This is a genomic window from Nostoc sp. JL23 (genome assembly GCF_017115065.1).
Classification (GTDB): Bacteria; Cyanobacteriota; Cyanobacteriia; order Cyanobacteriales; family Nostocaceae; genus Nostoc; species Nostoc punctiforme_A.
The window spans coordinates 115344-165180 of record NZ_JABXKN010000072.1 but is presented as its reverse complement, the minus strand read 5'-3'; the positions used below and the strand labels follow the sequence as shown (position 1 = coordinate 165180).

At 41.9% G+C, this 49837-nt stretch carries 43 protein-coding genes, 1 tRNA gene and 3 pseudogenes (1 of these 47 running past the window's edge); 34 read left to right on the top strand and 13 right to left on the bottom strand.

What is annotated here, in order from left to right; translation table 11 throughout:
* Window positions 1-41 precede the first annotated feature (41 nt).
* From HWQ42_RS15445 to HWQ42_RS15430, 4 genes and pseudogenes are all read left to right on the top strand, one after another.
* Window positions 42-164: pseudogene (locus HWQ42_RS15445) on the top strand (ferredoxin); the annotation flags it as partial.
* Window positions 165-437: 273 nt separating this feature from the next.
* Window positions 438-833, top strand: a complete 396-nt coding sequence (locus tag HWQ42_RS15440) for a phage holin family protein (protein ID WP_292813488.1) — start codon at window positions 438-440, stop codon at window positions 831-833.
* Window positions 834-962: 129 nt separating this feature from the next.
* Window positions 963-1154, top strand: coding sequence for a YqaE/Pmp3 family membrane protein (locus HWQ42_RS15435; RefSeq protein ID WP_292813485.1), 192 nt, complete (start codon window positions 963-965; stop codon window positions 1152-1154).
* Between the two features lie 217 nt (window positions 1155-1371).
* Window positions 1372-1509: pseudogene (locus tag HWQ42_RS15430) on the top strand (retroviral-like aspartic protease); the annotation flags it as partial.
* A gap of 63 nt (window positions 1510-1572) precedes the next feature.
* Here HWQ42_RS15430 and HWQ42_RS15425 read toward each other — a convergent pair.
* Entirely contained in the window at window positions 1573-2310 is a 738-nt protein-coding gene (locus tag HWQ42_RS15425; RefSeq protein ID WP_292730630.1) for a Ycf66 family protein, read from the bottom strand.
* Window positions 2311-2647: 337 nt separating this feature from the next.
* Between HWQ42_RS15425 and gndA the strand changes: the two genes are divergently transcribed.
* Window positions 2648-4078, top strand: a complete 1431-nt coding sequence (gndA, locus tag HWQ42_RS15420) for an NADP-dependent phosphogluconate dehydrogenase (RefSeq protein ID WP_292730632.1) — start codon at window positions 2648-2650, stop codon at window positions 4076-4078.
* A 160-nt stretch (window positions 4079-4238) separates the two neighbouring features.
* Here gndA and HWQ42_RS15415 read toward each other — a convergent pair whose 3' ends face one another.
* Window positions 4239-5378, bottom strand: a complete 1140-nt coding sequence (locus HWQ42_RS15415; protein WP_292813482.1) for a serine/threonine-protein kinase — start codon at window positions 5376-5378, stop codon at window positions 4239-4241.
* 238 nt (window positions 5379-5616) lie between these two features.
* A complete protein-coding gene (cax, locus tag HWQ42_RS15410) occupies window positions 5617-6708 on the bottom strand; it encodes a calcium/proton exchanger (RefSeq protein WP_292730638.1) in 1092 nt (363 codons plus the stop codon).
* Window positions 6709-7238: 530 nt separating this feature from the next.
* Here cax and HWQ42_RS15405 point away from each other — a divergent pair.
* Entirely contained in the window at window positions 7239-9956 is a 2718-nt protein-coding gene (locus HWQ42_RS15405) for a DUF3536 domain-containing protein (protein ID WP_292813480.1), read from the top strand.
* 272 nt (window positions 9957-10228) lie between these two features.
* On the opposite strand, the gene HWQ42_RS15400 is transcribed toward HWQ42_RS15405, so the two are convergent.
* The 5 genes from HWQ42_RS15400 to HWQ42_RS15380 all read right to left on the bottom strand — a co-directional run bounded on the left by HWQ42_RS15400 (window position 10229) and on the right by HWQ42_RS15380 (window position 12675).
* Window positions 10229-10474 (bottom strand): hypothetical protein, encoded by a 246-nt coding sequence (locus HWQ42_RS15400; protein WP_292813477.1) that lies wholly within the window; start codon window positions 10472-10474, stop codon window positions 10229-10231.
* Window positions 10475-10509: 35 nt separating this feature from the next.
* On the bottom strand, window positions 10510-10755 hold the full coding sequence (locus tag HWQ42_RS15395; RefSeq protein ID WP_292710012.1) for an HNH endonuclease: 246 nt from the start codon (window positions 10753-10755) through the stop codon (window positions 10510-10512).
* A 7-nt stretch (window positions 10756-10762) separates the two neighbouring features.
* Window positions 10763-11860 (bottom strand): Gfo/Idh/MocA family oxidoreductase, encoded by a 1098-nt coding sequence (locus HWQ42_RS15390; protein ID WP_292813474.1) that lies wholly within the window; start codon window positions 11858-11860, stop codon window positions 10763-10765.
* Between the two features lie 249 nt (window positions 11861-12109).
* Window positions 12110-12328, bottom strand: a complete 219-nt coding sequence (locus HWQ42_RS15385; RefSeq protein ID WP_292813471.1) for a hypothetical protein — start codon at window positions 12326-12328, stop codon at window positions 12110-12112.
* Between the two features lie 2 nt (window positions 12329-12330).
* Window positions 12331-12675 carry a hypothetical protein gene (locus HWQ42_RS15380; RefSeq protein ID WP_292813469.1) on the bottom strand — a complete coding sequence of 115 codons (345 nt, stop codon included), beginning with the start codon at window positions 12673-12675 and terminating at the stop codon, window positions 12331-12333.
* A 265-nt stretch (window positions 12676-12940) separates the two neighbouring features.
* Here HWQ42_RS15380 and HWQ42_RS15375 point away from each other — a divergent pair, with 265 nt between their 5' ends.
* The 3 genes from HWQ42_RS15375 to HWQ42_RS15365 all read left to right on the top strand — a co-directional run bounded on the left by HWQ42_RS15375 (window position 12941) and on the right by HWQ42_RS15365 (window position 15810).
* Window positions 12941-13225 (top strand): hypothetical protein, encoded by a 285-nt coding sequence (locus HWQ42_RS15375; protein WP_292813467.1) that lies wholly within the window; start codon window positions 12941-12943, stop codon window positions 13223-13225.
* Window positions 13226-14301: 1076 nt separating this feature from the next.
* The gene (locus HWQ42_RS15370) at window positions 14302-14697 is read left to right on the top strand and encodes a hypothetical protein (protein ID WP_292813464.1); all 396 of its coding nucleotides are present in this window, start codon (window positions 14302-14304) and stop codon (window positions 14695-14697) included.
* A gap of 363 nt (window positions 14698-15060) precedes the next feature.
* Window positions 15061-15810: a hypothetical protein gene (locus tag HWQ42_RS15365; protein WP_292813462.1), complete on the top strand. Its 750-nt coding sequence runs from the start codon at window positions 15061-15063 to the stop codon at window positions 15808-15810.
* 488 nt (window positions 15811-16298) lie between these two features.
* Here the strand turns inward: HWQ42_RS15365 and HWQ42_RS15360 are convergent, their stop codons facing one another.
* Entirely contained in the window at window positions 16299-17570 is a 1272-nt protein-coding gene (locus HWQ42_RS15360) for a ribulose bisphosphate carboxylase small subunit (RefSeq protein ID WP_292730659.1), read from the bottom strand.
* 479 nt (window positions 17571-18049) lie between these two features.
* Complete coding sequence (locus HWQ42_RS15355; RefSeq protein WP_292730661.1) at window positions 18050-18304, bottom strand: hypothetical protein; 255 nt, start codon at window positions 18302-18304, stop codon at window positions 18050-18052.
* A gap of 389 nt (window positions 18305-18693) precedes the next feature.
* Here HWQ42_RS15355 and trmFO point away from each other — a divergent pair, with 389 nt between their 5' ends.
* The 7 genes from trmFO (at window position 18694) to HWQ42_RS15320 (ending at window position 31180) form a co-directional block, all read left to right on the top strand.
* Window positions 18694-20010, top strand: a complete 1317-nt coding sequence (gene trmFO, locus HWQ42_RS15350; protein WP_292813506.1) for an FADH(2)-oxidizing methylenetetrahydrofolate--tRNA-(uracil(54)-C(5))-methyltransferase TrmFO — start codon at window positions 18694-18696, stop codon at window positions 20008-20010.
* A gap of 297 nt (window positions 20011-20307) precedes the next feature.
* Window positions 20308-21504: a murein hydrolase activator EnvC gene (locus HWQ42_RS15345; protein ID WP_292813459.1), complete on the top strand. Its 1197-nt coding sequence runs from the start codon at window positions 20308-20310 to the stop codon at window positions 21502-21504.
* A gap of 44 nt (window positions 21505-21548) precedes the next feature.
* Window positions 21549-21621 (top strand) — tRNA-Arg (locus HWQ42_RS15340).
* Between the two features lie 328 nt (window positions 21622-21949).
* Window positions 21950-22528, top strand: a complete 579-nt coding sequence (locus HWQ42_RS15335; RefSeq protein WP_292813457.1) for a Uma2 family endonuclease — start codon at window positions 21950-21952, stop codon at window positions 22526-22528.
* A 199-nt stretch (window positions 22529-22727) separates the two neighbouring features.
* Window positions 22728-23111: a VOC family protein gene (locus tag HWQ42_RS15330; RefSeq protein WP_292813454.1), complete on the top strand. Its 384-nt coding sequence runs from the start codon at window positions 22728-22730 to the stop codon at window positions 23109-23111.
* A gap of 31 nt (window positions 23112-23142) precedes the next feature.
* Window positions 23143-24024, top strand: a complete 882-nt coding sequence (gene ylqF, locus HWQ42_RS15325; RefSeq protein ID WP_292813452.1) for a ribosome biogenesis GTPase YlqF — start codon at window positions 23143-23145, stop codon at window positions 24022-24024.
* Between the two features lie 817 nt (window positions 24025-24841).
* Complete coding sequence (locus HWQ42_RS15320; RefSeq protein ID WP_292813449.1) at window positions 24842-31180, top strand: AAA family ATPase; 6339 nt, start codon at window positions 24842-24844, stop codon at window positions 31178-31180.
* Between the two features lie 56 nt (window positions 31181-31236).
* On the opposite strand, the gene ctpA is transcribed toward HWQ42_RS15320, so the two are convergent.
* Window positions 31237-32481, bottom strand: a complete 1245-nt coding sequence (gene ctpA / locus HWQ42_RS15315) for a carboxyl-terminal processing protease CtpA (protein ID WP_292813447.1) — start codon at window positions 32479-32481, stop codon at window positions 31237-31239.
* Window positions 32482-32888: 407 nt separating this feature from the next.
* Between ctpA and petB the strand changes: the two genes are divergently transcribed.
* The 6 genes from petB to HWQ42_RS15285 all read left to right on the top strand — a co-directional run bounded on the left by petB (window position 32889) and on the right by HWQ42_RS15285 (window position 38514).
* Window positions 32889-33536 (top strand): cytochrome b6, encoded by a 648-nt coding sequence (gene petB, locus HWQ42_RS15310; RefSeq protein WP_099102529.1) that lies wholly within the window; start codon window positions 32889-32891, stop codon window positions 33534-33536.
* A 258-nt stretch (window positions 33537-33794) separates the two neighbouring features.
* Window positions 33795-34277, top strand: a complete 483-nt coding sequence (gene petD, locus HWQ42_RS15305; RefSeq protein WP_094352635.1) for a cytochrome b6-f complex subunit IV — start codon at window positions 33795-33797, stop codon at window positions 34275-34277.
* Window positions 34278-34940: 663 nt separating this feature from the next.
* Window positions 34941-35384, top strand: coding sequence for an anti-sigma regulatory factor (locus tag HWQ42_RS15300; RefSeq protein ID WP_292739730.1), 444 nt, complete (start codon window positions 34941-34943; stop codon window positions 35382-35384).
* Window positions 35385-35870: 486 nt separating this feature from the next.
* Entirely contained in the window at window positions 35871-36860 is a 990-nt protein-coding gene (locus HWQ42_RS15295) for a GDP-mannose 4,6-dehydratase (RefSeq protein WP_292813444.1), read from the top strand.
* A 17-nt stretch (window positions 36861-36877) separates the two neighbouring features.
* Window positions 36878-38053: a glycosyltransferase gene (locus tag HWQ42_RS15290; RefSeq protein ID WP_292813503.1), complete on the top strand. Its 1176-nt coding sequence runs from the start codon at window positions 36878-36880 to the stop codon at window positions 38051-38053.
* A gap of 89 nt (window positions 38054-38142) precedes the next feature.
* Window positions 38143-38514: a hypothetical protein gene (locus tag HWQ42_RS15285; RefSeq protein WP_292739674.1), complete on the top strand. Its 372-nt coding sequence runs from the start codon at window positions 38143-38145 to the stop codon at window positions 38512-38514.
* A 42-nt stretch (window positions 38515-38556) separates the two neighbouring features.
* Here HWQ42_RS15285 and HWQ42_RS15280 read toward each other — a convergent pair whose 3' ends face one another.
* Window positions 38557-38988: a hypothetical protein gene (locus HWQ42_RS15280; protein ID WP_292739672.1), complete on the bottom strand. Its 432-nt coding sequence runs from the start codon at window positions 38986-38988 to the stop codon at window positions 38557-38559.
* Window positions 38989-39415: 427 nt separating this feature from the next.
* Between HWQ42_RS15280 and HWQ42_RS15275 the strand changes: the two genes are divergently transcribed.
* From HWQ42_RS15275 to HWQ42_RS15220, 12 genes and pseudogenes are all read left to right on the top strand, one after another.
* Window positions 39416-39754 carry a hypothetical protein gene (locus HWQ42_RS15275; RefSeq protein ID WP_292739670.1) on the top strand — a complete coding sequence of 113 codons (339 nt, stop codon included), beginning with the start codon at window positions 39416-39418 and terminating at the stop codon, window positions 39752-39754.
* A 301-nt stretch (window positions 39755-40055) separates the two neighbouring features.
* Window positions 40056-42200, top strand: a complete 2145-nt coding sequence (locus tag HWQ42_RS15270) for a pentapeptide repeat-containing protein (RefSeq protein WP_292813442.1) — start codon at window positions 40056-40058, stop codon at window positions 42198-42200.
* Window positions 42201-42383: 183 nt separating this feature from the next.
* Window positions 42384-42875, top strand: a complete 492-nt coding sequence (locus HWQ42_RS15265) for a hypothetical protein (protein WP_292739666.1) — start codon at window positions 42384-42386, stop codon at window positions 42873-42875.
* Window positions 42876-42999: 124 nt separating this feature from the next.
* Window positions 43000-43206 carry a hypothetical protein gene (locus tag HWQ42_RS15260; RefSeq protein WP_094352643.1) on the top strand — a complete coding sequence of 69 codons (207 nt, stop codon included), beginning with the start codon at window positions 43000-43002 and terminating at the stop codon, window positions 43204-43206.
* A gap of 209 nt (window positions 43207-43415) precedes the next feature.
* Entirely contained in the window at window positions 43416-44672 is a 1257-nt protein-coding gene (locus tag HWQ42_RS15255) for a GNAT family N-acetyltransferase (RefSeq protein ID WP_292813439.1), read from the top strand.
* A complete protein-coding gene (gene ruvX / locus HWQ42_RS15250) occupies window positions 44653-45150 on the top strand; it encodes a Holliday junction resolvase RuvX (protein ID WP_292813437.1) in 498 nt (165 codons plus the stop codon). Before HWQ42_RS15255 ends, ruvX begins: the two co-directional genes overlap by 20 nt.
* Window positions 45151-45297: 147 nt before the next feature.
* Complete coding sequence (locus HWQ42_RS15245; RefSeq protein ID WP_292739658.1) at window positions 45298-45870, top strand: DUF3727 domain-containing protein; 573 nt, start codon at window positions 45298-45300, stop codon at window positions 45868-45870.
* Window positions 45871-46239: 369 nt separating this feature from the next.
* Window positions 46240-46866: pseudogene (locus HWQ42_RS15240) on the top strand (hypothetical protein).
* Between the two features lie 54 nt (window positions 46867-46920).
* Window positions 46921-47460 (top strand): YqeG family HAD IIIA-type phosphatase, encoded by a 540-nt coding sequence (locus HWQ42_RS15235; RefSeq protein ID WP_292813434.1) that lies wholly within the window; start codon window positions 46921-46923, stop codon window positions 47458-47460.
* 273 nt (window positions 47461-47733) lie between these two features.
* Window positions 47734-48837 carry a glutamate 5-kinase gene (proB, locus tag HWQ42_RS15230; RefSeq protein ID WP_292739652.1) on the top strand — a complete coding sequence of 368 codons (1104 nt, stop codon included), beginning with the start codon at window positions 47734-47736 and terminating at the stop codon, window positions 48835-48837.
* 50 nt (window positions 48838-48887) lie between these two features.
* Window positions 48888-49235 carry a hypothetical protein gene (locus HWQ42_RS15225; protein WP_292813432.1) on the top strand — a complete coding sequence of 116 codons (348 nt, stop codon included), beginning with the start codon at window positions 48888-48890 and terminating at the stop codon, window positions 49233-49235.
* A gap of 4 nt (window positions 49236-49239) precedes the next feature.
* Window positions 49240-49476: a Uma2 family endonuclease gene (locus HWQ42_RS15220; RefSeq protein WP_292813430.1), complete on the top strand. Its 237-nt coding sequence runs from the start codon at window positions 49240-49242 to the stop codon at window positions 49474-49476.
* Between the two features lie 77 nt (window positions 49477-49553).
* Here HWQ42_RS15220 and HWQ42_RS15215 read toward each other — a convergent pair whose 3' ends face one another.
* Window positions 49554-49837 carry the end of an HAD family hydrolase gene (locus HWQ42_RS15215; protein WP_292813427.1) on the bottom strand. 382 nt of this gene lie beyond the right edge of the window, so only the last 284 of its 666 coding nucleotides appear in the window; the start codon falls outside the window, past its right edge — the gene reads right to left on this strand; its stop codon occupies window positions 49554-49556.

Below are 49837 nucleotides of genomic sequence, written 5' to 3'. Positions count from 1 at the left end.
TAGTTCATCGTTTTCATCCCTACTTTTATCATAAGTGATTATCCGAACATGATATTACTTGTGTAACTTATCCTTTGTCTGATTGCACTTTAGAAACCCATCAAGAACAAGTCTTATATAAATCAGCCCTTTACTATAAGCCTGAGTCTGGAAAATCTGAGTGATTGCATACTAATCAGTTAAGAAAATTTCTGGGTTGGGTTAAAGGTAGTAAAACCCGACAAAATCTTGAAAATGTTGGGTTTCGTTCCTCAACCCAATCTACTCGGAGTGCTTTTTTAGGTAAAACCTACGCAGTATTGGAACCGCTATATTTTTCTCAATGATCGGCCTAACGATAGAACCAAATTCTATCTTGCAAGAGAGGTTAAAACCTAGCACATAGCTGAAGATGAGATAAGAAGTTACAAAAAATCTTTAGTGATTAGGTAAGAAAAATGTTAACACCATTATTAACCGCCCTAGCTACAGCTTTGAGCCTGTTGATTGTTGATTTAGTTGTTCCAGGCGTTAATATTGCTAACTTTCCCGCAGCTATGATTGCTGCTTTAGTAATTGGTCTAATTAACGGTTCAGTTAAACCAGTTTTGTCTGCTCTTTCTCTACCACTTAACTTTTTATCATTTGGAGCATTTTCGCTCGTCGTTAACGGTTTGTGTTTCTGGTTAGCAGCAGTCCTAGTTCCTGGGTTCGCAGTTCGCGGAATTATTGGTTTCCTTCTTGGGCCAGTGATTCTAACTTTTGCTAACACCTTCATTAACAACTACTTTGTTGAAAGAAACCTGTTAGCGAGCGGTGGCGAAAAAACCCAAGGTGAATTACCTTATAGATAAGTATTATAAGGAGTAGAAAGACCAATTTTATTATGTCTCTACTCCAAATAAATATCCGAAGGTGGATTTCCTAATTCGGTATTTTCAGCAGAATGTAATTAAAGAAAATCACAAAACTACGGCAAAATCATGAAATTAGTTCGTTTTATTCTAGGTTTGTTAGTGCCTCCTTTAGGCGTTTTCCTGACTGTTGGAGTTGGCCCGACTCTGTTTATTAACATCTTGCTTACAGTTCTAGGTTGGCTACCAGGTAGTATTCATGCAATTTGGGTTATTGCCAAGCATGATGAACAACTCAATAGAGAAGGAAATATTTACTAATACGCAAGATGAATTTTAGGGAATCTTAATTATGGTGCGTTACAGCTAAAGCCGTAACGTACCATTTTAGTTTCTACCAGAATTAAAAGTTATAAGACTTAACCCTCTAACCCCCTTCCCGAAGCAGGCCTGTTTCATTCCCTAAAAGGCTCTGATTTACAAGCGTTTCAAGCAAAAAACTCAGGTAACTAAAAAATATGATTGGGCAAGAAAATCGCCATTGCACTGAGTTTTTGCTTGGACAAGAGATAGAAACGCCCCATTGATTTTAAGACACATGAATTTCTTTTTAGCGTTTGATGTGTGCTTCTATCGTTCTGAATTAGCGTTTGAAATTAGCCCTAAAATAGCCTGATGGAAATAGTGAAACCCAACATTATATTAGGTTAACGTTGGGTTTCACAGCATTCAACCGCATTCAACCAGGTTGATTAGGCGGTATTTGCTCAGGTGGGGTTTCTGCTGGGGGAGCGAGTACCGCATCTGGAGCAATTTCTTCTATGGGAATCGGTTGCTTATCCTCAATTTCAAAATCTGGTTGCGCGGCTTCCACCAAGTCAGGAGATGGGGGATGTGGTGGAATCGCTTCTGGTACAATCTCAGTTTTTGCTTCGGTTTCGGTAGTAACTGTCTCCTTTGCTGGTGGTTCTGGTATGACAATAGTTTTGTCAATAATCTCAATAGCAGGTTTCTCTGACAGTACAGAAGTAATATCTTCAGGTTTGGGGGTTGTGGGTGTCTTTTTACTCACAGTCTGCTGCACCTTGTCTTTCGCGCCACTGAAGGTAGTACCAAGACCTTTTTGCAACTGGCCCAGCCGTTCCTGAAGGGACAACTTATTCACCTGTTCTTGAATGCCAGTTTTTACCGTCTCAGCACTGGGTACTTGGGTTTGTTGTGCCTGTGGGGTTAATTGCCGACGTAATGATAGAGTTTGCCAGCCAAACCAGACCAAAAGAGCCACACTAGCCACATGACCCAGCAACAAACCCCCAGTAATGCGTGGCGCAAACACCCATAAGACTAAAGCGTAGAATAATCCTACGCCACTCCAGATAAAGTCATTCTTGCGGTGGATTTCTGGGAAAAAGAAAGCTGCTATGTAAATGGCTAAACTACCAAGACCGACCACCAAAGCTAGGACAAATGCCAGCATTATTTGGTTACTCCTTTGACTAGAGATTGGGGACTGGGGATCGGGTACTGGGGATCGGGTACTGGGTATTAGGTATTAGGAAGAAAAACTAATTTAGTGAATTAAATTCCTTCCTAGTCCCCAGTCCCCAGTCCCCAGTCCCCAGTCCCTCAACTAACAATTTTGCAAATTTTGCCAGTCAATTGTTGATTTAGATACAATTTAAAATTAATTATCCATGTTAGTTGTGGATTTTTGTCGTTTATATCAAGTCTTAAGGTCTTCTTTAGGAGAGAAGGGAAAATATCGGACTACCCTTAAAGTAAAAGGATCTGCAAGAGTTAGCCAGAAATTTTTTATGACACTACAAAGCTTTGGTGTGATTGGATTAGCCGTTATGGGTGAGAACATCGCTCTCAACGTGGAGCGCAATGGCTTCCCAATTGCAGTTTACAACCGCTCCCGAGAAAAAACGGATGCGTTTATGGCGCAGCGCGCGCCAGGACGGAACGTCAAAGCCGCCTTTACTCTAGAAGAATTCGTTGCCTTATTGGAACGTCCCCGCAAAATTCTAGTAATGGTGCAAGCTGGTAAGCCAGTGGATGCGGTAATTGCTCAACTCAAACCCTTGTTAGAGGAAGGCGATATCATTATCGACGGTGGCAACTCTTGGTTTGAAGATACGGAACGACGCACTCAGGAATTAGAACCCGCTGGGCTTCGGTATCTTGGTATGGGTGTCAGTGGCGGTGAAGAAGGAGCGCTAAATGGGCCTTCACTGATGCCTGGAGGTACAACAAGCTCTTACGAGTTTCTATCACCAATTTTCAACAAAATTGCTGCCCAAGTCGATGATGGCCCTTGTGTAACCTACATTGGACCTGGTGGTTCTGGCCACTATGTCAAAATGGTACACAACGGTATTGAGTACGGCGATATGCAGCTAATTGCTGAAGCCTACGACTTGCTGAAAAATGTCGCTGGATTAGACCATAATCAGCTACATGAGGTGTTTGCTGAATGGAACACCACCGATGAACTCGATTCATTTTTGATTGAGATTACGAAGAATATCTTCCCATATCTTGACCCAGAAACAAATAAACCCCTGGTGGATTTGATTGTTGATGCAGCAGGTCAAAAGGGAACTGGACGCTGGACTGTGCAAACTGCATTGGAATTGGGAGTTGCTATTCCTACAATTACAGCAGCAGTTAATGCCCGGATTATATCTTCCATTAAAGAGGAGCGGGTTGCAGCATCTAAAGTCCTTACAGGCCCCAGTGGCAAGTATAACGGGCAAACCAAGGACTTTATCAACAAAGTCCGTGATGCTCTCTATTGTTCAAAAATCTGTTCTTATGCTCAAGGGATGGCATTGCTATCCACAGCTTCAAAAACATATAACTGGAATTTGGATCTGGGCGAAATGGCGCGGATTTGGAAAGGTGGTTGTATTATTCGCGCTCGCTTTTTGAATAAGATTAAGAAGGCTTTTAGCGAAAATCCAGCTTTGCCTAACTTGCTGTTAGCTCCCGAATTTAAGCAGACAATTCTCGACAGACAGACTGCTTGGCGGGAAGTGATTGCGACAGCCGCAACAGTAGGAATTCCAGTACCCGCATTTAGCGCATCCTTGGATTATTTTGACAGCTATCGCCGCGATCGCTTGCCTCAAAATCTAACTCAAGCACAACGCGACTACTTCGGCGCACATACCTACCTGCGTCTTGATAAGCCCGGAAGTTTCCACACTGAATGGGTTCCTATTGCTGAAGCTAAGAAGTAAATTTTCACACATCTACACTAGGTTATTGTGAAAAGTTAAAAAGTTTCAGAATACAGCTTTAGAAGTGGCTCTGAGTTTCAGAGCCACTTTTTTTAAACGTAGATATAAAGCGACAAACCGCAGAGGTGCAGAGAAGGCAGTTTTCTATTTTTTATTGATTTTAAGGATTATTATTACCAAGATATTTGGCTTTTAATTCTTCTAATTCTTCATCTATTTTACTTTTACTAGAAGGCTGAGGTGTTGGGTTTGGTGGTTGTATTTTATTTGGTTGAGGTTTGCTGTTACCCATAAATTGGGTTTTCATTTCTTCTAGTTCCCGCTCCAGTTGACTAGGAGATTTCGATACAAAATTGGGTGGAGAATTTGGTGGTGATTGAGGGATAGGCTTTGGTGCTATTGCTGGTTTTGCTGCTGCTAGCGAGAATTTATTTAAGTCGTTGAGAACTTCATCTACTGTTTGATAACGTCGAATCGGGATACTTTCTAGCATCTTGTTGAGAATGCGACTCAACCCATTACTGACGGGAGTTTGCAAGTATTGCTGCCATACCCAAGTATCATTGTTGATATCATAAGAATCGAAAGGCGATCGCACTGTTAATAAATTAATACAAGTCGCACCCAAACTGTAAATATCACTGGCGAAAATAGCCCTACCTCTCATTTGTTCAGGGGCAACATATTCTGGACTACCAATACTAGTACCAGTTTTATTTAAGGCAGCGCCAGTGGTAGATTTAGCCGCCCCAAAATCTACTAAAACTAGTTTGCGATCGCTCTCGCGTAAAATAATATTTTCTGGCTTAATATCGCGGTGAATTACTTGTCTAGCATGACAAAATTGCAATACTGGTAATAAATCATTTAATAATTGCCAGATTTCTATTTCACTAAAAGCGCCTCTATGTGCTAATTCCTGGGCTAAGTTTTGCCCGTCGATAAATTCTTGTACAAGATACTGCCGAGCTTCTTGGGTAAAATATGCCAGTAGTTCGGGAATTTGGGGATGTTTACCCAATTCATCTAACTGCACCGCTTCTTGATTAAATAACTCTACAGCTTTGGCAAGAGTGTTAGTGCCTTGAGATTGAGGATAAAATTGCTTAATTACGCAGCGTGGTTTTGAGGGTTTATCCTCATCCACAGCTAAGAAAGTTTTGCCAAAACCACCTTGTCCGATTGGTTTGATAGCACGATAACGTTCTTTGAGGAGTAATTTTGCACCGCAAGTCACGCAAAAATTGACGTGATTGGGATTTTCCGGTTTGGGACAATGGGGATTAAGGCAGTAGCTCATACAGGCGATCGCTCTTATATCTCTTTATTTTACTGGCGTTAAGGGTGGGGACTTCCGCGAATCCATTAAACTGCGATGTCTACGCCAGGCTACGCCTACGCACTACTAACTCACTAGTACAGCACGGCGGAAATCAAGCTGCCATTTTAAACAAGCAAAAGCCTTGATATACAAAACTTTTGACTTTTAACTTTTGACTTTTGACTTCCCCAAAGGGGCTGACTTCCGCCTTGCGGTACTACCCCATACCTTCCATAACTGGATGGAAGTAGAAGGCGAATCCCAATACTGTATAAGCAGCTAATAACAAAGTACCTTCCAGCCAATTGGATTTACCATCAGAACTAATACTGTTGGCAATTAACACTGACACAACCACAGCAACTAATTCAAAGGGTTTGAAATCCAAATCCATTGGTTTACCCAATATCCGCCCTGCTATCACCAACACAGGTGCAACAAATAGGGCAATCTGCATACTCGATCCCACAGCTACCGAAAGGGAAAGATCCATCTTATCTTTCATCGCCACGGTGACTGCTGTGGCGTGTTCAGCCGCGTTACCGACGATAGGAACCAAAATTACCCCTGTAAACAGCGCCGTTAAACCTAGTTGAGATGTGGCCACTTCCAGAGAATCTACTAGCATTTCTGACTCAAGTGCCACTAGCAAGGTACATACTAGCAAGACACCAACCCACAACATCATATTTGGTTTCGCGTGAGGGGTTTCCTCTTCTTCTGTCTCCGCTACACCCACATCATATAGATAGGAGTGGGTTTTCATCGAAAATAGCAGCGTTAGGGCATAAACCAGGATTAACACTACAGCAACAGCAATAGAAAGATTTTGCACTGTTTCTTCGTTAATTCCTTGAGAGGTATAATTCATCGCCGTTGGCATCAAAATGGCAATCACTGCCAAATTCATCGAAGCAGCATTCACCCGCGCCACAATTGGCTGAAATGTCTGTTCTTTGTAGCGCAGTCCTCCCAAAAGCATGGAAAAACCCATCACCAGTAGTAAGTTGCTAATAATCGATCCCGTGATACTAGCTTTGACTACATCTATTAACCCAGCGTTTAGCGCTACTAGGGCGATGATTAGTTCTGTAGCATTACCAAAGGTGGCGTTTAACAAGCCCCCCAGTGATGGCCCGACTACGACAGCAATTTCTTCTGTGGCTGTACCCATCCAAGCTGCTAAGGGCAAAATTGCTAATCCAGCTGTAATGAAAACTATCAATTCTCCCCATTCCAGAAAGTGAGCTGCTACAGAAACCGGGATAAACAGTAGTAAAGCGAAAAGAATAATGTTTTTGGTTGACATTTGTTGTCTTAAGTTGAGGGTATCATTCACAGCGAGCAATCCTAAGTTTCAAATTTGGAGTGTTGAATTAACAATCACTTTCACTCAGCACTCCGATATGGTACTCTCAACCGCCTGTAGAACAATTCAGAGATTGTACTGTTTTCCGTTCACTGCTGCCGATGTTGTGTAAAGCAAAATTGCGATATGATCAGTTCTTGTAATCTTTTGTTGCAAAAGTATGAATTTTAGCCAAAATATTACATCAAAAATGGGGTTTAATTATTAAAAGACAATTAAAATTTTGATTGACGCTAAAGAAGAGAAAACCCCTAACTGAGGCTTTGTTCAATGGCTAATTACTTTAAGCCTTCAGGGAAAGGGCTGTGCGATAACGCAGATTTCCCACTACAATAAAACAGCTTTGTCAAAATTTAGTTGGATCTCATAGTTGTTGTTTATACCGGATTTTGTGTTCAAACTATTGTAGTAAGGTTTACGCACAATCTTTTCGGTGCAACTGCAAGTTTTTTGTTTTGGATTAAATATACATGACTTCTGCTGCTGAAATGCCAGCTAGCTCTGGCTCAACGTTAACATTACATTCAGATCCCAATAACACCAAAGAAACCGATCCCCTGGGAAAGGCTAATGGTGTTTATGTGACGGTGCATGGTCATTTTTACCAGCCACCAAGGGAAAACCCTTATCTGGACGCAATTGAACGCCAACCGAGCGCTGCACCTTTCCATGATTGGAATGAGCGGATTCATTGGGAATGCTATCGTCCAAACGCCTTTGCCAGAGTCTTAAATGACCAAGGTGAAGTGGTGGGGATCGTCAACAATTATGAGTATTTCAGTTTTAATATCGGGCCGACGCTGATGTCGTGGCTAGAACGCTACGATGTGGAAGTTTATCAGCGAATTTTAGAGGCGGATGCTAAGAGTAGCCAACGCTTGCATGGTCACGGTAATGCGATCGCGCAAGTATACAATCACATCATTATGCCTCTGGCGAATGAGCGCGACAAATATACCCAAATTCGCTGGGGTAAAGAAGACTTCCGCTCTCGCTTTGGGCGCGATCCCGAAGGGATGTGGTTAGCGGAAACTGCTGTAGACTATGCAACCCTAGAAGCTCTTGTTGCTGAGGGTATTCGCTTCATTGTCCTTGCACCATCTCAAGCCCTGCGTTGCCGTCCCCTCCCCACTCCAGATCATCCCCATTCTGAATGGATTGAAGTCGGCGGTAGTCAGATTGATTCTACCCGTCCCTATCGTTGTTATTTGAAGCCCACACTCGACACTTCATCTTCACCTCTGAGTGCGATTGCCACTAGCCCTAACGATAGTAGTAGAGAAGAATTACCCTACATTGATATCTTCTTCTACGATGGCCCGATATCGCGGGATATGGGTTTTAGTGATGTGGTTTATAACTCCAGTCACTTTGCTGGACGTATAGGTTCGGCAGTGCGTGGGGATCATCGTCCAGCACAGCTGATTTCGGTGGCGACAGATGGGGAAACCTTCGGACATCACAAGAAGGGAACAGAGAAAACTTTAGCTTATGCCTTTACTAAAGAGTTTCCTCAACAAGGTTGGACGGTAACGAACTTTGCCCATTACCTGAGCTTAAATTCTCCCAGTTGGGAAGTGGAATTGAAGTCAGTCACAGCCTGGAGTTGCGCCCACGGTGTTGGCAGATGGGAAGATGACTGTGGTTGTGGTGGTGAAGGTGGTGTTTGGCATCAGAAATGGCGTCGCCCCCTACGGGATGCCCTCAATTGGCTGCGGGATCAACTAACTGAGGTTTATGAGGAACATGGTAGGCAGTTATTTCGCGATCCTTGGCTAGCGCGAGATGAATATATCCAAGTAATGCGCGATCGCTCTGCTACCAATGTCAACCGTTTTCTCGCCCGTCATCAAACCCACAAACTAACCGCAGCCGAACAAGTAGACGCTTTGCGCCTGTTAGAAATGCAGCGTCACGCTTTGTTGATGTTCACTAGTTGCGGTTGGTTTTTTGAAGAAATTTCCCGTCCAGAGGGGACGCAAATTCTGCGCTACGCTGCCCGTGCTTTGGAATTGGCCGGGGATGTGGCTGGTGTGCAGTTGGAAAAAGGCTTCGTCAAGCGTCTTGGTTTAGCCCCCAGTAATGTGGATCAGTTCAAACACGGTGCAGAAATTTATCGACAACTCGTGTTAACTGCCCAGCTTGGCTTTAAGCAAGTAGCAGCCCATTACGCCATTACTTCCCTATTTAGCAATCAGAAACCAGCAGAGGCACACAATTCCCTACCCAGAAAAGATGCTGCTGACAAACAGTCTCAGCGTTACCATAAGCGGGTTTACTGCTACGCAGCCAATGAGTTAGATTACCAAATGCAACGGATGGGATCGCTAACTCTGGCTGTGGGAAATTTAAAGCTGGTATCAGAGATTACTTGGGAAAGTGAGCATTTGGTCTTTGCAGTTCTGCATTTGGGAGGCTGGGATTTCCACTGTGGCATTCAACAATTTACTGGGAGACGTAACTACAGCCAATTAAAAGAAAAGCTTTTTGGGGCACTAAAACAAGCTAGTGCGGCTCATACTATCTTGGCGATGACACAGCTATTTGGCGAAGAAGCTTTCAGCTTGCAAAATCTATTTGCTGAAGAACGCCACCGGATTATGCGGCTGCTTAGTGAGGAAACACTGACACGCTTAGGACAGTTGTATACCCAAGCGTACCGTGATAATTATGGGGTGCTGATGGCGTTTCATCGAGATGAAATCGCAGTACCGCAAGAATTGCAGGTGGCAGCAGATATTGCTTTGGGGCATCGCTGTTTGATGACATTGCGATCGCTTGAGCAAGATATTGCCGATCCCCAAAAGAGTTGGAATCACATCTTAGAATTGGAGGCGATCGCAACTGAAGCAAAACATCTGCGTTGTCGGCTGAATATTCCTGACGGTAAGCAGATGTTAGAACAGTTAATTGCGCGATCGCTCTGGCAATTGTTGCACGATGCCAATGGTAGTTTTAATGCAGATATCCAACTATTGGAGCGATTGATTGATGTCGGGGATCAACTAAATATTGATATTTCCCTACAGCGATCGCAAGAATTATATTTTAGTTGTCTGCACAGTCAGATAGCGCCAGTGTGTATTACTAGCGTTGGCAATGAAGGAGATAATCAGTGTCTTCAGTTGCTCAAGTTGGGCAAAAAATTAGCCGTTGATGTCAGTTCTATCTCAAATCAGTTGGGATAGATTTAGGAACTCACAGCGCAACATTAGTATCAACTTAAGTCAAAACCTTGTTCCCAGCTAAATACCGGGAACGAGGTCAATTTTTGGATAAAAACTTCACATAAAGAAAAGGGGATAATTACCCCCTTTCTTTTTGGCAGTGAATTTCAAGGAAAGTGTTGTACACAACGATTCATCTCAAATCCAGGTAATGCACCCTGTTTTACTACTGTTAGCGCCGCGGGGCGTAGCCCATTCTGACTTCTGAATTTTGAATTATGCTGTAATTTTCTTTACTTCACGTGAGAGCGATCGCAATGGTAGGGATAAAGCCACTCACACCTAAAGAGTCCAAATGTATGTTTCTCAAAAAAGGTTCCTGCATGGCGGCTACGTGATATATTGATCCCAGCTTTAGTTTTAACCTCATATAGCCAGGGAAAGGCTATTACTAAAACAGTCATGAACGTGAAGAGGTAAAGAATTGTAGTTTTAATATTGGGGAATTTTCGGGAATTGCTATTGTGATTTTGAGGCATAGAAATTAGAAACGAATAGCCCACATGATTGTAGCCTAAAGCTGAAAATATCGCCGGAAACGGGGGTCAATATTATCTGTTTTTTGTTGATTGCAGGTAAGACAGAGAGTTTGGAGATTACTGATATCATTTTGACCACCACGGGCAAGGGGAATGATATGGTCAATGCTGAGGTGAGTTTCTGTAGTAGTTTTACCGCAGCTTTGGCATTGATATTTGTCACGTTCAAAAACATATTTCTTGACTTCCGGGGGGATACGAATACGGGGAGTTTTGCTCATTTTCTCTCTAGTTGCTAAGAAATTCTTCCAAACTGGGTACGTCTAACCAACTTGCTTTTGTATGAGATTCATGAGATAAATCCATCAACAACTGAGAATAAATTCCTTCGCGTAGTGATGGGGTAATTTCCTGATTGCGTTCAATTCCCTGTACCCATTGGTCTACTACGCGGATAAATGCCGAAATGCGGCCATCAGCATAATTTTTGGGAAAAATTAACCGATTCGGTATTTCTATTTCTGTTAGAGGTTTACCTGGCTGGGAACCCCAAACACGAAAGCCGTGTATATAATCTTTTTGATTTTCACTGCCCACAATTAATGTACCGCGATCGCCATATACTTCTACCCAATGGGTTCTTGCTGCATGAACAACCGCACTGATAGAAAGTTGGCAAGGTGTACCATTCGCTAATTCCAAGGTTAATATACAGTTATCATCTGTATTCACTGCCTTAGATTCTCCACTAATCGGGTCAACTCGTGTAGGAATAGCAGTACTCAAATAGGCGTTTAATCTACGCACTGGCCCAAATAACCAGTGAATATAATCGAAGGCGTGAGAACCCAAAGATCCCAATGCACCGCCTCCTTTATCTTTATCAGAATACCAATTCCAAGGACGTGAGGTATCAGCACGAGAAGAACCTAACCAATCAATTTTAATTAGGCGTAACTCACCTACATAGTTTTCTGACAATAATTTTGCAAACAACTGCCATGCTGGTACAAAGCGAAATTCAAAATCTACAGTCGCAATGACGCTTTTTGCTTTAGCTAACTGATAAAGTTCTTTCGCCTCAACTGCATTTAAAGTTGTCGGCTTTTCTAGTAATAAATGTTTGCCAGCTTGTAATACGGTTTTTGCCATTTCATAGTGCAAAAAGGGCGGTGTAGAGATGCTGACTGCTTGCACTTCTGGTAAGGCCACAATATCTGTAAGTGAGTCGCAAGCGTGGCGGATATTATGGGATTTTGCTATGGCTTTGGCTTTATTGATATCTCGGTGATAAACAGCAACTACCTCAGTGCGAGGATGTGCTTGGAATCCAGGGATGTGGACTTTTTGACCAAATCCAGTGCCTGCGATCGCAATTCCAATCATATCATTTTTGCTCCCATTAATTACTTAGTTAAACCCTAATAATTCCACCTCAAAAAAGCATGGCTTTTTATGTGCAAGTGGATTTACCAGATAATTCTCTATTGTAATCATCTTAAGACTTACGCAAACAATAGCGGAAAAGAATGATTTTATGGTAAGAGCAATTTTGGTAAATTTGGAAAAAAAAATCTCAATGACATCGATAACGGAAATCCGATGTTTGAGAGCATAATTTTTTAGTTGTATGATTTATTCTTCTAATACTTTTTGATCTAATTCAAATTTATTTGCTTGGGCTAATCCGTTAGATACTTCTTCGATTACTAGCTGAATGTCAGCCAAAACTAGATTATTACTTGTCGAGTAATATCTTGATTTGACCAATCTTTTTAATTCCGGTGAATCTTGTACAGAGTCCAGAATATTAGAAACACCGTTCAAAAATGTCACAAGTTCTGAAATATTCATAATCAACCACTCTCCAGTAGTGTATATTTATGATTCAAAATCTCAGTTACTCGCAAAGGCAAATAATGTAACTTTAGATATTGAATTTCTTCTAAATATTTGATATTAGACTCCAAAATTTGTTTACCGTTCAAAGGGTCGTCATCCGATACATAAGCTTTCAAGGCAGGAATATAGTCAGTACCTAATGTTAAATAACGAACAATAGTTATTGCTGGTATCTTTAATTTCCCAGCAACAATCGTTCGGGTATATTCAAGCTCATCAAGTGAATCGTTAGCGGTCGTGCCTTGGTCAGTAGCTAATATTGTCTCTATTAGTAGTAAGTCAAACTGTGGACAAGACAAGGAACGGACAAGAAACCGACAGTCTTAGACATGTATAAGACGTGTCTAAGTAGCTACAAGAAAAGTTACTATCCTCTGTCTAATCTTGTAGCGTATACCTGTCTGGTCAGATGTTCTATATTTGTCCACCTCTTTAATATACCAATGTTATATAGGTTTAACATTGGTATATCAAAAAGTTAGTATACGTAATTTATATCACCAGTATCAAACAAGCATACCAGTATCAAACAAGTGTAATATAGAAAAAATAAAAAAGTAAAAAATGGCTAAATTAAATGTCGGATCAATAAATTTATCAGATTTTGATAAAGATTGGTTTTTGGTAGCCTCAAAGCTAATGGAGCGATCTGTAAGGGCTAATTTAGCCTCAATAACTTCATTCTACATAAGAAGAAATATCGGAGCGTTTAAAGAGCTACTAGCCTACAAAGCTAAAAAACACGGAATTTCAGAAGATGAATGCTTTGAAATACTACTCAATAACGGTGAATTCCCTCTCCCAATTACTGGCTTTTTAGAAGCACCTCCAGAAATAAATGAAGAGTAAGTGGGGATAAATATGGGGATGATTGGGGACAACTCACACTAATTGGGGATGTTTTGGAGGGGAAGTATTTATACTTAGCTAAGAGTTACCCAACTGGCACACTAAGATCGCCCTATGATAGTACTAAATATTACTTTGTCTTCGTTCTGAAAGCTTTGTATTGGGAATATAAATGGCATGAGTGAAGCAGTAAGTAGTCAGACAGAATTAATTACACAATGTCATTGCGAATGGAGCGTACTCCTACGGGGAAGCAAGCTACGCGGTAGCGTCTCCAAGAGTTGCAAAATAAAGCAATCGCAATGACTGTAAATATTTTTGTCTGACCACTTATTGAAATATTTATGAGAAAATAAGTATCTTATAAATATCTGGCTGTATTAAATAAAACTTATCCACGGTAATGAGATTTACTATACTTAATTACTGCCAATACTTGCTAAGTAGCCAAATCAATATTTGATTTACGAAAAAATTCAGTACAACTCAAAGAGGCTTCTTGACTGTCGCTTATTGCCTATAGCCTCTTGCTCTTGCCTCCTACGGATTGCTATATTTCCCAGACTATGACTTTTCCTGGCAGTATCAACAAAATAACTGCCTTTGTCTCCTCCTGCTGTTTCATACCCCACTCCTCACTCCCGTTCGACTACGCTCACGGCAAGCCTACTCCACATTCTCCATCTAATTCGTGGTTTAAACACCTGAAAACTGCTGTAACATTGCAAGATTACTCATCAACATTGTAATCTTCCTCATCAACATTGTAATATTCTTCATCAAGATTGCAATGTTCTTCATAAACATTGAAATGTTTCTCATCAACATTGTAATCTTCCTCATCAACATTGCAATGTTTCTCATCAAGATTGTAATGTTCCTCATCAACATTGCAATGTTTCTCATCAAGATTAAAGCAATTGCAAAGAAAAATAGGTAAAAACTGAAAACCAGGAAAAATTACTCAGATTGGTTGAGATTTTTTTAACAAATATAATTATCACTAATTTTACTGAACCAAAAAACAGCTTTAGTAAGGCAAAGTAGCTTTATAAACCTCACTAAGGAATATATTGATGTCTCGTAAAAAACGTACATCCCGTGTTCTCGAAAAAGCTGAGTTGAGATCCGCTGGACTCAAAGCAATTGATTCAAATATGAGTTTTGGTGATAATTGCGATTTGCAAAATTTAAGTCAAGCAATTGAGCAGCTAAGAACTATGCTTGATGCTTATAACACTGCTTTAACTGTAATTGATTCTTCTAAAACTAAAATTGATGCAATGGAAAAGGCCCTAAGTAATCTTACAGACAAGATGGTGAGAGGGGTTGCTTTTAAATATGGCAAAGATAGCAGCGAATATGAAATGGCAGGTGGGATTCGCGATAGTGAACGGGTTCGCAAAAGCAGATTGAGCCGCCTGAAAGCTGCTGCTGGAGAAGCATCAGTTGAAAATCCTAAAACTACCTAACACAGCCCGGATAAAAGCATAAGACAGAGAGCAATAAATCTTCTTGCAAGGGCTGTAGGGAACGAACACAGGCGACTTTACTGATTAAAATTATTTTCTAAAATACTGCAATTGTTTATGACATATCATAACCTATTGCATTTTTTTATATTTACTAATGCTCTCTGATAAACAACAATTATATACAGCTATTATCATGCATCATCATGCATATTAGATCGGGGATTTTGTAGCTCTGCTTAACTTTTTGGAGCGCTGAGAGTCTTGCTATATAGTATTTTCAAGCTTTTTGCTTGTATAAATACTGATTAGAGTTTATAGTGATACGGTGTTTTCCGTTCCTTGTCTCGGCAGATTCATAACATGATTTATTCTGGCAAATTACACAAGTATTTTGCGGGCATTTCTTTGTCTGTAATTTTAGTAAGTGACTTAGTTCTCACACAAAAAACTGCTCCAGTTTTAGCCGAAACCATAAATACATCGATCGGCGATTCTGTGACATTCAGTTGCAATGATAGTGAAGCGACAATCGCAGCTAAAAATGGCCCCAAAGTAGTTAATGGAACAGCAAGAATTTACATTGGTTATCAGCAACTCTCAAATAACAAAAACCCTGTAACTATCCGCTTTAATAATGGCATAAAAGCATGGTGTCGTAATGATTACGAGACAACAAATGACGATGGTACAGGTTACGGATTGTATTGGAATGGAAGTGATGTTTTATATGGCATTTACTCTTCCACAGGCAGTCAGACAGGTAATGATTTTCGCCGTTTTGCTAGTGGTAGATGGTTGCCTAGCTATGGCAATGGAGGCGGGCCAAAAGCCGCAGTTATAGCCCGGATTAATCCAGATAATGGCCAGGTTGATTATGCGACATTTTTCTCTTCTAAAAAGTCAGATAATGGACAAACTAACTCTTTACTTGTCAATTATCTATCATGGAATGGTACAAATTTGACTGTGAAAGCAACGTCATGGTGGACTCCCCGTAACACCTATACAAATTCCATGTATTGCTCTGGTTCATCACCTTATCAATATACAGCTGCATTTACAGGCGATTTAAGAACGATGACCTCAGCTTCAGCCAGTACTTGTAGGTAAAAGGGAAAAATTCAGCTATCAAATTGAGGAAACATATTGTTTCCTGTTGTTTAAGAATTGACAAAAAATCTGGCGAATCTAATTCGTAGCCTTAGAACCCCGACTTTTCTAAGAAGTTGGGGTTTTTGTTGTTCACAAATAATTTAGGATTGACTTTGTAGAGACGGCGATTCATCGCGTCTCTTGCCTTAACCGAACAGCATTGGCATTGCTATAGCTAAAACACCATCTCTTTAGCAGCTAATACCAATTTAATTAATGATTGCAACAACATATCCTTGGGTAAAGACGCGATGAATCGCGTCTCTACAAATGGTCTATTTGTTGCATTCTTTTTTCAAATTGGTATAATTAGCCAGAAATGATATGAGCTAATAGAAAATAAAGCTTTTTAAACCCGCGTGGGCGGGTTTAGTCTGTTTAGATGCAGTTTCTAAGCGTCGATTTAACTTCCGATTTTTAACTCCCGGATTCTGCTGCATCTGCCCCTAATTGTTTCCATTTGGACGCTGAATAATTGTCTCCACCACCCGCCGCTTGGCTTGAGGATCGATACCTACTAAGCGCACATATTCACCGCTATATTCTGACAAAGTTGCCTCTAAATTTGAGATGGCATCAGACTCGGCATCAATGTGGCTATGAACACAACTTTGCCAAGAACCTGTGCGAAAACGGCGCTCATCTACGTGTTCAATACTAATTTTGTAACCTTGAGACAATAATTGCCGAATCTGTTCTTGTGTCTCTAAAGTTAAATGGGCACTTGATGCTTGCTGTTTCTGGAATTGATTAGTTTTTACTTCTTTGGTTGCGCCATTTGATGGCTGACTAATTGGTGTTACAACAGCAGGTGGTGTGGATTGAGAATTTCTACCTCGATTTAGTCGATTGTAATCATCAACCAAATGGGAACTTTCCACCCGTTTTTGTTCGCCAACCAGGAAGTTACCAGACTCGATTAAGTGAGACAGTCTGAAATCTGGTTTTTTAAATTCTGGTGGCCCTTGAGTGCTGTTAACCACATTCAAGGATATCTGCTCAAAACCTACTTTATGGATGTAGTTGCGGATTTGTTCGTCATAAATACGCGATCGCAAAGCGCTAAAAAAGTCGATAGACTGATTGACAAAAGTATCAACTAGCTGTTCAACTTCTTTCTGTGACAATCCATCTGGTTCAAAAATCCCCTTAACAATTCCTACCTTGTCATCTCTATCTGGTTCCCAGTAGAATTTCTCCATCCGCCCATCCCGAATTAACGGTGCATAAAGGGTGGAAAAATCATTACCTGTGACAATAATCGGTACACGATGTAAAGGTGTGGAATCATAGCTTCCCGGTAACTGCACATCTGTGGGATTATCAGCAATATTCATTAGTGTGGCATTCACTAACTGCGTGTTTACAGTATATTGAGTGCCTTCATCAAAGCGTCCAGCACCAGCATCTAAATCGTTAATCATTAGTACACACATTTTGCCGCGTACTTTGATCAGTTCTGCTGTTTCCCGATAGCGCAACCGAATCAACCGCGCTGGATCTCCCGCATCTGGACTTTCTAATTCGCCGCCAGATACGTGAGTTACTTCGATACCCATTTTCTCGAAGACTAATTGACATTGAAATGTTTTACCTTCTCCTTTGCGTCCATGAATACCCAGTATCACGGGAACTCGCACGCCAGGAAGCTTCAGGAAATTTTTGGTAATGTGGACAGCAAGTTTGTCCAAAAAGCGGGGAGCGATGTAGTAACCCATGAGTTTATGTGATGAAAAATTAACACTTCTAAGATTAATGTTAAGTTTTTTTTGGGGATAGCGATCGCTTTTCTTTCAGACAAGCTTGTGCTTGTTAATTTATTGGGTTGATTAAACATCTTGCAAAAGTAACTTTTGTAAGATGTTGGGGAAAGGTTAAAGGTAAAGGGTAAGGGAAAATTCCATACCTTTACCCCTTCCCCTTATCCCCAGAGGGGACCCCACCTTCCCTTTTTCCCCACAATGTTAAGAAGTCTATTATCTGTTGCCAAAGTTGAACACGCTCCCAAGCATGGACTCGTGAAAACTGCTGTTATTTAGTAGTGCCAAAGATTTCATTACAATATCAAATGACTTTGATGAGCCATTTGTATAATTCCAGGATTACTTAGATTAGCCTATTTTTGAGAATAGAGCGTGTTTGAAAACACGTCCTAGTATTGCATATTGCTATAGTTAATGGAAATCGTTTGTATCTACTACGTCTCATTAACCGCAATTCCTTTGAAAGCAGACACCGCCTCTTCTGTTAATGTATATGGGTTATTAGGATCTTCAGAAGATGGAATACCGTAATTTACAAGAGCAGAATTAATCTTACTGTTTAATACTGAATCAGGAGGCGTTTCACCACCGTATACACTTTTTAATTCCTCATCATCTGTTACTTCCTCAATAAACATAACTGGAGCTAGATTTAAAACGACCTTATTTTTGATTTTGTTTTTAGTCATAAATCACGTCCGAATTACGCATTGTTAACTAATTATTGAATGCATACTGAATGTATCATCTGGAAAAAGGAAAAATCAAGGGTTTATACAAAACATCCTACTTTTTTGATTCATGCAATTAGGTAAGGGCTGAGGACGCGATACCTACGGTAAGCTACGCTAACGCACTTCCTGACAGTGTACCAGTTGGAAAATGTTCAGCCCAGTGCTGACGATGGCTTTTCATGTGACAGCAAAATCGATTGTAAAAAATCTTGAGAGTGCAGTCTCAACGTTACAATCGACCCAATACTTTATTTGCACTTGTTGTGGTTTAACATGGCTTTTGATTTAATTTTACTTTTGTAATGCTGATGGATACTTATAATATGGAAATTAAAAATTTAACTATGGAAACACAACCGATACAAGTAATTGGAGGTGGACTAGCTGGGACAGAAGCAGCTTGGCAAATAGCGCAAGCTGGAGTGCCACTAATTCTGCATGAAATGCGTCCAAAGCGATTTAGTCCGGCTCATCATACAGAACATTTAGCAGAATTAGTGTGTAGTAATTCCTTTGGGGCAATGGCAAGCGATCGCGCGGCGGGATTATTGCACGAAGAGTTACGCCAACTCGGTTCGATTGTCATCTCAAAAGCTGATGAACACGCCGTTCCGGCTGGTGGGGCGCTAGCTGTAGACAGGGGACAATTTGGCCAAGATTTAACTGAAACTTTAGCGAGTCATCCTTTAGTTGAGTTTCGGCGGGGTGAAGTGTCTGCGATTCCTGAAGGGATTGTGGTTTTAGCAACGGGGCCTTTAACTAGTCCCGATCTAGCAGAAGATTTGCAACGCTTTACGGGGATGGAATACCTCAGCTTTTTTGATGCAGCTAGTCCGATTATCGTGGGAGAATCGATTAATCGTGACATTGCTTTTATGGCATCACGTTATGACAAAGGTGAAGCCGCTTATCTCAACTGCCCAATGAATAAAGAGCAGTACTTGCACTTTCGAGAAGAACTCTGTAAAGCTGAACAAACAGAACTCAAGGGTTTTGAACGGGAAACGGCGAAATTTTTTGAAGCTTGCTTACCCATAGAAGAACTAGCACAGCGCGGGGAAGATACCATGCGCTACGGTCCCCTAAAGCCAGTGGGATTGTCAGATACTCGTACAGGGGAACGTCCTTATGCTGTGGTGCAGTTACGACAAGAAGACAAAGCTGGTCAGCTGTGGAACATGGTAGGATTTCAAACTAATCTGCGTTGGGGTGAGCAAAAGCGAATCTTTCAGTTAATTCCAAGTTTGGAAAAAGCAGAGTTTGTCAGGCTGGGAGTAATGCACCGCAACACTTTTATTAATGCTCCTCAGTTAATGCATCCTACCTTGCAATTTAAAGAGCGTCCGACATTATTAGCCGCTGGACAATTGATTGGTACTGAAGGTTATACTGCGGCGGCTGCTGGTGGTTGCTTGGCGGGAATTAATGCCGCACGGTTAGCCTTAGGTAAAGAAGCTTTGGTTTTACCACCAACAACAATGATGGGTGCGTTATTAGAATTTATTAGTTCCGCATCGCCGAAGCATTTCCAACCAATGCCGCCGAACTTTGGGATTTTTCCCGATTTAGGAATGAAAATCAAAAGTAAACCAGAGCGTTATGGACGTTATCGCGATCGCTCTTTAGCTGATTTGGCAAACTGGAAAGCTAATCGTAATTAATGGGCATTGGGCATTGGGCATTGGGCATGGGGCATGGGGCATTGGTCATTGGGCATGGGGCATTGGTCATTGGTCATTGGTCATTGTTATTAATTCTTCTCCCTCATCTCCCTCATCTTCCTCTGCCTCCCCTGCTCCCCTGCTCCCCTGCTCACATACCTGCTCAAAGCTGACATAGCTGGAATCCTTGTGTTACAACTTGGCATACCAATTTAATAATGTGTTGGCGTGGGTGAATTAGATTTTGGGAATAATCCTCATAGTGTTTGAAAGTATCGTATTGATTAGGTTCGCACTATGAGAGGGCGATTTCTAGAAAAAAAGCAGATTTATTGCTGTTTATCTATTGCATTTTGCTGTATTTTGTGGATTTGTTTGGCATTAATTCCAGCCCACGCAACGTCTACAGGGTCTATTGATACTCTGCGACAACAGCAGCAACAAATGAACCAGCAGCGTCAGGGTGTAGTTGGAGAGCGCGATCGCTTAACTAATCTTCAACAAGAGGCGCAAAAACACCTCACTGGTTTAAAGCAAAATCTGCAAACTACAGATAGCTATCTTCAAGAGAGTGAATCACGATTACAACTCGCTACCCAACGCCTCCAGCAGTTAGAAACTGATTTAGATGTGGCAGAACGTTCATATCAGGAGCGGCAAATTGCAACAGTAGCACGATTGCGTTATCTTCAGCGATCGCCTGCTTTTGTTGGATGGGCAGTTTTACTTGAAAGTGAAAATATCAGCGATTTTTTCAGCCGTCGTCATCAGTTGAAGTTAGTGTTTCAGGCAGACCAGAAAATTTTGCTAAAGCTCAACACCCAAGCAAACTCAATCGATAAACAAAAAACGGAAGTAGAACAGCAAAAAAATGAAATTGGCTTAATTCGTGAGCAACTATTAGCACAAAAAGCCGATTATCAAACCCAGGCGCAATCACAATCAGAATTGATTCAACGCCTGAATAGCGATCGCCTCGCCTTGGAAGCCGCGCAAAATCAGCTAGAAAGAGAATCCAAAAATCTGGAAGTCTTGATTCAACAAAAGGTAGCAGAAGCTGAAGAGGCGCAAGGAAAAACCAACAGCCGGAAAAATATCATTATTCGCGGAACTGGTGTAATGGCATATCCTAGCGATGCTTCTACTAGCAGTCCCTTCGGCTGGCGGGTACACCCTATTCTTGGCTATCGTCGCTTTCATGCCGGGTTAGATTTTGCCGCTAGCTATGGCAGTAAAATTCGGGCAGCCGATTCGGGAAGAGTAATTTTTGCTGGGTGGTATGGTGGCTATGGTAGAGCGGTAATTATCGATCACGGTAATGGCATAACTACACTCTATGGGCATACCAGCGAGTTATATGTTTCTGAGGGACAAGCAGTTGAACGCGGACAAGCGATCGCTGCTGTTGGTTCTACAGGTTTCTCAACTGGCCCTCATCTTCACTTTGAAGTCCGTCGGAATGGTACACCTGTAGACCCAGCTAATTATCTTTAAAGCTGCGAATTTTATCACAGACGTGCTATAATATGGAAGATTAAGGGCGCGTAGCTCAGTGGATAGAGCAACAGATTCCGGTTCTGTGGGTCGGGGGTTCAAATCCCTCCGCGCTCGTTAGCTATTACAAGACAAACGAAAAAATCGAGAGGTCATTTTCTCTCATGGGATAAACCTAATTTACCCTATGAGAAAGAATGGCAACGGATAGTCTGGAATACAAAAATTAGTCTACGTATGTGGTGATTGATATAACACTATACTAGAGATTTTGTTTTCTCATTCAGTCTCTCACCTTTATTACCTACCCCAAAATTGTTTTAAAAAATCAAACAATGGGGCATTTGTTGGAGGGGATTCCTAAAGTAGAGGTAGAGGCTAAATCTTCCCTATTAGCAGCAGATGGGTTTGATGCAACTAGGATTTTTGTGGAGCGCAATTAATTATGACTGCTTTAACCTTACAATTACCTTCTAATCTGCAATTTACTGATGAGGAATTTGCACAGATTGTCGCTGTGAATAAAGAATTACGACTAGAGTTAACTGCTGAAGGGGAATTAATTATCATGTCACCTACTGGGGGAGAAACAGGAAACCGTAATTTTGAACTGTATCTTGATTTAGGAGTTTGGAACAGACAGAATAAACTCGGAAAAGCTTTTGATTCTTCTACTGGGTTTAAATTACTAAATGGGGCAACTCGTTCACCTGATGCTTCTTGGATAAGAATAGAAAGATGGGATGCTCTTACCCCAGAACAAAGAAAGAAATTTCTCCCTTTGTGTCCTGATTTTGCAGTGGAATTAGTTTCTGAAACTGATGATGTGGAAGATACTAAAGCCAAAATGGAGGAATACTTAGCAAATGGTTTACAACTGGGTTGGTTAATTAATCCTAAAGATAAACACGTAATAATTTATCGCCCAAATCTTGCACCGGAAGTTTTACAATTTCCCACAAGTTTATCGGGTGAAGATGTTCTCCCTGGTTTTGTTTTAAATTTGCAGCAGATTTTTGTATAGATGACTGATTATCTTAATTTTATTTCTACAATCACTGAACGTTTTTAAATTCGCTTAAACCATCCACACTCTCTTTAAAGACCAAACCAGATTCGACACCGCCGCAAATGCTGAGTGTAAGAACTTTAGAAAAGTGAGAATCTTTTTTGATTGGCGATCGCACTTCTTTAGCAAAAAAATCAACTAACTTAAAACCAATATGGTTTTTCAGTACACTAACGCATTTGTCACCATAGCATCGGTTAATTTTGAGAAGTTAGTTAATTTCTATACCAAATTGCTGGAGCAAAAGCCAGTTATTTTGATTCCAAATGTCTATGCTGAGTTTAATTTAGTTAGTATGCGATTAGGTATTTTTAAACCAAAGAAGACAAACGAATCGGAATTTGAATCGAACGCCAAAAGTAAGATAAGTTTGTGTTTAGAGGTGAGTAACTTAGAAGATGCGATCGCTCACCTAACTGCTTTGGGCTATCCTCCACCAGAAGACATTTCCATTGCTTCCCACGGTAGAGAAATATATGCTTATGACCCTGATGGCAATCGTCTGATTTTACATCAAGCCATAGTGAATGATAATTGATAAGTGATAATAATTTATTTGGTAATTAATTATGGCTATAACTCAAAACTATAGATTAAACCTGATTCAATGGTATCCAGGTCACATTGCGAAAGCTGAAAGGAAGCTCAAAGAACAGCTGAAGCGCGTAGATGTGGTGTTTGAGGTACGAGATGCTCGGATTCCCTTAGCGACTCACCATCCCCAAATAGGTGAGTGGGTAGAAGGTAAGGCACGGGTGTTGATACTTAACCGAGTAGATATGATTACACCACAAATGCGATCGCTGTGGATCGATTGGTTTAAACGTCAAGGAGAAGTCCCGTATTTTACCAATGCTCAACATGGTAAAGGTATAGCAGAAGTAGCGCGGGCAGCGCAAGCCGCTGGGATAGAACTCAATCAAAGAAGAAGCGATCGCGGGATGTTACCCCGTCCAGTGCGGGCTGTGGTGATTGGTTTTCCCAATGTCGGTAAATCAGCTTTAATTAACCGCCTGTTGGGAAAGCGAGTCGTGGAAAGTGCAGCTCGTCCTGGGGTAACTCGCCAACTACGCTGGGTGCGAATTTCCGAACATTTAGAATTGCTAGATGCTCCTGGTGTCATCCCTCTAAGATTAGAAGACCAAGACGCAGCCTTAAAATTAGCTATTTGTGATGATATCGGTGAAGCATCTTACGATAACCAACTAGTAGCAGCAGCCTTAGTGGATTTACTCAACTATTTAGAAGCTGTAGCCGGAGATTTATTACCAAAAAAACCGTTACAGTCCCGCTACCAACTAGATTCAACATCAGACACCGGAGATACCTATTTGCACGCTTTAGCAGAGCATCGTTACAAAGGTGATGTAGAGCGAGCAGCAAGGCAACTTTTAACAGATTTTCGCAAGGGATTGTTGGGTGAAATGAGTTTGGAATTACCGCCCAATTAAATCTAAATTCAAAGAGTAAAAATTCTGCAAATTGTCTACATATATAGGAAACCTATTTGATGTTTGACAGGACTTACGCAACTGTCACAAGCAATGGCGCGGCTATACCGCAATACGCTTGGCTTTGTGAAAAATTGTAGGTTGGGTGAAGCAAAGCGCAACCCAACAAAGCGATGAAAATGTTGGGTTTCGTTCCTCAAACACCACTTGCTTCTCCCAAGGGGAGACGCTGCGCGTAGCTTGCTTCCCCGAAGGGGTACAAATCGGGAAACCCGCCTAACACAGTGGCTCCTCAACCTACACAACTTAAGGTTTTTGGTGCTAACCCAAGCGTATTGGGTTATACCGCGCTACGCGCCAAACAACTAGGCAATAAACATGGTAACGTCTTGACGTTTTAATTGCCGAGCTAAAGAATTTGACAACAAACTATCCTTGATTGGATAAATTTTTTGACCAGTTTTATCAGCTAAATCTTTGAGCTTAAATCAGACTAAAATAGCGCAGCCAATATGATTTCTTGGAGTAGCACATAGTTACTGAAAAAATGCGATAGCGCTAGATTCCAGAGACACTTGTAACGACCTAGTACTACAAAAAAATACTAACTGTACGAAATGATAGTTTACTTCCAACACCGACTAACAGTTTATGAAAAATGGGTATTCGCCAATAAAAGTACTTGCGGTTTTAGCATTACGACATGATTTTTTGGGATGAATCGGTACTGGTAAAACTATGTCCGCAAACGTTTGTTAACTAAGAGATGGTAATGGGAATTATAACACTAATATAAAGTAAATTTTCGTGAAAATTTATGAGCGCAAAAGTTGATGGAACTTTAAAGATTGCTGGCTACCAAATCATCGAGAAACTTTATTCAGGTTCTCGTACTCAAGTGTATCGGGCAATTCGAGAATGCGATCCTCTACCAGTTGTCATCAAGCTCTTAAAACGAGAATTCCCAACTTTTACTGAATTAGTACAGTTTCGCAACCAATATGCGATCGCTAAAAACCTAAATATTCACGGCATTATCAAACCCTACAGCCTGGAAGCCCATCATAATGGCTATGCCCTAGTCATGGAAGACTTTGGTGGTGTTTCCCTGCGGCAATTTACTCAAGGAAAAACACTGACATTAGAGCAATTTCTACCCATTGCTCTGCAACTGCTTGACACTTTACACCAATTACATCAACAGCGCGTCATTCATAAAGACATCAAGCCAGCCAACATCTTGATTCATCCTGACACGAAACAAATCAAGCTGATTGACTTTAGTATTGCCTCCTTATTACCACGAGAAACCCAGGAAATCCAAAGCCTCAATGGATTGGAGGGAACGCTAGCCTATCTGTCGCCAGAGCAAACCGGACGGATGAATAGAGGCATTGATTACCGCAGTGACTTCTATTCTTTAGGCGTGACTTTCTTTGAACTACTGAGTGGAAAATTGCCCTTTGAGTCCCATGAACCAATGGAGTTGGTGCATTACCACATTGCGAAACTTCCACCCTGCCTTTGCGATTTCAACCCCAAATTGCCCTTGATGCTGGGCGAAATTGTCCGCAAACTGATGGCAAAGAACGCCGAAGACCGCTATCAAAGTGCGCTAGGACTTAAACATGACCTTGTTACCTGCTTAGAACAGTGGCAAGAAACAGGCAAACATACCTGGTTTGATTTAGGACAGCGCGATATCAGCGATCGCTTTCTCATACCCGAAAAGCTCTACGGGCGGGAATCGGAAGTTAAGACCTTACTAGAAGCATTTGGTCAAGTTGCCAATGGTAGCTCTCAATTGATGCTAGTGGCAGGTTTCTCTGGTATTGGTAAAACCGCAGTCGTCAATGAAGTGCATAAGCCGATTGTGCGGTGGAATGGCTACTTCATCAAGGGTAAATACGACCAGTTCAACCGTAACATTCCTCTGTCTGCTTTTGTACAAGCCCTTCGTGACCTAATCGGACAGTTGCTTAGTGAAAATGATCCTCGGCTAAAGCAATGGCAGAAAAAGATTTTAGCGGCAGTGGGAGAGAACGGACAACTCCTGATCGAGGTAATTCCGGAACTGGAGCAGATGATTGGCAAACAGCGTGCGCTCGCTGAACTATCGGGCGGTGCGGCACAAAACCGTTTTCATCTGCTGTTCCAAAAGTTCATTCAGGTGTTCGCTCAAAGAGAGCATCCGTTGGTGATGTTTCTCGATGACTTGCAGTGGGCAGATTTGGCATCGCTTAATTTGCTGAAGCTGTTGATGACTCAAAATGATTGCAGCCATCTATTCATTATTGGTGCATACCGCGATAACGAGGTGTTTGCGGCTCATCCACTCATGTTGACGCTAGATGAAATTGAAAAGGCATCTTCTGGCGTCAACACCTTGACCCTAGCTGCCTTGAGTCAAGCAGATGTGAACCATTTGATCGCCGACTCCCTCAGTTACACAACGGCACAGGCATTACTGTTAACAGAGTTAGTTTATCAAAAAGCTAAAGGCAATCCCTTTTTCACAACTCAGTTTTTGAAAGCGCTACATGAGGATGGGTTGATTACTTTTGATTGGGAGGTTGGTTTTTGGCAGTGTGATGTAGCGCAAGTGCGTAGACACGTAGCGGCTTGTCGTCAGACATCGCTTGCTCTGACTGATGATGTTGTGCAATTTATGGCACAACAAATTCAAAAATTGCCCGACATCACTCAAAATGTTCTAAAACTGGCAGCCTGTATCGGCAATCAATTCGATTTGGCGACGTTAGCGATCGTTTATGAAAAGTCGCAGGCAGAAACCGCTTCAGACTTGTGGAAAGCATTGCAAGAAGGATTTATCATTCCTACCAATGAAATTTACAAGTTTTATCAGGATGCCTCATTTGTCCTTTGTCATTTGCAAATGACAAATGACAAAGGACAAATGACAGTTTACAAATTCTTGCACGATCGCGTCCAGCAAGCTGCTTATTTCCTGATTCCAGAGGAACAAAAACAGATTGCTCACCTAAAAATTGGGCAACTATTAATGATTCATACGCCTGTTGCTAAACAAGACGAAAAATTATTTGAAATCGTTAACCAACTTAATATCGGTAAATCTCTAATTGTCGATCTATCTCAGCAAATAGAACTCGCCCAACTCAATCTGAAAGCTGGACAAAAAGCCAGAGCCGCAACTGCCTATACAGCCGCATTTGAGTATTGCACTACAGGCATCGCCTTGTTAGCTAAGGATATGTGGCAAACGCAGTATGAGTTAACCTTAGCCCTTTACGAAGCGGCCACTGAAGCCGCTTACCTGAGCGGCAACTTTGAACAGATGACACAATTGGCGGCAGTCATTACAGAACACTCTAGAAACTTGTTGGATACGGTCAAGGTCTATGAAGTTCAAATTCAAGCTGCTCAAGCCCAACATCAATTTATAGAGGCAGTGCAGATTGCCCTAAAGATTGTAGAGCATCTAGGAACGAGTTTTTCGGGGCAACCCAGTCAATTAGATATTGCACAGGCATTCAAGGCGACTAAATCGATCCTGGCTGGAAGGCAACCGTTAGACTTAATGACTCTGCCCCAGATGTCAGACCCTAATAAGTTAGCTGTTGTACGGATTCTTGCCGCTGTCTCTTCTGCTGCCTTTGTTGTAACTCCAGCACTGTTACCGTTTATTGTCCTCGAACAGGTTAATTTATCGGTTCAATATGGCAATAGCTCATTTTCGGCAATTGGCTATGCCTACTATGGACTAATACTTTGTGGAATGGTAGGAGAGATTGACTTTGGCTATGAGTGTGCAAAACTAGCACTTTTGTTGCTCGAACATTTCAATGCCAAAGAACTGAAATCTAGAGTTTATGTCGGAATTCATTGTAGTGTGTGGCATTGGAAAGAGCCGCTCAAGAACACCTTACCGTTTCTCCGGGAAGGCTACGAAGTTGGATTGGAAACGGGAGATTTAGAATCAGCTGCTATTTGCGGATTCATTTACATCTCATACTGTTGGTTTATGGGCAAAGAACTAAGCGATCTCAGCCGACAGAGCGCTGCCTTCCGAGATCAACTCGCGCACCTCAACCAAGAAGGTCTTACTAGTCATTTGACTGTTTTTCAGCAAGCAATTTTGAATATGATCGGCGATTCTGCTGAACCTTGGCAGCTGAGTGGAGATGCCTTTAATCGAGAGGAAATTGTGCCAGCCCTCCAGCGATCGGGCGATCAGACTGCGCTGTACTATTTCTATGCCAGCCAACTTGGTCTGTGTTACATGTTTGGCAAGTTGGAGTTGGCGGTAGAAGCTGCGATCGCCGCCGCAAACTATATCGGTGGTGCTACAGGCTTATTCATAGTTCCGCTTTGCTACACCTATGATTCTCTAGCCCATCTGGCAATCTATTCTCAGGTTTGTGAAGCACAACAGCAACACATTCTGCAACGGGTGGCTAAAAATCAGGAAAAAATGAAAAAGTGGGCTAACCATGCTCCAGAAAATCACCTGCACAAATTTTATTTAGTTGAAGCTGATCGATACCGAGTGTTAGGGCAGAAATCAGAGGCAATAGATTTGTACGATCGCGCCATAACTCTAGCGAAAGAACACGGTTACATCCAAGAAGAAGCCCTTGCCAATGAACTGGCAGCTAAATTCTACCTCAATTGGCGCAAAGAGCGGATTGCTCAGTCATATATGACCCAAGCCTACTATGGCTATACTCGTTGGGGGGCTAAAGCCAAAGTCGCCGACTTGGAACGACGCTATCCCCAACTCCTCGCCCCCATCTTAGAGCAAACCCGTTCTCCCCTCTCAACTAACGAAACTATCTTCACCTTGGGGAGTATCACCTCCACCAGTTCCGCCACTTCCAGTAGCAGCGTCTCTGTTGCTTTAGATTTAGCTACCATTCTCAAAGCTTCTCAAACCCTTTCTGGGGAAATCGAACTCGAAAAACTGCTTTCAGCTTTGCTGCATATCGTCATTGAAAATGCTGGAGCCGATAAGTGTGTATTCATGCTTTTGCAGTCAGATCGGTTGCTAGTTCAGGCGTTAGCACAGGTTTCCCTGAGCGGTGTACAGAACCAAGCTGCCAAGGTCGATTTTTACTCGATGTTGCTCAAACCAGAGCCTGTTGAAGACTCTGTTGATGTGCCAGTTGGCTTAATTAATAATGTTAAACGCAACTTAAAACCAGTAGTAATTACTGATGCCACAGTGCATCCAAAACTACTCAATGACCCGTATATTCAGCAACAGCAACCCAAGAGTATCTTGTGCAGCCCAGTTTTGCATCAGGGTAAATTGCTGGGCGTATTGTACCTGGAAAATAATTTGGCAACCGGAGCCTTTACAAGCGATCGCGTCGAACTGCTGAACTTACTTTGCGCCCAAGCCGCAATTTCTCTAGAAAATGCCCGAATTTACCAAAATTCTCAGAACTACGCTCAACAGCTAACACAATCTTTAGCCAAATTGCAGGCTAGTGAAATCCGCTTCCAAAATTTGGCAAATAATATTCCTGGGATGGTATACCAATTCCGTCTGGCGGCGGACGGTTCAACTTCGATACCCTACGTTAGCTCTGGCTGTTTTGATTTGTATGGGTTACAGCCAGAGCAGGTAATGAGAGGTACGCATAGCTTTTACGCTATGCATCATCCTGACGATCAAGCAGCTATTGCTGAAGCGATCGCCTATTCAGCCCAAAATCTCACACCCTTTGAGCAAGAATGGCGCATCATCCTGCCTTCAGGAACCATGAAATGGATTCAATCTGCGGCTCGACCAGAGCGACAAGCCGATGGCGCAACCCTATGGGATGGGGTGGTGATTGATATTACTAATGCCAAACAGGCCGAAGCATCTTTAGCCAAAGAACGAGAGTTCTTGAATGCCATTATTCACAATATTACAGATGGGATTGTTGTTTGCGACGCTAGTGGCAAATTGACTCTATTTAACAAAGCAACTCATGAATTTCATGGCTTACCAGTAGAATCATTAGCACCAGAACAATGGACAGAACACTTCGATCTCTATCAACCTGATGGTCAAACACCCCTATCAAAAACAGAAATTCCTCTGTTTCGCGCTCTACAAGGGGAAATCGTTGAAAATACCGAAATGGTAATTGCGCCAAAGCATGGTTCTAAAAGAATTTTATTAGCAAGTGGACAAGCGATCGCTGATTCTTCAGGTAACAAACTCGGTGCAGTAGTTGTGATGCGAGATATTAGCGATGTCTACAACGAGCTTCGCTTACGCAAACTTACTGAACTTGCCTTGCAGCAAAAATCACAAGATTTAGAACAAGCGTTAACCGATCTACAAAACGCCCAATTGCAAATGGTGCAAAGTGAAAAAATGTCAGCACTAGGCAACTTAGTTGCTGGTGTGGCTCATGAAATGAATAATCCCCTTGGTTTTATTGCTGCCAGTCTCAAACAAGCTAAACCTACTTTTGCTGATATTATCGAACACTTAAAACTCTATCAAGAAACCTTACCTAATGCGAGTGATAAAATTCTTAACCATGCCGAAGAAATTGACTTGGATTATAGCTTAGAAGACTTGCCTAAGATGATTGATGCCATGTCGATGGCGTGCGATCGCCTGAAAAATATCAGCACCAGTTTACGAACTTTCTCACGTGCTGATAAAGATTATAAAGTACCATTTAATATTCATCAAGGCATCGACAGCACGATTTTAATTTTGAAACATCGTCTCAAAGCGAACGAGCAACGTCCAGCAATTGAAGTAATAACTGAATATAATACTTTACCTCAAGTTGAGTGTTTCCCTGGACAATTAAATCAAGTATTTATGAATATCTTAGCAAATGCTATTGATGCCTTAGAGGAATCAAATATAGGTCACAGTTTTGACGAAATTAAAGCAAGTCCAAACTGTATTAAAATTACAACTACAGTCAAAAATAATCTAGTTAGAATTACAATCGCTGATAATGCAAAAGGTATAGATGAAGAGGTAAAACAAAAAATATTTGACCATTTATTTACGACAAAAGCTGTCGGTAAAGGCACAGGATTAGGATTGGCGATCGCTCGTCAAATTATTGTAGAAAAACATGGCGGAGCGATCGCGGTGAATTCCCAACTTGGCGAAGGAACTGAATTTGTGATTCAGCTACCATTATCGTCATAACTAAATCATCAGATGGAGTCTGAACCCCCACCTGATTTGTCTCCTTGTCCCGTTGTTCAAGCTTTCCCCGCCACCACAGAATTTTTCACCAAAAGTTCAACTGCTGCTTGATATTGCAGATCCGCTTCCGTGCCAATCTGTTCGCGGTTAATGGCTGGTTGGGAAATAACCTTATCTGGTTTAATACCTAGTTTGTTAATATCTCGGTGTTCAGGAGTTTCATACTTAGCAATTGTCACTGCCAAACCCGAACCATCTGATAATTCAAACAAGGATTGAATTAAACCCTTGCCAAAGGTGGTTTCGCCTATCAACTGGGCGCGATCGTTATCTTGGAGTGCGCCGGCAAGAATCTCACTGGCACTAGCAGTTCCTTGATTCACCAAAATCACCAGAGGATCTTTCGTCAGGGCGGGTCCAAAGGCTTCAAAACTACCCTGAATACCTTGTCGGTTAACAGTGTAAACAATCGTGCCAGAGTCTAACCACAGACGGGCAATTTCAATTCCTGATTGCAATAACCCCCCAGGATTATTTCGCAAATCTAGAATGTAGGCAGCAGCGCCTTTTTTTTCTAGACTAGAAATAGCGTGTGCCAATTCCGTTGAAGCGTTGGCATTAAATTGTGTAAGACGTAGGTAGCCAATGGGTGTACCCTCAGCAGAAACACGCAAATCTGAAACTACAGGGTTAAGAGCAATGCGATCGCGCGTCAGTCTAATTTCCGTTTCTGCCTCTCCGTCCCGTTCGATCAAGAGAGTCACAAGGCTGCCACTAGGCCCGCGCATTCTGGTAGCAGCTTCATCAAGAGTGAGATTTTCTGTGGAAACGCCTTCAATTTTGAGAATGCGATCGCGTGGTCTAATCCCCGCTTTATCTGCCGGTGAACCGGCGATGGGAGCCACCACTTCCAATTTCCCATTCTCAGAATTCAAGGCAATTTGCAATCCTACCCCAGTCAGTTCCCCAGAAGTATTGACCTGCAAGCTGCGGTACTGTTCTGGATCTAAAAAACGAGTAAAAGGATCGTCGAGGCTCTTGAGCATCTTTCCAATTGCTTCATAGCTGGCATTTGAGTCTGCCAGTGGCTTCTCCAGAACCTTTTGCCGCACAGCCGCCCAGTTTTGATGATTAAAGGTCTCATCTAGATAAGTACGATTAACAATTCGCCAAACTTCCGAAACCAGCTTTTGTTCCCCCGTTAAAGCCAGCGCTGGTTGAGTGAGCGTACCCAACGCCAAGCAAAACGCCATTAACAATGAAAATCCAACCCGAAAGACTTGTTTGTTCATGAACCCCATTATCAATTCCACCTCAACCCAAATTTCCTAGATAATGCCCACTTCCTCTGTTGTTGATGAAATCTATCTCTCGATTATGTTACTTTTTTTATAGAAGTGGTGCATTTTTCTCATCAAGTTGTTCAGTCAATTGATGCATCGTATCCACTCACCAAAGGATAAAATCTACTTTGTGTCCACTATTTTGTGTGTAGGGGCGGAAAGAGATCGCAATATATTCCATCTTTACAGAGTGTAAAGTTTCTGAAGTCTCTTAGGACGCCAAAAGCTGAAAAGCAAACAAAAAAACTCCCCTTTACTAAAATCCCAAAATTACTACTTGGGAGAGAAGTCTGAGCGAAGGCTTCTGCCGATTCAGAACTTCGGGATTTATCAACCGCAACCGACTTTTAGGAACTTGAGATTGTATGGCCAACGTTTACGACTGGTTTGAGGAACGCCTGGAGATTCAGGCACTCGCCGAAGACGTTACTAGCAAGTACGTCCCTCCCCACGTCAATATCTTTTACTGCCTGGGTGGAATTACCCTGGTTTGTTTTCTCATCCAGTTTGCCACTGGATTTGCCATGACGTTCTACTACAGGCCAACAGTAACTGAAGCTTTCTCCTCAGTAGAGTACATCATGAATGAAGTAAACTTCGGTTGGCTAATTCGCTCCATCCATCGCTGGTCTGCGAGCATGATGGTATTGATGATGATTTTGCACACCTTCCGGGTTTATCTGACTGGTGGTTTCAAAAAGCCCCGCGAACTGACCTGGATAAGTGGTGTCATCCTAGCTGTAATCACCGTTTCCTTCGGAGTTACCGGCTATTCTCTACCTTGGGATCAAGTTGGCTACTGGGCTGTGAAAATCGTTAGCGGCGTACCAGAAGCAATTCCCGTGGTTGGAGTTCTGATTTCCGACCTGCTGCGTGGCGGTTCTAGTGTTGGTCAAGCAACACTAACTCGTTACTACAGCGCACACACATTTGTACTGCCTTGGTTGATTGCAGTATTCATGCTGTTTCACTTCTTGATGATCCGCAAGCAAGGCATTTCCGGGCCTTTGTAATCTCAGCTATTGGCGAAAGGCAACATACATTTGTTAGTTTTCAGATCGAGTGGTTTGTTTTAAACTTATGAAACACAAGAAATTAATTGCACATAAGTTCCAAAAATAAATACTTGTATCTGAAGCCTCAAGCTATAGAAAACCTTCAGGCGGATGACTGTAGATATAAAAACGCTGTTTGCTGCCTGTTGGTTGCCTAGTAGCTGATAGCTTTCACAAATGCTTTAATTTAACTTAAGCAGGAGAGCACATTTCAAAATGTCAACACAAAAAAAACCTGACCTGAGCGATCCTCAGTTAAGAGCCAAACTCGCTAAAGGCATGGGTCACAACTACTATGGTGAACCCGCTTGGCCTAATGACTTACTTTACGTCTTTCCAATTGTGATCATGGGTTCCTTCGCTGCAATTGTGGCTCTAGCTGTGCTAGATCCTGCAATGACCGGTGAACCAGCAAATCCTTTCGCTACACCATTGGAAATTTTGCCAGAGTGGTACTTGTATCCAGTCTTCCAAATTTTGCGATCGCTTCCTAACAAACTTTTAGGAGTGTTAGCAATGGGTTCCGTACCAGTAGGGCTAATCCTCGTTCCCTTTATTGAGAACGTGAATAAGTTCCAAAACCCCTTCCGCCGTCCAGTCGCAACCACAGTATTCCTCGTTGGTACTCTTGTCACCTTGTGGCTGGGTATTGGTGCTGCTTTGCCATTGGATAAATCTTTGACCTTGGGACTATTCTAAATTAGTCACCACAAAGTGCTTTGACGCCTGTGAGTTTCAAGAGCAGATGCAGATGTGCTTTTGAAAACAATCAACAGGCGTCAATTTTAACAGGAAAGAATTCAGAAGTCAGAAGCCAGAATGGGCTAAACCTTAGCTATCCGCTAACAGAATTAAATTCTAAACGAAAAAGCGGATCGCGCCATTCAAAGCAAGTCCGTGTATTCTACAGGAAAGCAAGTTACGCATAGCGTCTCATAGATGGTGTCTGAATAAATGGGTTTAAGTTCCCTACTAAATATGCTTTTTTTAGTGATCAACAAAATAGTGTTGGATCTGTAGCAAGATCCCGCAGGGTATCCCTCACTGATTTCATTCTGAATTCTGAATTCTCTATTCTGAATTCTTATTCTTCTTCAATAGTTCAGATTGAATCTGGGATTTGAAGTTTTGGATTGAAAAGCTATTCCAAAATCTCAAATCATCAAAAGTCAACAAATACAAACATTTCTTACTTAACGTAAGTTGCTAGTTACAATCCTCAGAATGCCAAAATCGTTCATGTTTTGTATTTTGGTACACAGAATATGTCAATTTAGATTTTTTTATGTGAGAGAAATTTTGCGAACAGCGCAGAATTTAATAACTAGCAACTTGGGTTTACTTATATTCAACTCACAGTTAATGCTTAGTATAGTGCAGCAAGACCATCTGACTGTTAAGAGCGAACTCAGGCTCTTAAACCAGGTGCAAGAATGGTTTGAGCAATTTTGTCTGCAACACTTGTCTCAACTTGGCTGGTCAAAAACCCAACTCGATCGCCTCAATTTAGCATTAGCAGAAGGCTTTACCAACGCTGTTCGTCACGCTCATCATGCTTTACCTCCGGAAACAATCATTGAAATTAACGTTTATCTGTGGATTGACCGACTAGAAATTAGAATTTGGGATTACGGAAAACCTTTCAATCCTGATGCGATCGCAGAGCCAGCCCCAGGGACTCTGCAAGTAGGTGGGTATGGATGGTTCCTCCTCCGACGGTTGGCTGACCGGGTTGTATACGAACGTGGTGCGGATGGTAGAAATTGCCTGCTCATTGTCAAATATTCTGTAGAAGCACAAAAGTAACAATGAAATTTTTCTTATGAGCGGAGTGTAGGGAAGGAGTATCGACAAAAAACGAAGGCTTTTATTCTCTACAATACTCTCTTGCTAGCTCGTCCGTACTTAGGAGTCAAACAAATAAAACTTTTCATATAGTCGTCACCAAGCTAACGAAGATTTTACTCAAAGTTGAGCTACACACCTTCAAAAAGAAGCAGCTTTTGCTGAAATACATAGTTACTTGATTTATAAAATTATACTCTTTTTTCAAAATTATTTAAATTGTAGTAATATGTTTTTTACGTGAAATTGCTTATTGATTATGATCTTTTGGTAAAATATCAAATAAGATTTTTGTATAAAAAGAATTAGTGAATATAGTAAAAATAGCATTCGAGCTACACTAGCTCCCTTGTTAAGATTTGTCAGCAGTGTTGAGAGTCTTAATGTTTGTTCTCCAACAAGTGCCATTTCGTACCTAAAGAGATAGACAGATATAGGGGACAAAATATGACTAAGACAGCCCTAATTACAGGAATTACTGGTCAAGATGGCTACTATCTCAGCCATTTGCTCCTCAACCGTGGTTATCGAGTTGTCGGATTAGTACCCCCACATCGACAACCTAATTTGACAAAACTGGGAATACTGGCAAATCAGGTAGAAATTTTTACGGTTGACTTGAGGGATAATGCAGCACTGTTCACCGCAGTTGAACAACTTCGTCCTCAAGAAATTTACAATTTGGCGGCTCCCAGTTTTGTACCTGACTCCTGGAACGACCCATTAGGAACCCTTGATTTAATAACTGGTACAGCTACTAGACTTTTGGAAGCAGTACGAAAAGTTGGTTTGTCTACCAGATTTTATCAAGCCAGCAGTTCAGAAATGTTTGGCGATGTATTCCTCTCGCCTCAAGATGAGGAAACCGCTTTTCGTCCCAAAAATCCTTATGCTGCGGCTAAAATGCACGCCCACTGGACGATGGTGCATCATAGACAGCGCTATGGACTATTTGCCTGTAGCGGAATTTTATATAATCACGAGTCTCCTTTACGCGCACCTCAGTTTGTCACACGCAAAGTTTCTTTGGCGGCTGCATCGATTAAATTGGGTTTAACTGACACCTTAGAAATGGGTAATCTTGATGCCAAACGTGATTGGGGCTTTGCAGGTGATTATGTAGAGGCAATGTGGCTAATGTTGCAAATTGATGAACCAGAAGAATATGTGATTGGCACTGGTAAACTGCATAGTGTTAGAGATTTAGTTGCCACAGCCTTTGAGTCTGTCGGATTGGATTGGACGCACCATGTAGTATTAAATACTAGTTTCTTGCGACAAGATGAGCATTTTCAGCTAGTAGCTAACCCCAGCAAAGCTAAAAAAAAGCTCGGCTGGGAACCCCAAGTAAGCTTTGAGGAACTTTTAGAAAAAATGGTAAAAACAGATTTGGAGCGGTTACAAAGCGGTGCAATCGCGCCCTTACCGCAAGTGTAAATAATCTAAGATAGCACATCACTACAGTGACAAAAAACCTGAATTTAGGTGATAAAGTTAACAAAACAACTAACCATGTCTTCGTGTTTTTAGAAATTTTTGCTCACGAAGGTGGTATTCAATCGTATATAAAAGATATTTTTCGCGCCTATCTGGGATTGAGCCAAGACTACAAGGGAGAAGTCTTTTTGCTGCGAGATGGTGCTGATAGCTTAAATCCGTTTGAAGATGAGAACTTAAAATTTCATTACTTTAAAAATCAGTCTCCCTATTTGGGGAGATTGCAAATGGCAGCAGCTTTATTGAAGTGTCTGTTGCAAAGCCGTCCAGAGCAGGTTTTCTGCGGTCACATTAACTTAGCAGTATTAATCCAAACACTTTGCCAGCCCTTGGGAATTCCTTACACCGTGCTAACTTACGGCAAAGAAGTCTGGGAACCGTTGAAAAATCAAGAACGTCGCGCCCTGACATCAGCAGATAGAATTTGGACAATTAGTCGCTACAGCCGCGATCGCGCTTGTGTTGCCAATAGTCTAAACCCAAAAATGGTACAGATGATGCCTTGTGCAATTGACGCGGATAAATTTACTCCTGGCTCCAAACAACCAGAATTAGTCCAGAAGTATGGCTTAACTGGCGCGAAAGTGTTAATGACAGTAGCGCGATTATGGTCAGGAGATATTTACAAGGGTGTAGATGTTACCATTCGGGCAATACCACAAATCGCTCAAGTTTTCCCAGAAGTGAAATATTTGGTAATTGGTCGTGGTGATGACCAACCGCGATTAGCTAAACTTGCTGCATATTTAGGTGTGAGCGATCGCGTTGTGTTTGCTGGTTTCGTTGCCACAGAAGAATTAATGGAATATTACCGCCTTGCTGACGCCTATATTATGCCTTCGCAAGAAGGCTTTGGTATAGTTTATCTGGAGGCAATGGCTTGTGGAGTGCCGGTGTTATCTGGTGACGACGATGGCTCCGCTGACCCCTTGCAGGATGGTAAACTAGGATGGCGAGTCCCACACCGCAATCCTGATGCTGTAGCAGCAGCTTGTATAGAAATGCTTCAAGGGGATGACCAGCGATGTGATGGGGAATGGCTAAGAGAACAAGCGATCGCTCTGTTTGGCATAAATGCCTTCCAACAGCACTTACAAAAAATGCTGCTATCCTCAGTAATAAAATCCATTTGAGTCCAAGTGACAAACGATCAATGACTCAGATCATAACTAATGACTAAAATCGCTATCCTAGAAGGAGAGCAGGACAAAATTTATTAAAAATGAGCTTTAAGTCATTTCAATTGAATCTTTTAAATCTCCGCCCTTGGCTCACCCTGCTAGCAGTTGTTTGGTTGCTGGTATCAGTGGGCTTGGGTTGGTTAGTTAATTCATTGCTAATTATTTTCGGGTTGCTGTTGTTGGCACCGATTGTGGCTTTTTTTGGTTTTCGTTGGTGGCTGCAACGCAACTTGGTTGCCGATCAATGTCCCGTCTGTGGATATGAATTTACAGGTTTAAATAACAGTCAGTTGCAATGTCCTAACTGTAAGGAGTTGCTGCTAGTACAAAATAGTCATTTTCAGCGCTTCACACCAGAAGGCACAATTGATGTCACTGCTGTCGAAGTTCCAGCCAAATCACTGGAAGAATAGTCAAGGATCGTTAGTCATTTGCAAAACATAAATGACTAATGACTATTTATTTTTTTGCGATATTGAGAGGCTGTAAGTATACTGTTGCGGGGATAGTTCGCCCACATACAGCAAGTATTTTCCTGGCTGCCAATAACCAGAAAGTTCTGACTTACCTCCAGAGTAACTATCTGCTAGTACACAAAAGCGCCCCCCAGGTCCGTCGATCAGCAGTGTTGGCTTTCCTTGACTCTCTACTGTTAATCGCAAATAAGGTAGTGACTCTGTAACTTGGACAACTTGATTAGGTTCAGTAGTAATATTGCCACAATTACTTTTGACAGTTCCCCCAGACTTGCCGTTCAAAATCAATGGATCGGGTTGGGAATTCCGATTAATTTGGATTGTTGGTGTTTGTGCCAAATTAGCCTCAGTGAAAACCAAACTCATCGCCAAAGCTGTGGGAATAATTGCAAGTAGCCTAAGCGTCTTCATTTTAATTAATGCTCCAGATTTTTTTCAGAGCAATATTGTTATACGGTCTGATTTATATAGACGACAGCAATCCCTCTTGGTTCCAAAAGCTGACGTATAAAGTAATACCAGTTAATTAAGGATTATTTGTAAAGATTTGATAGGTGTATGTAGAGACTTGCATTGCAACGTCTCTACATACAATGCTTTTCGGTTAAAGGGAAAAAAGAGAAAGGGTTTGAATTTACCTTTAGCCCAAGCCCAGTAAGCTTTCCCCAGACCAAAAGAGAGATTGTTGGGTTGATCTGCAAAGTATTGCATCTCTACAATTGATATCTGTAAAATCTTGCACGCACAGAGATTAGCTAAAATCACTAAGACAATCACCAAAAATAGAATTTGGTTGGTCTATTGTTGAATAAGTATGCTAGTGAGGTAGGAAAGATTGATGAATCCTCAACCAGAAGAAGACTTACAGCGTCGCCTTGATAAGCTAGAGGCAGAGATTAATTCCCCGCCTGGGGTGGTTTCACAAGAACAAAAACAAAGCCCTCAGTCTGTTTTTGCCAGCTTTAACTTGCAACTAGAGCGATTTCAGATTTGGTTCAACAGCTTATCTGGTGTGAAAAAGCTCGTAGTTTCGGGTGTGACGGTACTAGTAGGCTTGGCGATACTGCAAGCAGTGTTTAAACTAGTTGCATCTGTAATCAGTCTGGCACTTTTGGCAGTGTTAGTGTATGTTGGATACAAATTTTTTGTGTCTGGTAGCTTTCAACGTAAGCAATAAGTTGATATGCATTTACTTTGCACTCTGCCCGGAGTTATGACAGTCAGGAGCCGGAATAAAAACGGCTTCTGACTTACGCAGTATTTCCAAAAAGGTGAAGTACAGAAGTGAAGTGTCAAAACTAGGTATAAAGCCTGTTTTACTTCTGAATTCTGTTAGCGCAGCCCATTCTGACTCCTGAATTCTGCTGCATTACTCCTAAATCCTATTTCAATATGCTTTTCTTTTTGCTGACTGGCTTAGTCTATTTTAATTGTGCCGATCGCGGCGGCGTAGAAATAATATCAAAGGAAATTATACGATGACGTCACCAATTGTCAGGAGAACTAGTAATCAATCTGGTCAGTCAAAAAAATCGGAAAGAGCTAATTCGCTGCTGCTAGGAAGTCGGCGTTTTGCTGCTTGGGCGGCTGAAATTACACTAGTGGTTACTAGTGGATTGATTCCCTTCGGCATAGGTGTCTATGCCAATTCTAGAAGCGATCTGAACCGAGTGCCCCTGAACCCCGTGCTGGTAGTCACAGAAAGAGCGATCGCCAGACCCCTCGCTCTACCTGTGAGCTATGGCATTCGTAACGTTGCATGGCCGACTAATATTTTGTGGACAATCGCCCTGTTAGCACCTGTAACTCTCTCGTGGTGGCAATTGTATTTATTAGCTAAGACTGGTAGCACAATTCCGAAACGTTGGTTAAAAGTGCGGGTTGTCAACGAGCAAGGGAAGCCGCCCGGACTGGGGGCAGTTGTAATTAGAGAAGGAGTTGGGCGTTGGACAGTACCCATTTCTATCGCCTATCTACTGTGGCGCTACAGCTTTGCTTTTCCGAATTTAGGATTGTTCACATTTTTGTCTTTATTAATGATTGTGGGTGAAGGGATTGGCTTACCGTCGCGTCGGGGGCGTCGCGCACTACACGATCAACTCGCAGGTACTTATACAATCGATGCAGTCTTAGCTAGCAACAACAAACAAGCTCAGTCTGCTGACGGTAATGAAGAAGCGGAAGAATGGCAAGAGGGAGAAGAATTAGCGGCAGACCGAACCAGCCAGTCGCCTAATTTGTGGCGGCGAATACAGCAAAATCCCAATTTGACTTTGTTTGGGGTAGGGCTGACGAGTATGACTGCTGTACTGGCAACTTTAATTGGCACTCAAGTTTATATCCAAATTCAACAATCCCAGCGAGCAACCAAACAAATCAACAGCCAACAATTCCTCGAACTTGTCAAACAATTGACTCCCAACTCTGGGGCGACTAATGAGCAACGCCAAAGTGCAATTCTGGCTATGGGTGGTCTTAATGACCCACAATCCATTAAATTTCTGGCGGATTTATTAGTTAGCGAAACTAACCCCAGCCTTCTGGATACAATTCAACAAGCTTTGACAACTGTCGGGCCCCAAGCCATTCCGGAACTCAAAAATAAAAATCAGTTTTTGGTGAGTGAACTGGAATCTGTGGGTAGCACTGCAACCAAAGACCGGGAATTACGGCAAGGGCGGCTACAAAGAAACCAACGGACAATCAACAAGATTCTCTCTGTTTACAGCGGTAAAAAAATCGAGGGTGTTGACCTTAGTAGTACCCAATTAGGGCAAAGCGGTACTTCAGGAAGTTCCTTCTTCAACTTGGTACTGGACAATCTTGATTTATCAGGAGTTAAGTTTAAATCTGCAAATCTTAACCAAGCCAGCTTTAAGGGTAGCCGCTTCCGGGGTGTGGGTGAAGATGGACGCTGGGATACCTACGACGATGTAATGGCTGATTTAAGCCAAGCTCAGTTGCAGCAAGCCAATCTTACTGATGCTAACCTCAGTCGCGTCTTGATGAACCGGATCGATTTGAGTCGTGCCACTCTTAACAGAGCCAACTTATCCAACGCGCGTCTATATGATGCTAAACTCAACAGCACCCAACTAGTAGGAGCCGATTTGCGAAACGCAGTTTTGGAAAAAGCTAGCTTGACTGGGGCAGATTTAGGCGATGCCAAATTGAACGAAGCCAATCTGTATGCAGCGCGTTTAGGTCGCGCCACTGCCATCGGCACGCAATTATCTTTTGCCAACTTAACTAACACTGATTGGCAAGGAGCAGATTTATCAGGAGCTTATTTGGATCGTGCTAATCTCAGCAATGCGAACCTCAGTGCCACTCGTTTAACTGGTGCTGTTTTGCGTTCTGCCCAAATGGAAAACGTGAATTTGCAAAATGCCGACCTGAGTCTTGCAGATTTACGAGGGGCAAATGTCGCTGGAGCAGATTTTAAAGGAGCAATTCTCGCTCCTAGCAAACAAGATCCAGCAGATCAATTTGTCCAAACCCCAGATTTAGGCTCAGTATCTGCCGTAGTCCAAGGGGTTAATTTTTCTCAAGCCAAAAATTTAGATGCCAAGCAATTAGCATACATTTGTACTCAAGGAGGCATTCATCCCCGTTGCCCGTAGAATGGAGGGGGCAGGGGAGCAGAGGGGCAGAGGGGCAGAGGGGCAGAGGTGTAGGGAGAGAATAACCAATACCCAATAGGCTTTGCTCAGTACAAGTGCCCAGCCCAATGCCCAATGCCCAATGCCCAATGCCCAATGCCCAATGCCCAATGCCCAATAATAAAATGGTGTGAGGAGTTGGTTATGAAGTATATTCCATCTTTGGTTTCAGTTTTGGGGGCTGGTTTGGTCTTGAGTCTGGTTAGTACTAAACCAGCACAAGCTCAAGTAGCTTATGGCAGTTATATTGGTATCGGGCCCACTGTTGGTATTACCGATGGTATCCAACTTGGGGGAGTAATCGCGGGGCGCTACAAGCTTTTGGAAGCACCAATTTCACTCCGTGCCCAAGTGTTAATTGGTAATAATACCGCAGTTGTACCAACGGTTTCTTACGATTTCCCCCTCAACTGGCAAGCTGATGCCTACCTGGGTGCTGGGTTAGTGTTGGCTGGTGGTGGTGGATCTTCTCCTGTGGGCGACAAAATTAGTTTTGCTTTACAACCAGGCATCGATTATATGATCCCAAATAGCAATACTGTCCTTTTTGGCAATGCTATTATTGCTTTTGATGCCTACCGAGATAGTAGTGGTACAGCTATCTCCGTACAAGGTGGTGTTGGTTTGAGATTTTAAGGAGTACGCTATCCCTAAGAAGCGTTAAACTTCATTGCAAATTAAGAAGTTAGTCCAAACAACGTGATAGTTTTTGGTCATGAAGAGAGACAGCACAGGATTAACACAGGAGAACACAGTGGCAATGGAATCAAATTTATTAACAGATGCGGGCGCAGATGAAGTGAATCAAGATTTCAGTGAATATGTTGCCAACCTGCAACTTCACATGACTCTGCAAGCTCGCAATCTTGTTCCAACCCTCAAGCAAACACTGGTAGATAGTCGCCACCAATTACTCCATCAAACCCAAGCCCACTTTGAAAAGCTAGTTTCTCGGCAAGGGTTATAAAATATATACAAATTTTAATCAAAATTCAAATAAAATAAGGGCAGATGTTGTTGGGTCAATGCCAATGGTGTTCTCACAAGGTCTGCTTTTTCTGCTTTTTAAGTATTAAGTTACTAAAATCACCCTTTTGGCACAATAGTAAAGAGCAGAAACTAGTTAAGATCATTGCAAGCAGTTGCTTCCTTTGAAGAGCAGTTAGTTAAGGCTAAATGGCGGCTCGAATAAAAATGACTTCATTACTTCCCAGAAACCTCAGCGTTGTCATCCGACCAGTCCAGTACCGGGATTTGGACGGCATTGAGCGCATAACTCAAGAGTCATTCGCAGCCCTTACTCCGAAGGGAGCAGGTTTTGCCATCAGCCAGATGCAAAGGCTGCGTCGCTGGTATGGATTACTCAAATTTTTAAGTTGGTTTCCTAACCCGCTACAGTATCGACTGTGTGCTTTTGTTGCAGAGCAAGGGCGGATACTTTTAGGAATGATTCAAGTTTCACCCTTTAACCGGACACGCAGTACTTGGCGGATCGATCAAGTGCTATTAGAGCGTGGTGTCGATAAACAAGGAATTGGTTCGCAACTTTTGCGTCATTGCTTTGAGTCGATTTTAGAAGCTCGCACCTGGCTACTAGAAGTTAATATCAATGACATTGAGGCGTTGGCACTATATCGGCAAAATGGATTCCAGCGTCTGGCAGAAATGACGTACTGGGAAATTGAGCCAGAATTACTGGCTGAATTAGCACAAGCAGAGCCAGACTTACCAAACCTCTTGCCAGTGAGCAATGCTGATGCCCAGTTGCTATATCAACTAGATACAGCATCGATGCCACCTTTGGTACGTCAGGTTTTTGACCGTAATACCCGCGACTTTAAAACCAGTTTATTTGGTGCTTTAACTGATGCAGTGAAGCAATGGCTGACTAAAACAGAAGTAGTCAGTGGTTACGTGTTTGAACCGCAACGCAAAGCCGCGATCGGCTATTTTCAGGTGCAACTCGATCGCAAGGGTGAAGTTCCCCATGCTGCAACGCTGACAGTTCATCCTGCTTACACCTGGCTTTATCCAGAATTACTATCTCAACTGGCTCGCATTGCCCAAGATTTTCCCCAGCAAGGGTTACAACTAGCTTCTTCAGACTATCAGGCAGAGCGAGAAGAATATTTGGAGCGAATTGGGGCAAAACGCATAGAACATACATTAGTGATGTCTCGCTCTGTGTGGCACAAGTTACGAGAGTCGAAATTCGTTTCCTTAGAAGGAATCCAGTGGACTGATATGCTGCAAGGTTTACAACCAACTCGTAAACCTATACCAGGTGGGATGTCATGGATACAACCAGGAAAGTTGCCATCGTCAGATAAACCTCTGCCAAGCAAGCCAGAACCGATTAACTTTTCGGTAAAAAACCCTAGTATAGAAACATCGCCGATTGCTGAATCAGCAGATGGACAGCAGGAGAATTAGTGTGATATCCCAAGAGCAACCAAAACCGTTTATTTCAGCTTTGGGGCTAGATTTTGGTCGCAAGCGGATTGGTGTGTCTGGGTGCGATCGCACGGGTTTAATTGCCACGGGTATCACCACAATTGAGCGCGCATCTTTTGAGCAAGATGTCGAGCGAATCCGACAAATAGTTAATGAACGTGAGGTGCAAATTCTAGTTATGGGCTTACCTTATTCAATGGATGGCTCATTAGGATTTCAGGCTCGTCAAGTTCAGAAATTTACTACAAGACTTGCTAAAGCACTAAACCTGCCTGTGGAATATATGGATGAGCGATTAACTTCATTTCAAGCAGAGCAACTGCTGATAGCTGAAAACCGCTCCCCATCACGCCATAAAGGTTTGATTGACCGCAAGGCAGCCGCTTTGATTTTACAACAATGGCTGGATGTTAAGCGTGCCAACTCCCGCAGTTCAGTTGCGGCTATTGAATATTGATACCTTTTAACATGATATTCTGAAAACGATTAGCCAGCAGTTGTATCTACGTATAAAGCTATTTGCTTGACATAATAATATGTCATTAACTTGTAGTTAAGCGATTTTCAAACTTGCTGGTATTTATTAAATTTCTACATTTCGGCTATGTTTTCCTCTCCATTTCCTGAAGAAAATGATAACGCTCATGCGGGTTCCATCACTTTAACCGATGACAAAGGGCGATCGCTCGACTGTTATATAGAGCATCGCCTTGAGGTTGATGAGCAAGAATACGTTTTGCTTCTTCCTGTAGATTCACCTGTAGAAATTTTTTCTTGGGAAGGTGACGGTGAGGAAGAAGAAGCGGTTCTGGTAGAAGATGACGCCATCATTGAGCAAATTTTTGCTAATGCCCAAGCAGTACTATCTGAACAGAACCTGATATTGAAGAACACAGCTTATGCTCTGACTGTTGCAGGTGATTTACCGCCAGTGGAAGAATCAGAACTCTTCACCTTAGAAATCGAAGACGAAGGGGAAGATTTAGAGCCAGAACAATTACAGCTACTCGCTAGCTTCTATGATGAAGATCAGGAGTATGCAATTTATACACCTCTAGATCCCCTGTTATTTTTTGCACGGATAACGAAAACAGGTGAGCCTGAACTACTTTCTCCAGAGGAGTTTCGTAAAGTGCAACCTCTGTTAGAAGAACATCTTTTTAATGAAGTGGAATAAGATTAAAAATTCAAAATGTAACATTTTCATTTTGAATTTTTAATTGAGAGTTTTCATTGTAATTAAAATCTACCTAAACTTTTTACCATGTCCCATTAAATGTGGAAACTATGAAACATTGACACTAAATTGGGACAATTAGTATTGTTTAAGATTCTGGAACAAGCATTTTGGTCGTGATTTTCAATTCCGCGATCCAAAGCCAAAATTGGTATGATACCAATTCTGTATTAAGATACGCTAAACCATATTAGGAGTGAAGTATAAGAAAAAAAACGAACCACAAAGGGCGCAAAGTACACAAAGAAAGAGAGAGAAAGAAAGAAAATTTGGCGCAGCCTCACAAAGAAATGTTATGAGTTGCTGAAAATGACTTATAGCGATTTTACATTAAGTAAATTTAAAAAGTCATTCAGCATCTGCATTCATGAAAAAACTGATTTATGTGCTGACATAAAACCTTTACAGGCAAGTGAGAAACTCAAAAATTCTTTAGAAGAAACTACATAACTGGCTTTAGCAATTAATACTGAAAAAGCTCGTTCAGAAATGATTATCACTCCGATATTGTTGGAGGTAAGACGCAGGGCTAATTATCCAATTAGCTTATTTTTGGGAACAGACTTTAATGTAGATGCAGAAAAAGGTCTGACTGGATACTGTGACTTTATCATCAGTCGTTCTAAAGAGCAGCTAACGAATAATGTGCCAGTGGTGGTTATTATTGAAGCCAAAAATGAAAATATTAAAGGTGGATTAGGTCAATGTGCAGCCGCAATGTTGGCAGCACAATTGTTTAATCAACAAGAAGGCAATGAAATCAGAAAAATTTATGGTGCGGTAACAGCAGGTGATATTTGGAAGTTTTTGAAGTTAGAAGAAAACGATATATTTATTGATTTGAATAATTATTACATCAAAGAGATAGATAAAATTTTAGGGATTTTATCTCAAAATGTTCAGGGAGATATCCCAGGATCGAGTTCGACTAACTAAACTAATATTGGGTTATGCTCATTTGTCTGAGCTATTTAATTTTGACTGGTGACTATGGCCTGGAACAATCTTTTACAGCCTGACTTGATTTTAGAGGGTTCAGTGTTGAACCTAACACCAGATATTATCCAAAAAAACGGGCTGAAAGGGCTGGTATTGGATGTAGATGAAACTTTAGTACCCTTTACAGTCGGGATAGCTTCCCCAGAACTACGAGAGTGGGTGGAGCAAATTCGCACCTGTACTGCATTGTGTTTGGTGAGTAACAACCTGAGTGAAGCGCGAATTGGTGGAATTGCGCGATCGCTCAACTTGCCTTACTACTTAGGTGCAGCCAAGCCTTCCCGACGCAAAATTAGAGCAGCACTTAGGGGAATGGATTTACCAGTGCATCAAGTGGGAATGGTAGGCGATCGCTTGTTTACCGATGTCATAGCAGGTAATCGCCTGGGAATGTTTACCATTCTAGTCGAACCGATTGTTCATGCCGACGCGGCTCTCCGCTCTCATCCCATCCGTAACTTTGAAGTCTGGATATCTGAAATTCTGGGAGCCTCTATTACCCCCAAGAAAACCAAGATTCACAAAAGTTGAGAAATCGTCAGGAAAGTAAATCTAAAGAAATAGTTAAGGAATCTTACTGGAACCAAAAAATCGGGGATCATAAGTATTAATAACATGGGGTCATCCAAAAAAGACCCTAACTCATACTAAGTAAATATACTTCCGTAAAGCGTCAACCTTCATTATAGAGGGATTGGCGCTTTACAATTTCTTTAGTCATTTGTCATTTGTCCGTTGTCATTCGTCAGTTACTAATGACCAATGACCAATGACCAATGACTAATGACCAATGACTAATGACCAATGACTAAAACAATTGTTGTCAAAATCGGTACTTCCAGCCTAACTCAACCAGAAACGGGACAATTAGCACTTTCTACTATTGCTACCTTGGCGGAAACACTCTGCAATTTAAGACGCCAAGGACATCGGGTGATTTTGGTTTCTTCTGGCGCTGTAGGCGTGGGGTGTGCGCGGTTGGGTTTAACTGAACGTCCTAAAGCGATCGCACTCAAACAGGCTGTAGCAGCAGTTGGACAAGGGAGGTTAATTCGGATATACGATGATTTATTTACTACCTTGCAACAGGCGATCGCCCAAGTATTATTAACTCGTAGTGACTTGGTACAGCGCAGCCGCTATCTCAACGCCTACAACACCTTTCAGGAATTATTGGGATTGGGAGTGATCCCCATAGTCAATGAAAATGATACTGTAGCGATAGACGAACTAAAATTTGGTGATAATGATACCCTTTCGGCATTAGTTGCCAGCTTAGTAGAAGCAGATTGGCTATTTTTGCTCACCGATGTTGATCGGTTGTACTCTGCCGATCCCCGTTCCGTGCCAGATGCGCGGCCGATAGCTCTAGTTAGTAGCATTAAAGAATTAGCTCAATTACAAATAGGTTCCCAAGGTTCTCAGTGGGGTACTGGTGGGATGGTGACAAAAATTTCGGCTGCGAGGATTGCGATCGCTGCGGGAGTACGTACCGTAATTACCCAAGGGCGATTTCCCCGGAATATCGAAAAAATTATCCAAGGCGAACTGATTGGAACGCATTTTGAACCGCAACCCGAACCAACTTCGGCGCGTAAACGTTGGATAGCTTACGGGCTTGTACCTGCGGGGAAATTGTATTTAGATGAAGGTGCGATCGCGGCAATTTCTCTAGCAGGAAAATCCTTATTAGCAGCGGGAATTAAGCTAGTAGAAGGAGAGTTTGAGACACAGGATGCCGTGCAATTGTGTGACACCGACGGTAATGAAATTGCCAGAGGACTTGTAAATTACAACAGCAATGAACTGCAAAAGATTTGTGGGCGTCATTCACGGGAAATTTCCACAATTTTAGGTTATGCCGGTGCAGAAACGGTGATTCATCGAGATAATTTGGTTTTGACTTAAAATGGAAATGAGATAAACTTTGTGACTACTAACTGAGAGAGTAAAAATTTATGACTCAAACGTTAGAAAATGCTGTTAACTTACCAGAAGAACAACGCTTCTTTCGACATGGGTTAAGTTGGGAACAGTTTAAAGCGATTCAAGCTAGTTTTGAAAATGTACCAGGAGTGCGCTTATTTTATTGTGAGGGAATTTTAGAAATTGTGAGTATTGGTAAGCCTCATGAGGCAATTAAGTGTTTAATTGGTTTGCTCTTGGGGCAGTATTTCGTGGAACAGGGCATTGAATTTTTCCCAGTGGGAGTTTTAGCCAGGTTAATTACCAAGATAGTAGAATATCAAGCAGATTTATTCTTATTGCTTTGGAACGGACAAACCTGTACCACACTTGTGTATTGAAGTAGTGATTAGTAGCAGCTGTTCCATCAAATTACAGAAATACAAATTAATGCAAGTCCCGGAAGTTTGGTTTTGGGAAGATAGTACATTTGAAGTTTACTGCTTACGAGAGCAAGAATATGAGAAAGTTGCTAATAGTGAGTTGCTAGCAGAATTAGATTTATCTCTGCTCAATCGTTGTCTTTTGTTATCGTCTCCCTTGGAAGCAATTAGGGAGTTTCGTCAAAATATTCAACAGTAATAGTAGGTTTAAATGAAAGAAAATATTTTAATATCGTTCAGAGTGTTAATTTTTTCATTAAACTCATAATTATAAGTCTAATAGTGCGACAACAAAGAAGGCAGTTGGTGCATAGAGTAAAAGATATGCGCTCCAGATGCCTCAAGTAGATGAGCCTCACTTTGCTCGGTGTATCCTAAAACTCTCATACCAGCAGCAACACCTGCACGTACACCCAAAACGCTATCTTCGACAACAGTGCAAGATGGAGCTTGAAATCCCATATTTTTAGCTGTATATAAGAATAAGTCAGGTGCTGGCTTCCAACTTCCAATTTCATACGAGCTAAAGATACGTCCTTCAAATCGAGACAATAGATTAG

Coding starts and splice junctions, on each gene's coding strand:
- HWQ42_RS15440 (WP_292813488.1), top strand. CDS start 438: ATGTTAACACCATTATTAACCGCCCTAGCTACAGCTTTGAGCCTGTTG.
- HWQ42_RS15435 (WP_292813485.1), top strand. CDS start 963: ATGAAATTAGTTCGTTTTATTCTAGGTTTGTTAGTGCCTCCTTTAGGC.
- HWQ42_RS15425 (WP_292730630.1), bottom strand. CDS start 2,310: ATGCTGGCATTTGTCCTAGCTTTGGTGGTCGGTCTTGGTAGTTTAGCC.
- gndA (WP_292730632.1), top strand. CDS start 2,648: ATGACACTACAAAGCTTTGGTGTGATTGGATTAGCCGTTATGGGTGAG.
- HWQ42_RS15415 (WP_292813482.1), bottom strand. CDS start 5,378: ATGAGCTACTGCCTTAATCCCCATTGTCCCAAACCGGAAAATCCCAAT.
- cax (WP_292730638.1), bottom strand. CDS start 6,708: ATGTCAACCAAAAACATTATTCTTTTCGCTTTACTACTGTTTATCCCG.
- HWQ42_RS15405 (WP_292813480.1), top strand. CDS start 7,239: ATGACTTCTGCTGCTGAAATGCCAGCTAGCTCTGGCTCAACGTTAACA.
- HWQ42_RS15400 (WP_292813477.1), bottom strand. CDS start 10,474: ATGCCTCAAAATCACAATAGCAATTCCCGAAAATTCCCCAATATTAAA.
- HWQ42_RS15395 (WP_292710012.1), bottom strand. CDS start 10,755: ATGAGCAAAACTCCCCGTATTCGTATCCCCCCGGAAGTCAAGAAATAT.
- HWQ42_RS15390 (WP_292813474.1), bottom strand. CDS start 11,860: ATGATTGGAATTGCGATCGCAGGCACTGGATTTGGTCAAAAAGTCCAC.
- HWQ42_RS15385 (WP_292813471.1), bottom strand. CDS start 12,328: ATGAATATTTCAGAACTTGTGACATTTTTGAACGGTGTTTCTAATATT.
- HWQ42_RS15375 (WP_292813467.1), top strand. CDS start 12,941: ATGGCTAAATTAAATGTCGGATCAATAAATTTATCAGATTTTGATAAA.
- HWQ42_RS15370 (WP_292813464.1), top strand. CDS start 14,302: ATGTCTCGTAAAAAACGTACATCCCGTGTTCTCGAAAAAGCTGAGTTG.
- HWQ42_RS15365 (WP_292813462.1), top strand. CDS start 15,061: ATGATTTATTCTGGCAAATTACACAAGTATTTTGCGGGCATTTCTTTG.
- HWQ42_RS15360 (WP_292730659.1), bottom strand. CDS start 17,570: ATGGGTTACTACATCGCTCCCCGCTTTTTGGACAAACTTGCTGTCCAC.
- HWQ42_RS15355 (WP_292730661.1), bottom strand. CDS start 18,304: ATGACTAAAAACAAAATCAAAAATAAGGTCGTTTTAAATCTAGCTCCA.
- trmFO (WP_292813506.1), top strand. CDS start 18,694: ATGGAAACACAACCGATACAAGTAATTGGAGGTGGACTAGCTGGGACA.
- HWQ42_RS15345 (WP_292813459.1), top strand. CDS start 20,308: ATGAGAGGGCGATTTCTAGAAAAAAAGCAGATTTATTGCTGTTTATCT.
- HWQ42_RS15335 (WP_292813457.1), top strand. CDS start 21,950: ATGACTGCTTTAACCTTACAATTACCTTCTAATCTGCAATTTACTGAT.
- HWQ42_RS15330 (WP_292813454.1), top strand. CDS start 22,728: ATGGTTTTTCAGTACACTAACGCATTTGTCACCATAGCATCGGTTAAT.
- ylqF (WP_292813452.1), top strand. CDS start 23,143: ATGGCTATAACTCAAAACTATAGATTAAACCTGATTCAATGGTATCCA.
- HWQ42_RS15320 (WP_292813449.1), top strand. CDS start 24,842: ATGAGCGCAAAAGTTGATGGAACTTTAAAGATTGCTGGCTACCAAATC.
- ctpA (WP_292813447.1), bottom strand. CDS start 32,481: ATGGGGTTCATGAACAAACAAGTCTTTCGGGTTGGATTTTCATTGTTA.
- petB (WP_099102529.1), top strand. CDS start 32,889: ATGGCCAACGTTTACGACTGGTTTGAGGAACGCCTGGAGATTCAGGCA.
- petD (WP_094352635.1), top strand. CDS start 33,795: ATGTCAACACAAAAAAAACCTGACCTGAGCGATCCTCAGTTAAGAGCC.
- HWQ42_RS15300 (WP_292739730.1), top strand. CDS start 34,941: ATGCTTAGTATAGTGCAGCAAGACCATCTGACTGTTAAGAGCGAACTC.
- HWQ42_RS15295 (WP_292813444.1), top strand. CDS start 35,871: ATGACTAAGACAGCCCTAATTACAGGAATTACTGGTCAAGATGGCTAC.
- HWQ42_RS15285 (WP_292739674.1), top strand. CDS start 38,143: ATGAGCTTTAAGTCATTTCAATTGAATCTTTTAAATCTCCGCCCTTGG.
- HWQ42_RS15280 (WP_292739672.1), bottom strand. CDS start 38,988: ATGAAGACGCTTAGGCTACTTGCAATTATTCCCACAGCTTTGGCGATG.
- HWQ42_RS15275 (WP_292739670.1), top strand. CDS start 39,416: ATGAATCCTCAACCAGAAGAAGACTTACAGCGTCGCCTTGATAAGCTA.
- HWQ42_RS15270 (WP_292813442.1), top strand. CDS start 40,056: ATGACGTCACCAATTGTCAGGAGAACTAGTAATCAATCTGGTCAGTCA.
- HWQ42_RS15265 (WP_292739666.1), top strand. CDS start 42,384: ATGAAGTATATTCCATCTTTGGTTTCAGTTTTGGGGGCTGGTTTGGTC.
- HWQ42_RS15260 (WP_094352643.1), top strand. CDS start 43,000: ATGGAATCAAATTTATTAACAGATGCGGGCGCAGATGAAGTGAATCAA.
- HWQ42_RS15255 (WP_292813439.1), top strand. CDS start 43,416: ATGGCGGCTCGAATAAAAATGACTTCATTACTTCCCAGAAACCTCAGC.
- ruvX (WP_292813437.1), top strand. CDS start 44,653: ATGGACAGCAGGAGAATTAGTGTGATATCCCAAGAGCAACCAAAACCG.
- HWQ42_RS15245 (WP_292739658.1), top strand. CDS start 45,298: ATGTTTTCCTCTCCATTTCCTGAAGAAAATGATAACGCTCATGCGGGT.
- HWQ42_RS15235 (WP_292813434.1), top strand. CDS start 46,921: ATGGCCTGGAACAATCTTTTACAGCCTGACTTGATTTTAGAGGGTTCA.
- proB (WP_292739652.1), top strand. CDS start 47,734: ATGACTAAAACAATTGTTGTCAAAATCGGTACTTCCAGCCTAACTCAA.
- HWQ42_RS15225 (WP_292813432.1), top strand. CDS start 48,888: ATGACTCAAACGTTAGAAAATGCTGTTAACTTACCAGAAGAACAACGC.